Origin of the sequence: Tardiphaga sp. OK245 (assembly GCF_900108575.1) — a bacterium.
GTDB lineage: Bacteria > Pseudomonadota > Alphaproteobacteria > Rhizobiales > Xanthobacteraceae > Tardiphaga > Tardiphaga robiniae.
Genome location: NZ_FNWZ01000002.1, coordinates 1199212 through 1256882 on the forward strand (window position 1 = coordinate 1199212; position 57671 = coordinate 1256882).

Sequence of the window (57671 nt, forward strand, 5' to 3'; positions counted from 1 at the left end):
AGAACCGACGACAGGTGCGTAAGGAGATGGGAGCGTACAAACGCAACGCGTCTCTTGGGGCGGGCCAACGGCTCAAAACAACAATCTCAAGCCCAATGTGATAGGCACGCTGGCCCTAGGAGGGCAGAATTGCCGGGCGGTGCTTGCTCGCCGTCCGTCGCGGGATGGGTTGCGCAAACCAACCAGCCGGGTTTTTTGGCGCAACGTCTAGGCTGCATCATTTGGTGCCTTGTGGCGGCGGCCGGGCACGAATGCCAGCCCGTTGCGCGCGGCAAAGCGATGCAGTCACTGGGGGGACGTCGAGCGCGAAACGCTCGAACAACCATTTGCTGGCGACCGGAGCAGTCGCATCCGGATGGCAGCGCATCCAATCCAACAGCTCAGTGCGGTAGTCAGGCGTCAGCGTGAAGATAAAAGTGATCATGGCGCCTCGGTCATATCCCCAGATCCCCGGGAATGTTTCCGGATGCGATGAGTGCCTCGAGGTCGTGGACCATCGTTTGGTATTCGTCGGCAAGCTGCGCGAATGCGCTCCGTTAAACCGGGTTCGTGGCGAACTGGCTGATGCTTGCGGTCGGCGACGACCTGCAGGATGTCACCCGACAGCAGCGCGCCGCGGCCGCCCGCTCCCTGGGCCCAGTGCATGATCGTGCCGCCGTCGTAATGGCCGCCGAGGCGGACCGGTCATGCTTGGCGCGATCTCCTTCGCCCGACCACAGTGACAGGTGATCGTCCCTTCGCTCCATTCGCGGTCGGCCTCGTGCGAATAGACCGGGACATCGAAGGCGCGGCCCCATTCGATCACGGTCGGCTCAACATAGGAACCTGACAGAAGTTATCCTTACAAATTGAGCTGACTTGCCGCTGAGATGTCCGGATCTAAAGGGCAATAGCATATTCTTGACAGATACTATGAGCACTCAAGCTCTAGTATTCACCGCGCGATTTTGTGCGGTTTTGTAAGGTTTGGTGAGCGGTCTCCCAACAGCAGAAAGAAGCCCCGGCATCTAGATGCCGGGGCTTCTTAGCAGAATGGCCAAGCGCCGGAAGGCTCGCTTGATGGCGCGATTCGTCTCGAACAAAACTGAGTGGTCCGATGGACAAATACGAAGCGCCACCTGGGGTGGCTACGATGAGAGAGAATCATCGATGGGGCGCGCCCGTCGCCCCCGAGACGGAAGCACGGCCTACGCTTCTAATCGCGGAGGCCCTCAGGCGGCTCCACGAGGCGCGGGAGGATTTGGCTGGCAAGGCACTTGAGGAAGCCATTGCGATGGCTGCCAATGCCGCTGCGGTGGCGGCAAAGGCACTTCTTATGTTGGAAAGGAAGTGCAGGTTCAACGTGGACCTGGCGGACGCGGTGCACCAGTTCCTGGCAGCCTACGCCACGGCGCGCCCACGCTATTGTCAAATGCTCGAAGCCCTGGAGGCCGCGGATCTGGATGAAAGTAAAAATCTGTCGGTCGAGCAAGCTGAGCGGCTCCTTCTCCATGCAGAGCTAATTGTCACGATGGTTGATCGCACCATTCTGATTTCGACGCTGCAGCAGGCGAACTGGGAAGTCGACCGGCTCCGGTTCTCGACCACTAACCGAAGCGCGCCAACCGCACAACGGAGGCAGGACGCCAAGTTGGAAGGCGCCGTCTATCTCCTCTCCCAGGTCGCCGCACAGGTTGGAGCAACGTTCGATGACGACCTGCTCTATATCGTCGAACGTCATGCGTCACTTCACGCAGTCGGAATCATGATCAGGACATTGATCCAAGAGCCGAAAGCCGACCTATGGGCACTCGCGGATGAACTCAAGGTCGTTCCTGCGCGGTTCAAGCGGAAGTCGACCACGCAAGTCGATCCACCGGCCGGCCCGAACCCTTAACCGATGTTCAACCGGGTAGAAACAAACCTCAACCGACGCACTGCGGAAATACGTGATCTCGCCCGAGAAGGATTCTCCTGACGCCCTCTGCGGACTACCTATGACTGCTCGCCCTTGATGAATTGCTCCGCCGCTCGAGTCGCTGCTGCTGATATTGGAGCCGCTTCTGACGTTGTCGTTCCCGAGCCTGTAACACCCGCTCCTTGATATCGCTGCGGTCGGGTCCGGCGGGGAGCAACTCAGCCTCCAGGTTCTCCACGCGCAGGCCATACGACTGGGCGTTATAGAGCCAGGTTACGAACATCTCGAGGTGAATCTCGTTCTCCTGGCGAAGCCGTTCGTTCTCACTCTGAAGCCTGGCTAAACGTTCTGGCATTGGCGGGCGCCTGGCCAGCGGCATTCCCTTTCGGAGCTTCTGCTTGGCTTCAGCGTATGCGCGATGAATGATGTCATTGGCTTCGAGCGCTTGGCGGCTGAAGCGGCGCCTTGCGACGACTTCCACGCGACTAACCACGCGATCCCAAGTTATCTTTGGCAAAGACCAATTCTTTAACTCCCTCTCGATCTTTTCCACTAATTCTGGTTTCAAACGAGGGCTACCGCGGCGAGGTGGCTCGGTGTCGGCGTTCTCCAGGCTCATGATTTCGCCTCCTGAAGACGAGGTAGATCGAGTTGGACATAAGTGCCGTCGGCTATGGAGATGTCGTCATGAATGGAGAGTGTCGCCTCCAGTGTGGCAATCTCGGTCTCCAGGAACCGAATCTGATTTGATGCGCCGCGTCGGACACCGTTTCCTTGCTCGTTCGCGTGTGCCAGCAAAAGCTGGTTCTCGCGCAGCGTCTCTGCCGCTGCTCGCCGATGTTCGCGGTCGCCCTTGAGAATCATCTGCTTCTCACACCCGGCACAGATACCGTAGCGTGCGCACGGACCGAATGCCCAGCCTCTGGTACAGAGCCCATGGTCCGTTTCATGCGCTGTCGGTAGGACGGCCTCCAGTAAAGATTCGTTTTCCTCCGCATCGGCCGAAGCGCGTGCAAGCTCGGCAAGTGGGCCGATGCCAGACTCCATAAGAGCCGTCCGCATCAAGCGCGCAATCTGTTCAGGTGTTCTGCGATCATAAGCAATTACATTGCGTTCGCTCTTATGACCGAGCCAGTTCTGAACATGTGCCGCCGACATGTCTTCGTTCAGCGCAAGCGTCGCCAACCACCGTCTGAACATATGGCTGGTGACATGGATCGGCGATCCATCGGGCTCTTCGAAGCCAAGCCGTTCGAAGATGCTTGAGGTTTGCGCAGTTCCAGTCAGAAAGTATCTGAGTTGGTCTCTTGTCATTAGAGATGTCGACGGCGGGAGCGACCGCTGGCCGGCGAAAAACCGGTGAGGGAACACAAAAAGGCACTCGGACAGCTTCCACGGGAACTCTGGGCTTACATCGCGATGCAAGCGGAGCAGAACTGCTTCAACGTCGTCGCGCGCGACGCTAAAGGGATAAACATGGACCTTCTTGTATCTCAACCAGCGATACACATCCTTGACGGCGATCACATCCTTTAGTTCTGCAATTGCCAGAAAGGGTTTCGTCTCGTCGCGCTGCAACAGTTCCATCGCGGCCGTCAGCAGGGCTTTTTCGCTTGCCTTGGCACTGAGCGTTGTATTGAGCCCTGCAATCAGTTCCTTGCGGTGGACATGATCGCTTCGTATCGCGACATCGAAGGAGCGCAGCCAACGAAACGCCTCTCTTGTGTCACTCTCTAGAATCTTGGCGATCTGATCAATCGAGAGTCGCTCGCAATCGCGGATGTCTGGCGGGAGCCATGCCCGTCCTGGATTTGTCTCCATATAGGCAGCAACGTTGCGCCCGTGTTCAGAGTGCCGTCTGAGGTCAGTGAGTGCACGGCGCACAAGCGGGACTGCCGCAGTCGGAATCCATTTGATGTCGGTTTGAAGACCCGGTGACTTCTCCGGACGATACCGAAGGCCATAACGCAGCGGCCGCTCTTCATTGAGGCAATCGAGCGTCAGAGGCTGTCCGTCCGGTGACACGACAACCTCGCAGTCATTGGGCAGTGAAAGGAGTTCGCCAATTCGCCATGGAGCGCAATGCAACAGCTCAATTGTTCGCATCATGCACACGTCCCGCGGCTCCGTGACCTGCAACGAGATCAAAGGAATCGCAGCAAGTGCTGCATCGCTCGGAAGTCCGTCGGCATCGTGGACAATGGTGGCCTTTAGGTGATGATAGTCTGGAGCTGGTGTCCTGGGACGATATTCGAGAGGCGCATAACTAAGACGATGGCGAGATATGACGGATGCTATCTTTACCAAGTTGACCACAACTGCGTACTGAGACCAAGGCGACGAGACGCGCTCGCGCGCGGCCCGTTCTGCTTGCTCGAAGTCATGTCTTGTGACCCGGGTCGGATCGTATTGACGATGTCGCAGCTGATCATAAAGGTAACGGGCAGCCCCGAGCATCGCCTCATGACTTGATCCGGACCTGGGGGCGGCTGCCTCGGACAGGCGAATGGTCGCTTTGAGAAAAGCCGAAAAAGGTTCTTTGAGACGCTCGCGGGATTCAACGTCCCTTGAGGCGCCTTCTATGTCGTGCACCGTGAACCAGAGCGTGGATTTCCTGTTATTGGCCGTGGACGACCTAACCTCCCAATTGTCATCATCGAAGGCGAGATCCGCCCCAAACGCCACGCTGTTGCGCGCAGCCAACACCATCCGCTCCAGGTTGGCTTTGGGATCCCCTCCCATTGCAAGTGGATCCAGCGCAATCGAGAGGCCGGCTAACGCAGATTTCTTGCGCTTCATCGCGCTGCCCTCGCCGCATTTGAAGCTTCAATTACCTCTTGGATTGCCTGTATGGTCGTCTGGTGTAGGAGGACAATACGAGGGTGTTTGGCGCTGTCTCTGCGTTGCTGTCGTTCGCTCTCCAGTTGATTAAGGAAACGATCGTGCGGTGCATCGAGCCCAACTCGAAAGTGTTGGCAGCTATAGCAAGCCACGGGCGTTGGTAAGCCGCATGGCTCGTTGCTACCGCAGCTTCCGAGTTCCATAGGGCGATCTGAAGTTCGATCGAAATATGAGATTGCCCTTGATCCTGAAGCTACAGGGTGGGGTTCACTGCCGATCTGACCTAGGAATGCCTTCGCGACCACCGAGATCCGCTGGCCAATGCGCGCATCCAGGCTCTCCACAAGCCGATGGTTCTGGAATTCATACCTGTCGACCGACTTTGTATTGCTGTGATCCAGAGCGTCGGCAACATGCGCTTTGGGGTATCCGTCGACAATTAGATTGGTCGCAAAGGTTGACCGCAGGCGACGAGTATTCAAGCTCAGCTCGATGCCTGAACGGGACCGCCCTTTCACACGGTAGGCCGTTTCCTGAAGCATTTCCGTGAATTCGCGGGCCGCCATGTGAAGGGAGTATTCCCTCATGGGGGCAGTCAGCGTTGTGTTCACGCTGTCACCCATGAAAATCGGAATTCCGACGTCTGCGGGCAGGTCCAACCCAGTGTGACGTTTCCAAATGACTGACGCGCGCCTACGATTTTCCGCGATAAGGCGCTCTAGATAGGGCGCTATGGTGCTGTCGACCTGCCTGGTTCGGAAGTCGGCCCGTTCGTGTGAAAATCCCTTTTTGTGGCGCGGAATTCTGATAAAGTAATAAATCGTTCCACCGGACGATTTCACCTGATAGTCGTCAACACGAAGGAGAGTTAGTGGGCCCGAGTTCGCGCCAAAAGCCATTGCAAGCAAAATGGCAACCCGCTCTCTCAATCCAAGGTCCGCTGCCCCAAATGTCTTTCGCAACAGATCGTCTCGTTCCCCGTCGGTCAGGGGACCTTGGTCGAGTTTCTTCTTGCGAGCAACGCGTCCGTGCGGATCCGCTCCGATCTTGACGGTGGCGAGCGCATTAAAGACGCTGCTGTCGAAGGCAGAATATTCATTGATAGCACACCAGCCGTACCAGCCGCGAAACCGTGTGAGATCCGGCCCATGAGCCCTTTTATCTGAGCGCAACTCCTCAAACGCCCGAAAGGTGAGTTGGCCCGCATATGCATCTTTTAGTGAGTGGCACCGCGAAAGCCGCGTCAACATATAGAAGAAGCCCGCGACACTTGGGGGACCCCAAGTGGATATTTTATGCTTCACATAAGCCTTTGCAGCGACAATGATCTCGGCCGGAAGAGAATCTAATTGCTGCCAATTAAGGTCCATAGCATCGCCTGGCACGTTGAGCCGCCAAACATCGCCCGAACAATCAACATCGCGGCCGGCGAAATCTTTGATGATGTCTTGTGTCATGGTTGGGCTTGCTCCCAAGAGGACCAACGTTGCTGAGTGTTAAGAATTGCTAGAGCCACAGCATTGGATGTCGATTGTCGCGAGTACCGCTCTGCCTGGCTGCTGTGTGCTGCCCAGCCCATATAGAACTCGCGTTGAGCGCGACGATCTTCCGGAAAGCCGTTTCCGTGGCAGTATTCCGAAAATCGATCGTTCCAAGCCCTCCGCAAGACATGAGGCGATAGGTTGATTGGCAGTCTCGGATCTGCATTTCGTAATGTATCGAAGATCTTGTGAACGCTCGATAGCGATAGGGCGGACCCAGTTGAGCTTATGAAGACGAAAGGGTTTTGATCCAATCGTTTCAGGGCCGATCTATCGCCGCGTTCTCTGAACCGTTTTCGCAGACGGCTGCGATCGGCCGCAACGTAAGACGTCAGGAGGATGTAAAGGTCCGGTGCGATAGGCATTGTTCTTGGCATTGTTTTGACGCTGGGCATCTTCGCGCGCTTGTCGTCCTCATCGTGAGGGCGGCGTGCGAGGCGCAGCTGCGGCTTCAAGGCCGGAGGTAGTAAATCGTCCCTCCGGAGCACGAGGAGTTCGGATTTGCGCAATCCTGTCTCGTAGTACGCGGCAATGAGCGCCATATTGCGAAGTTGCTGGGTAGGGCTAAACGGGTTCTTTGGAGAGCCGACGGTCACTGTCTCAATCAATGCGTTTCGCTCTTCGACCGAAAGAGAAGTTTGCTCCCATCTATCTGGTGGCGGTCGCAAGTCGGTTAGTCGACTCTCCAGCTTTTTAACTTCGAAACGCACTCGCTCGAAGGAAGTTGAACTGGCTCGCTCCATCTCGGCATCAATGAGCCATTTAAGATATGCGCTTGCGCGACGGCATCTCGCGTACCATTCTGCGTGCTCGACAACTCGACGCCGCGGATTATGAGGCTCCCGCAGCGAACTCCGGGTTAGAATGGTTTCTGTCCGACGTCCAATCGTACGCAAATGGTCTCGCAGACCGGTTAATTCATCCATTGTAAGGGCAGAGCCAACTGCCACGCGCTCGGCGATGTTGACGTCTCGCGATTCAAGAAAATCATGTACCTTCGCCAAAGTGCGAGCTGTGTTCTCTAGCGTGTTGAGAGCGAGATTGCGGCGGGTCGCCAAGTATCGAGTCGCGGCGATCAGTGGAATTCCGCGCGCATCAACAACAAGAGGAAAGCGTTCACCGCTTGCGAAACGTACAGTTCTGCACTGAGTGATTTGAACGACTTCACGCATGATGGTTTCTGAAGTGTGATTAAGGTGACACTGCAACGAGTGAGGGAGCTGTCAGAGATGCACCCTCGTGGATATAGGTAAACGCTCCTTGCCTTCCCGGGCGCCAATCCTTGCCGCGGAAACCGCTGACCGTCAGTAGAGCTAATGAATCCTTGCTATACTGCGGCGACTAAAGCGCTCGGCTGGGTGATGCAATTGGCCTATGGAGAGTTAGAGCCTGCCTCGAGCGTACTGTCTGGGGTCTGGCCACTTGCCAAGGATTCGCCTGCTCGCGAGCAGGTATCGATAAGCTCCTTTACTTCAACGCCGTCGATCCTTCCGGTCTGGAATTGGCGTAGAGCGACCGATTTCACGGTGGCGGGGGTTTGTTGGAGAAGCGCGCGACAGAACGCGCGATCGCCTGCCGAACCTCGCCGAAGCGAAGAAAGTCACGGGCCGATCCTCGTGGTCCGAAGTAGGTGAGCGAGGTTGGTTCGGCTAGTCCGAGACTGCCCACCATGTCCGCCGCAAGGCAGGTCGCATGGTCGAGGTCGGGGGCCTCGCCCAGTGGCATTTCCTCGCCCACCCGACCAGCAAGTGCCACTTCGAGACGCTTGCGGTAATGTGCACGCGTGCCAGTGGAAAGCTCGGCTTGTGTCCGGATCGAGCGTCCGCCCTTGCGCCCGGCGGCGCGGTCGTCGCAAAGATGTTATCGGGCCCAAAATTAATCACGTCGACCATAATAGCCACATCCTGCCGCACCGCGCCGGGCCACGTGATGGTCGCGTTACGTTGGTTGCAGCTCCTCAACGAGAAAGCGTCCAAACTCTGGACGGTAGTCGCCGATGCCATGCGGCCCAGCGAGCTTGAAGAATTCGACTGACTCGGCTCGGTTGACCATGGATGGGAGAAATGTGGCGCGCTATCTGCGCGCTCCACTGCGGAAAGCAAGGTCGCGTCCGCACGGTTCGGGAGAACGTCGCAGTCGAGGCGCCTTCCAAGGCGACGCAAAGGACGGCAGTCATTGCGAGGTCAACTGATATGAAATTCGATGTTTGCGTTCGAGTGCGCAGCGCAACTCCGGCGGCCTGCGCCGCGTTTCCTTGCGCGGCAAGATGCCAGCGTGGCTCGTCGATGATTGCTGACTTCCGCAGAAAACAACGAGCGATGGCAATATCACTATTTTTGAATGAATGCGCCGCCCGTGTGCGCCACCAACACAATGGATGCGGAAACTCGATGCGAACCGGTACACTCCGGTTCGCGCGTTCGATGAGTTCAGATCGTCTGTGGGGCGGCCGTGGAGAGCGTCGGGTTTTGGACCCATTGCCATTGGACGAGACGTATATGAGGCGCATCGTGCAAACTCCCTAATGTGATAAATCACATGAAAAGCAACATAACGGACACGACTCCGCGACGATTGCAGTCAGATCATGATCGGGATTTCAGTTGAGGAGCCGACGACGCTTGGATGAATCGCCAAGACGACACACATTTTAAGGATTTTTCGACGATGCGTCCGCTGGAGGGGCAAGGATTCAGCAGGCTCCAAGCTGCGCCGATCTATAACTGCGGTTTTTTTGCCGTCTGCTGCACCTAAAGCCTTTTTAAAGATTCGCTGGCACAAATGGAGAGGACTTGAGCCGCTCTCGGTCTTCAGGCGAACCTCAGCTTCCACACTGAGGCGATAGTTAATCGTTCATGAAGTTTAGCACGGAGTGACCCAATTGTCCTCTCCCATGTTCGCTTATGCTTAACGATCCCCTAATCACCGCGGCACACGTGCGAGCGGCCCGGGCTTGGTTGTTGAACTGGAAGCAGGACGAGCTTTCGGAAAAGTCTGGCGTGTCACAGGGCGCGATCGCCAGGTACGAGCAGGGCCGTTCTGTTCCACGTGCTGAGACGCTGGCAAACTTCAGAACAGCATTCGAGCAAGCAGGCGTTCGCTCCGAGTTCGCCGGCATGTCAGGCATGGGCATTCGTATTGAGCGAGCGGTTACGACGCGCGAGTGATCAGCTGCGGGCTGGCGAGATGACGGATGTCCGCACGACGAGGGTCGGGTGTGGCGGCCGCAACTTCACGACTCCAGGACTGCCTTCCACGCCTGAATCTCGCTGCCAGGAGCCGCAGTTGAGGGGCAAAAGCGTCGCCTCCTGTGGCGCGAACGGAAAGCTACGCGCGGAATCGACATCGTAACGTGATCGAGTAGCCGCGAACAACCAAAAGAGAATCGGCAGCGCGGCGACGAGATCCAATCGACTGTTACTTCCCCGTCTAGTTACAATCGCGTTTTCCTATCCTAGCCGCTGTAGCCAGATTGCTTGCGGCACTTCCCGCAGATTGCCGTTGCTTGTTCGCGAGGGAGGGATAAGCCTGCGCATGACCAGCCTCATTGAGCGCATCGAGAAAATCCTGGAAGTGCTGCCAGATAATGAATTGATGATTTCCCACTCAATGATTGGCTGGCGTTACCCAAGACGGCCGATTGTCGTTAGGCGAGGCGATCGAAGCCGACGACGAGACGTTCGATGAGATGGTCATTCCCATCCGCAAGATCGAAGCAATGATGTTCCGGAAGGGAGCCGCTGTCGTTCAAATGCTCGGCCTTCCCATCGACCAGGAGCAAAGCGGCAGATGCGCGCACGGCGCCAAGAGGCGGAGCAGAAGGAAGCCGCGGAAAAGACAAGGGTGGCCCAAATGGAACAGGCGTTGCGCCAAGCCGCGCAGGAGCGGGGAGAAACCTTGAGAGCCGACGCGGTCAAACACGGCAGCGATTGGATTGCGTGGATCGAAACCGGCCATCCTGAGCTCAATGGAATTACCCCGTGGGCCGCCGCTACAGCCGTGCAATTCCGCATTGCCATATTCGCAGAGCATTCTCGACCAACATTAACGTCCCGGACAAAGGAGTTTGTTGCTCGATAGCGGGGCACGATTCACCCGCACTTGATGTACCGCCGCTTGACTTATATTTCCGGTGTGTGATTCTGGCAAAAAATAGTGCAGGGTGGGAGATGTCCGAATGGCCAGTAATGGGGCCTCGAACCACGTCGCCCGTGTTTTGTCGGCGGCTAACCATCTGGCCAATGCCGAGCCCGATTCGCGGATTGCCATTTCTTGGCGACGGTGCCTGATTGACCACAAGCTCGATCCTGCCCAGCGGCGGCCACCGCAGACGTTCACTGAATCTGAAGTCAGAAACATTATCGGGCCGATTGAACGACTGCTTCAGATTGCGATCCCAGAGTTGGAAGATCTTGCACGAGTGCTTCGCGATTCCGGTTATTGCGTAAATTTTGCGGATACAAATGGGACCGTGCTCGTTAGCCGTCTACCGGGAGGAGAATATGAAACGATATTCCGCGATTTAAGTATCTACACGGGCTCGAATTTCTCGGAAGCTTGCGAGGGAACGAACGGGATCGGTACCGCGCTCGCCGAGCAGAGGCCAATCTTGGTGCATCGCGACGAGCACTTCCGCGAACAGTATGGCATCTTTACTTGTGGCGTAGCCCCGCTGTTCGACTATCGCGGCAGATTGGCTGGGGTTTTGAATATTACATCTTGCCGCAGCGATCTTGAGCGGGCCGCCCATCAGCTCGCATTCGCAATCGCGGTGGAGACTGCACGACGAATTGAAAGCTCGAATTTTCGCCGAGAATTTGAGACTTCCTGGATAGCAACATTGCCCGGTGATTGTGGCAGTGGACTAATCGCATATGACGATGATCGTCGCGTTGTCGGCGTATGTCGGCGCGGTCGCTCTATCCTTGGATTGACGAATGAAATGATTCAAGCTGGCATCAACCTGTCAAGCCTTATCCAATTGGATGGAAATGCGAAACGGGAAACGTCGGTTGAGGTACGACGGGCAGACGGCACTTCCCTGGGACAGGGGCAGATCGCGCGACCAGCAGCTGCAAAGTCAATGAGGATGCGGTCCGAGCAGCGTCCCGAGGCTCCATCTAATCGATTCACCAGCTTATACAGGCTGGCGGGCAGCGATCCCACGCTGACCAAGGGTATTAAGCAACTGATGATGGTCAATGACCAGAACTTGCCGATCTTGCTGCATGGGGAGACCGGCACAGGCAAAGATGTATTTGCGCGGGCAATTCACGCCTCTAGCAATCGCGCCCGCAACAGCTACGTCGCGTTAAATTGTGCGGCCATACCTGAAAGCCTGATTGATGCTGAATTGTTTGGATATGAAGCAGGTGCCTTTACGGGCGCGAGGCGTGAAGGATCGAAGGGACTAATCGTACAAGCGAACGGCGGTACGCTATTTCTCGACGAAATTGGGGATATGCCGATCGCTCTGCAAACCCGTTTGCTGCGGGTACTTGAAAATCGCGAGGTTTGGCCTTTGGGAGCATCAAAGCCCGTAACGGTCGATATCAAGTTGATCAGTGCAACTCACCGCGATCTTGATCGCATGGCTAATGATGGCACGTTTCGAGCAGATCTTTACTACAGGTTACGCGGGTTGCAGATCCAGCTACCAGCCTTGCGCGAACGCGGCGACAAGGCAGATGTTATTTCGCAAATCGCTGGCGAAGAAGCTCCGAATTGCCGGATCTCGCAAGATGCCTGGACGAGGCTGCTTTGCTATCCGTTCCCTGGGAATATGCGTCAGCTTAGGTACGCGTTACGCCTAGCTGCTTGCATGGCGGAGGACGGCGTTATCGTCGAAGCCGATCTAGACCTGCCACCTTTCGGCGGTTTTGATGATGAGGCCAATCAAGTCGATGAGCGGGCAACGATCATTACCGCGCTACGTAATCATGGCGGCCGCGTGTCGAAGGCCGCAAGAGCGCTCAAGCTCAGCCGCGCTACACTTTACCGCAAAATCAAGCTCCTCAAGGTCGACGTGCCTGATTAGGCAAAGGATCGTCGCGATTACGGCGTCAATCAGGAGAAGTTGCTCCAACTTGATCGTCGCGCATTCAGATCGCCGAGTGAAAACGGGTCTTGGATATCGCGCACGCCTTGGAAACTACTGCGCAAATATACGAGAGGACTAGCTTTGGTCGAGACCCGTACGTCTTGGACATTACCTACGAATACCGAATGAGTTTTCGTTTCGAATTCCTGCGCCAGCAAGCAATCAAACGCTACAACGGCGTCATCCAGCAGCGGAGCGCCGGTGGTGCCCTCGATCCATTGCCCAAATGAGAAGCGATCGTCGCCGTTGTGACCCTTCTGGCCGCTAAATGTTAGCGCAAGTAATGTGTGATCCTCGCTTAGGAAGTTTACAGCAAAGCCTGCTTCGGCACGAATACGTGCATGAGCGCTGGCGTTACGGTTTACGCAGACAAGCAAGGAAGGCGGATCGTCAGACAGTGAACAGGCTGATGTTACCGTAAGACCGGTACGCTGCCCCGGTTTGGTGCCGACCGTCACCAATGCGACGGCGCCCGTGCATTGACGCATGGCTTGCTTGAATCTCTGAGCATCGATAGTCATGCCTCAGTCTCCTATTGGCTTTCGGTCACGTGCACCAAATCAAGCTATCCCGAGTGCGGGGCGATTCGCCGCACCCGGGACAGGATGGTCAAGCTGCTTTCGGCAACTCTGCGCCGAGATGTCTTAATCGCGGCATGACCTCGCGCTGCAGCAGTTCAAGTGAACGCCGCCAAGCATCGGGCTTGTGCTTGTAGTCGAAGCCGAACACGCAAAGTACGCCAAAGCCCCCAACATCACGATAGATCGTTTCGATCTTCTCAGCGACGGTTGAAGGCGAGCCGACGATCCAGTTCCGGCGAGCACAATAGTCGACAGTAACGTCGCTGTCTGAAACCTCGGGGGTATGCTTCAAATAGTCTTTGAAGCCGAAATGGCCGAGAAGGGGCAGGAAGTATTCGCCCATCATCCTGCCCATCATATCGCCGGCCGAGAGCCTCCATGCCTCCTCGTCGGTATCCGCGACGAAAACTTCGCGCACCAGTCGCCAGTCTCTGCGGCTTGGTTTGCGTCCTGTTTTGGCTGCTCCGACCTCAACCGAGTCCCAATGGCTACTGACATAAGCCGGATTGAGGTTAAGGCTCATAGGGATGAAGCCACGCTCACCGGCTAGTTTTAGCGTGTCCGAGTTCTTCGATAGGCCCGCGACGCCGATCGGCGGATGCGGTGCCTGCAGTGGCTTGAGGTGGGGTTTCAGGAAATCGAACATCGTGTCCGGCTTCGTCACCGTCCAGAACTTGCCCTTGTGCGTAAAGGGCGCCGGCTCGGTCCACAGCTTAAGGATGATCTCCAAGGCCTCGCGTGTCATGTCGCGGTTCTGGCCGGACATACCATCGACATTGAACATCGCCCAATCGCTCGGTAGCCCCGAAGCTGCTACACCGAAATTCAACCGACCTTCTGAGAGATGGTCGAGCATCGCCACGCGATTGGCGAGCTCGGCGGGGTGGTGATAGGGCAGCAGGAAACCGCCGGGTCCGATACGAAGCTTCTTGGTCTGCAGCAGTGCCTGCGCGATCAAAAGGTCAGGTGCGGGATTAGGCTCCCAGGGCGCGGTATGATGTTCACCAATCCAGGCTTCCTGATAGTCGAGCTCATCGAGCCAACGTAGGACCTGCAGGTCCCAGTCATGGCCTTCCTTCAACCCGCACTCTGGCGGGTGTGAAGGCATGGAGAAATATCCGAGTTCCATTTTGTTTCCTTCCTTGCTGGCGATTACGTTTCGCAGTTTTGTTCGCTTGCGCTTGTAGCCGGGAGCAAGGGTTGTGCCACGCCGATCTGGTCAAAATTTCTTTCAAGAAGTCTGCATTTTCTGACGCGTATTTGCGAACGCATGTTGGAAAGAAGATTCAATTCGTCTCATCGTCGCGCGACATTGTCTTACTCGTGAGACGGTAGCACCTGAAGCCAAATTGGCTCTGGAACGACTGTTCAAGAGTGGCTCGGTCTCAAAGCCCTTCAGGGTCGTAGACCGGCCGGGCGCCGTATTGTGATTTCGAGTGAGAACGCACACGTCCTTCGATGCTTAAGTCACGAGATGGCGTGCTTCGCTCGATCGTCTCACGGAAGACAGTGTCTCGCGACGATGAGACGATTTGTCGTTCTTTCTGACGATGTGTGGGCACGCCCCGTCGGAAAGGCAGCCGTTTTGCCAAGGCGCTAAGGATTCTAGTACTGGCACGGTGCTTGCTAACCCATGTTCAATGCGCATCAAGACGCACCAAATGTAGGGAGGAGATTTGATGTATCGCTCTGTGCAAAAGAAAACTTGTGTGCGTGGTTTTGATTTCGGGGGGAGGCAGCGTGAAGTCTGCCCCGTTCGATTATGCGCGATCTCGATCCGCCAGCGACGCCCTTTCGCTCTTGTCCGCAGAGGGATCAGACGCAAAGATCCTAGCGGTAGGCCAAAGCGTCGGTAAGTGCTCATAAGAAGTACGGATCCGATGATACCAGAAACGTAGCGGAAGTTTGTGGCGTGAAACTATGAGCTGATTGCGACGGCCCAGAATCCGCATGTTGAAGTTTTAGCGCTTCGATTTTTATCACCGCGAGTGGATGCAAGGCGAGTCCAACGAAGGTTGAGGCATGCATGGCGCTGTTCTGTCGAAATCAGGCGTAAACATATGAACAACCGGAGAAACACCCTATGAACTTTTTCAAAAAATCATGCCTTCATGAGTCGAGGGTCGCCGTGCGAAAGCGCTGTGCGGCACCGATCGAAACGCAGATTATCAAAACGCGGGTGCCGAAGCCCGCGTTGGATATCGAAACGTCGTTCCGCCGAGCAGTAGAAGCCGTGGAGGAAATTGCATTGACCTCGAAAATGAGGGCCGTTCTCCTACGCGTCAACAGCCCGCTGAGCTTGTCGGCCTTCGGTTTATCTGTGTGCCTTGGTTTGACGACTGTGGCGAACAGCGCCTCGAGGCTCGGTGATTGGCCGGAGTATATGGCCGACAAGGCTGCTTCTAACTACACGCCGGCAGACTCCGTGACGCTCAGCTCTGTCAAAAAGTTTAAGCTGGCTTGGCGGATTGATCTGCCAGGTAATCAGATCTCAGAGAAAAACCCGGAGTTGCGCACTTGGGTCAACGAGTCGACCCCAATCGCGATCGATGGTGTACTCTACGCTACTTCGCCGCTCAGCATCGTTTCCGCCATCGACGGTGCCACTGGAAAGACGCTGTGGAGCTACGATCCGATGGCTTATGTTGATGGTACACCTCCTAATCTGGGTTTCATCAGTCGAGGTCTCGGCTATTGGCAGGAGGGGGATGATAAGCGCATTTTCCTCGGCACGGGGGATGCCTATCTCATCGCGCTGGACGCCCGGACTGGCAAGCCGATCGAGAGCTGGGGCGATCACGGACGCGTCGATCTGACCAAAGGTCTGCGTCGACCGGTCGATCGCTCGCTCGTTGCGGTGACGTCAGCGCCAATGGTCTGTGGGGGAAGGGTAATTTCCCCTTTGGCGATCCTCGACTCGTTTGCGATCGGTCGCTCGCCGATGAAGCACCATCCGCCTGGTGATGTACGCGGCTTCGATGTCAAGACTGGGAAGCAATCGTGGATATTTCATGCTCCACCGCAACCCGACGAACCGGGAAATGAAACTTGGGAGAACGGTTCTTGGGAATTCGCTGGCGGCATGAACATGTGGACACGGCCGTCATGCGACGAAGAACTCGGACTAGTTTACTTGCCGCTATCGACGCCCAGCAATGATTTTTTTGGTGGCTGGCGCAAGGGCGATGGCTTGTACGGCGAATCCCTTGTGGCTTTGAATGCGAACTCAGGCAAAAAAGCCTGGCATTTCCAGTTCGTACATCATGGGCTATGGGACTACGATCTGACGACTGCGCCGAATTTGATGGATCTGACCGTAGACGGCAAGATAATCAAGGCGGCGGTGCAACTCACTAAACAGGGGTTCGTGTATGCGTTCGATCGTACCAATGGAAAGCCGATTTGGCCGATCGAAGAACGTCCGGTGCCGAAATCTACGATACCGAGCGAACGAGCATCTCCAACGCAACCATTCCCGACCTGGCCGCAGCCTTACGTCCAGCAGGGCTCCACGGAAGATGATCTGATTGACCTCACGCCTGAACTCAAGGAGCAAGCAAAGAAAATCTATTCACGTTATAATACGGGCCCACTTTTTACGCCGCCGAGTGAAGATAAGTCAGGCACGCTGCAGGTCCCGGGCGTGCTGGGTGGTGTTAGCTGGGTTGGAGCAGCACATAATCCAAAGACCAATATTCTATACGTACCTTCGTTCACTATTCCCTTCGGTATCAAACTGAAGAAGGAAGTTGCTGGCGTTTATGAATACACGGGCACATGGGCCGGCGTTGGTGGGCCTCAAGGACTACCGCTCTTTAAGCCACCTTTCTCGACTGTAACAGCTTACAATATGGATACCGGCAAGCAGTTGTGGCGCATTCCAGCAGGCCGAGGACCGATCGACAGTCCCGCACTTAGAGGGCTGAAACTCGATCGTCTTGGTGTGCCGCGTCAGAGTCACATCCTGCTGACCGACAATGTCCTCTTTATCGCCCCGGAAGGCACCAACAGCGTCATCGGCCTATCGTCGCGCGGTAACGCGCTGATTACGCAAGCCACCGCGGATGAGTCGGAGCCGTTCCTCTACGCTCATGATGCTAAGACGGGCGAGTTGATCAGCGAACTGCGACTTCCTGGTGCCGCCTTCGGTAATCTCATGGCCTATGCCGCCGGCGGCAAACGATTTTTGGTCGTGCCCATCGGCGGCGCAGGTCTTCCCTCGCAGCTTGTCGCCGTGCAAATCGACTAAATCAATGCAAAAGCGCCCCAAGGTTCAGCCGTTGAGCGGCTGCAATCTTGGGGCGTTGTGTCGGTTATACTCCAACGCGATCCGCTAAACGGAAAATTTCAAATGAGAAGGCAACTTGCCTCGCTTCTCGCTTGGTTGATGCTGTGCAATCCGCTGCTCGCCGGTGGCGTACCGCCTCCCTCTATGAACGCTCAGCAAAATGAGCCGGATTTAGCAGATGCTGCACGGATTACACGTGGTAAGTCGACGTTCGACTCCACTTGCGCGGCATTCTGTCACGGCCTCGAGCCGCCGTTGTTCATTGGTCGCAAGGGCCTCGATCCGGACTCTGCGTTCACGACTATTGCCGAAGGAGGTCGTGGCGCGACTCCGATGCCGCCATGGGGCGACGTATTCACGCGTGATGAAATTTGGGATTTGGTTGCTTACATTGTTTTCCTTGGTAAGCAGACGACCGGTCAATCACTTGCACCGCATCAGTCTGACAAATAAGGAATACGGCGATCGAACTATTGCGAACGCCGAGAAGCACGAATGCACGAATTCGTGTTCGCGCGATTGTGCTGGTGCGGGTAGAACACATCTCAACTGCTTGCAGTGATAGTTCAGGCCAGCTAGAGCCTCATCTGTCGTCATGGGTATTGTGTCGTGATCTCCCGAACACCGGAGAATTCGGAATTTGCATTCCTTTTGACAAGCCTGTGAGCGTTTCTAACAAGCATGTGAGCGTTTTTGACATGCCTGTGAGCAATTGAGGAATCTCGCCTATGAGCACTCCGCAACCCAGCCGTCGACAGTTCTTGTCATCAACAGCCGTTGTGCTGCTGCTCGGCTCGGCGGGGAAAGCCGTTTCCGCAACAGTGGCAGGGAGCGCGCCCTGGAAGCCGTTCGATGCAAGTCCTCCGCAAACTCTGGGCCTTGGCACTTGGTACTTTCTGACACCCGACGAGGTGCGAACGGTCGGTGCCATCGTTGAACGCTTGATCCCTGCCGATGATCTCAGTCCCAGCGGCAAGGATGCGGGATGCGTCGAGTTCATCGACCGGCAACTTGCTGGTTCGTACGGCTCGTCCGAACGTCTCTATATGAAAGGTCCTTTTCAACCGGGAACGCCGGAGCAGGGAGACCAGTCTCCGCTCGATCCACGTCAGCGCTATCGGCTGGGTCTCGCCAGCCTCGACGCCCATTGTCGTTCAACCTACCAGAAGGCGTTCGCCGATCTCCCCGGCGAACAACGCGATCAGGTCTTGTCTGGGCTGGAGAAGAGCCAGATCACGCTGAATGCCATCGATGCGAAGCTGTTCTTCCAGATCCTGCTGCAGAACACCATGGAGGGGTTCTTCGCCGACCCGATCTATGGCGGCAACAAGGACATGGTGTCGTGGAAGATGCTCGGCTTTCCGGGCGCGCGTTACGATTACCGCGACTATGTAGACAAGCATAATCAGAAGCTGGATTTGCCTCCGCTCAGCATCGCCGGGCGTCCCGAATGGCGCGTGAAGGATTGAACCGATGGCCACGAAGCTCCCATCGACGGATGTCGTGGTGGTCGGACTCGGCTGGGCCGGCTCGATCATCGCCAATGAACTGACCGATCAGGGTCTCAATGTCATCGCCTTCGAACGTGGGCCATGGCGCGATACGGCTCGCGACTTCAACATCGCATCAGCGCCCGACGAATTGCGGTACAACCAGCGTCAGGAGTTGATGCTGCAGACGGCGCAGAATGCGGTCACCGCGCGTAACAATCCTTCCCAAACAGCCTTGCCGATGCGCAGTTGGGGGTCGTTTCACCCCGGCAACGGCACGGGCGGCGCGGGCAATCACTGGGCCGGCATTACCTTCCGCTTCCAGCCAGAGGACTTCCGGCTGCGCTCGCACCTCACCGAGAAATACGGCGCGAGCGCCATTCCGGAAGAGCTCGCACTGCAGGACTGGGGCACCGACTGGGCGGAGATGGAGCCGCACTACACGGCTTTCGACAGGATCGCCGGGCTCTCGGGCAAGGCGGGTAATCTGAAAGGTCAGATCCAGGACGGCGGCAATCCGTTCGAGGGGCCGCGCTCGGAAGAATACCCGACGCGCCCGCTGCGGCAGCCTTACGGCCCGACGCTGTTCGCCGAGGCCGCGCGGAATCTCGGCTACAAACCTTTCCCCGTTCCGTCTGCGCTGATTTCGGAACCCTATACCAATTCGCTCGGGGTCACGATGGGGCCGTGCACCTTCTGCGGCTTCTGCACCAACTACGGCTGCGCCAACTATTCCAAGGCCAGCGCGATCACCACGGTTCTGCCTGCTTTGGTGCGCAAATCGAACTTCCGGGTGCAAACGAATTCCGAGGTTCTGCGTGTCACGCTCGATCCTTCGGGTAAACGTGCGACGGGCATCGTCTATATCGACACCTCAGGCAAGGAATGGGAGCAACCGGCCGATCTCGTCATCGTCACGGCTTTCACCTTCGAGAACGTGCGACTGATGCTGCTGTCGGGCGTTGGTGTGCCTTATGATCCTGCGACTAATGTGGGGACGACGGGGCGCAACTACGCTTATCAGACCGCCAACAGCGTGCAGCTTTTCTTCGACGACAAGAATTTCAATCCCTTCATCGGCGCCGGCGCGCTCGGTATGGGGATCGACGAGTTCAACAACGACAATTTCGACCATTCCGGTCTCGGCTTCTTCGGTGGCGGCAGCATCAGGGTGACGCCGATCGGCGCGGCGCCGATTGGCTACCGGCCGACGCCGCCGGGGACGCCGGCATGGGGCTCAGAATGGAAGCGCCAGACGGTCAAGAACTATCTCAGCGCCATGTCGATCGGCTGCGAGGCGTCGAGCTACACGACGCGCACCAACTATCTCTCGCTCGATCCGACTTATACGGACCGCCTTGGCCGCCCGTTGTTGCGCATCACCTTCGACTTCTCGCAGAATGATCTGAAGATGTCGCAGTACTGTACTGGCAAGGTCGCCGAGATCGCACGGGCGATGAATCCGCGTGAGATCGTAGCCAAGCCGATGACCGGCCATTGGAATACCGGACCCTACCAGTCCTCGCATGTGGTTGGCGGCTTCGTCATGGGAGCGGATCCGAAGACCAGTGCGGTCAACAAATATCTGCAAAGCTGGGATGTGCCGAACCTCTTCGTCGTCGGCGCCTCGGCCTTCCCGCAGAACCCCGGCTATAACCCGACCGGGACCGTGGGCGCGCTCGCCTTCAAGGCGGCGGACGCGATCCGCAGGCTCTATCTCAAGAATCCCGGCCCGTTGGTGAGTGCATGAGGACGTACCTTTCCAGCCGTCTCGGCGGAGTTGCAGCCGCAATCCTTCTGGTCTCGGGCATGTCGGCCAGTGCCCAGGACACCGGCGATGCCTCGTTCTCCCTGGTTGAGCGCGGCCGCTATCTCGCGACATTGGGAGATTGCGGCGCGTGTCATACCGCACCAGGCCTGCCGGCCTTTGCAGGCGGCGTCGTTCTCAAGACGCCGTTCGGCAATCTGGTCGCACCCAACATTACGCCAGACCCAGAGACCGGTATCGGCACGATGACACTGGGTGATTTCCAGCGGGTGATGTCGGAAGGGATCGGCAAGGGCGGTTACCATCTCTACGGTGCCATGCCCTTCACCACCTTCACCAAGGTGACGAAGGAGGATAACGCCGCGATCTGGGCCTATCTGCAGACCATCGAGCCCGCGAAGAACAAGGTCGAGCCGAATCAACTGCCGTTTCCATTCAATATCCGCGCCAGTTTGATCGGTTGGAACCTGATCAATTTTTCCGCGGGCGCGTTCAAGCCCGATCCGAAGAAATCGCCGGAGTGGAACAGGGGCGCCTATATTGTCGAGGGGCTCGGCCATTGCGGCACCTGCCACACGCCCAAGAACCTGATCGGCGGCGATAAGAACAACCAGTTCCTCGAGGGCGCGACGCTCCAGGGCTGGTTTGCGCCCAACATCACCGCCGATCCGCAGAAGGGCATCGGAGCCTGGAGCACTGACGATATCGTTGCTTATCTCAAAACCGGCGCGAACCGCTTCGACATCGCGTCGGGGCCGATGGCGGAAATGGTCGAGAAATCCTCCCAGCACTGGACCGATGCCGATCTGAAGGCGGTCGCGCTCTATCTCAAGGAGGGGCGCAACGGAGAGGCCAGGGTACCGCAGCCGATTCCGGCGGCGGACAAGCGCATGGTGGCGGGACAGGCGATTTTCGCCGATCGCTGTATGGGCTGCCATCTGTCGAGCGGGGCCGGAGTGCCGAAGCTGTTTCCGCGCCTCGCACAGACACCGCTCGTCAACGGGGATGATCCGACCTCGCTCATTCGCGTTGTGCTGGCAGGAAATAGGGCGGGTGCTACCGAGACCGCCCCGACAGCTCCGGCCATGCCGTCCTTTGCCTGGAATCTTGGCGATCAAGAGATCGCTGCTGTTCTGACTTATGTGCGCAACAGTTGGGGTAATGCTGCCCTGGCCGTCGAGACGAAGGACGTCGCGGCTTTGCGGAAGACTCTAGCCCCCTAGTATGGGGCCGGCAGCTGTATGAGCGTGCACGACGGACGGAAGGTAGCTTGTGGTCAGCTACCCACGCCATTCACCCCCCTGCAGACTGCGGGCAATGTTGTCCTCGACGAACCATGACAGTTCAGCTGGGGTCATCGCGGGAGCTTTCACAGCGTACACCAATATCGGCAGTCCCCTGATCTCGACACGACTGATTACAGGTTCATCTATGGTGCGCGGGAGATTGATACGGATTCTAGATATCGCATCCTTTACGTCGTTGACGGCACGGTCCGCATTTACCTCCAAGCGAAATTCGATGGTAGTGACCGAAGATCCTTCAGTGATTGTGGATGTGACGTGTTTGACGCCGCGGACGCCAGCAATCGAATCTTCCACCCACTTAGTCACCTGAGTTTGCAGTTCAGATGGTGCGGTGCCTGACTGGGTGATTGTCACCGATACGATCGGTAGATCAACGTTCGGCATACGCGTGACAGCTAGTCCTCGAAAGCTCGCGAGACCTAGCACCATCAACACGAGGAAGAGGACGAGTGGCGCGATCGGTTTGCGAATCGCCCAAGCGGAAATGTTCAGGCGCATCGGCGCACCCCTGTGCTAGCGGAAAGAAGACAAGAATGAAGGCCTCTAGGGTGCGATAACTTCGTCCGCCGTTCTTAGCCCGTTCGCTGCCGGATCAAGAGGTCTCTGACATTTGTTCTGCAGCGCTCCCGTTTGCAATCGACCCCGCTAGGATCGTTGTGCAGATGATATCTCGAACACTGTTAGTTCGGTCAACGCGCCCGACTACGCTTTCGGTGTCATGGCGATCTCGGCGCTGTCGTTGAGCATATCGGCGCGGCGCGACACGCCGGCGACGACACGCTCGCGGAAACCGGGCCCGTCAATGGTGTAGCTGACGACGTGCCCACGAAGCCCCTGCCTGATCCTTAGTATCGCGGCGCGCCCAACGCATATTGAACGGTGTCGTGCACCGGACCCGCACGTTTGTCGGCGCCGACGCGGCTTCAGCGCCGCTCGCCAACAAGAGCAAATTCGCTGTCATCACGTGTTGCTCGAAGCGCACGACACGTCATGCTGTACTGCGCCTCCCGGAATACGCAGCGCGAGGCCAAAAGCCTGGTTTACGTTGACCGGAAAAAGGCCCCACAAGCAAAAGCTTGCGGGGCGAGTCAGGGAGGACCCCCCATCGGGAATATCGCATACTAAGCCGGTATGCGAGCGGATTAGGACGACCGATCGAGTCGGCCGCTGCTTTCGTCGCAATCAACTTTTGAATTGATAGGTCTCGTCGGCTCCAGGAAAACTGCGATTTCGAACCGCCTCGGCGTAAGATGCGATTGCCTTGTCGGCAGCGAGGCCAAGATGATCGAAGCGGCGGGCAAAACGCGGCGCACGCTCGGTTAGCCCAAGCATATCCTCTAGAACTAAAACTTGGCCGTCGCATTCAGCAGATGCGCCAATCCCAATAGTGGGTACCACTAGTCTACGAGTGATCTGCGCCGCCAGAGGTTCGACCGTTCCCTCTAAAACAACAGCGAACGCGCCAGCCTCGGCAACGCCGACCGCGTCTGCTTCGATGCGAGACCAGTCGTCGCGATCGCGCCCCTGAACCTTGAAGCCACCGAGCGTCATAACTGACTGGGGGGTGAGGCCGACATGGGCCATGACGGGAATTCCACGCTTAGTAAGGAACGCAATCGTTTCGGCCATCGCGCAACCTCCCTCTAGCTTGACGGCGGAGCAACTCGTCTCGCTCATTACCCGGGCGGCATTGTCAAACGCCACCTGAGGACTTCTCTCATATGAGCCGAACGGCATATCCACGACTACCAAGGCATGGTGCGCAGCGCGCATTACGCTCCTTCCATGCAGAACCATCAAATCCAGACCTGCGCCAAGTGTCGAAGTCAATCCGTGCTCGACCATAGCCAAGCTGTCGCCAACCAAAATGATATCGACGTGCGGATCGACCAAACGTGCAGTCAAGGCACTATACGCAGTCAACGCCACGATCGGTTTCGCTCCCTTGCGAGCTCGAATGTGCGGAACGGTTATCCGATCGGATGATTGGTGGAAACTCATTGCAGACCCATGACACAAATTTCCATTGCACCCGTTTTGTATGCGGGAGCGAGGCTGACCATGTGGGAAAAGTCCGCAGGTCAGCGCGTGCGACTATACAAATGTGATCATTTGCTCGGATGGGCAGACGGAAACCTTGCCTCTCGTTTTTCCCGTGCTGCGGCAACACCTTCCTTCGCGTCGTCACCAAGGAAACACAGCATCTCCAGCGCTAGGGATGCATCGAACGCTGGTTGCGCCATGCGCATCCAGTTGTTCAGGGAGCGCTTCGTATATCGGATGGCAGGCTGGCTTCCATTCGCCAGTTTGTTGGCCGTCGCCATTGCTTTGTCGAGCAGTTGCGTGCGGGGCACGCAAAGGCTGACGAGGCCGATCCGCTCGGCTTCCTTGCCATCGACGAAGTCGGCGGTCATCAGATAATATTTCGCTTTGGCCATTCCGCAGAGAAGTGGCCACAAGATGACGGCGTGATCGCCGGCCGAGACGCCGATCTTCACATGTCCGTCGGTGATCTTCGCTTCTTCGGCCATGATGGAAATGTCGGCCATCAGCGCCACAGCAAGGCCGGCGCCCACGGCGACGCCATTGATCGCCGAGATGATGGGCTTTTCGCAGGCAAGCATATTGAAGACGACATCGCCGGCTTCTTTCAGAGTGTCGGCAACCTTGTCGGCATTGCCGACCGTTTCGCTGATCCAGGACAGATCGCCGCCAGCGGAAAACGCGCGATCTCCCGCTCCGGTCACCACGATCACCCGCACTGCCGGATCATGGTTCACTACGTCCCAAATTTTAGTCAGCTCCCAATGCATACGCCCGTTGGTCGCATTCATTGCGTCAGGCCGATTCAGTGTCAACAGCAACACGCCATTCGGCTTGTGATCAAATTTTAGGAACTGAAAATCGCTATAATCCATGAACGGATCCTTCCTTCGGTTGTTTGTCGATCGTCTCTACCTGCGTCGCCCCGCAAGCGGTGGGTCGGATGGTCAGCGCGTGATCAGATCCCGTCCAATGACCTGACGCTGAATCTGATTGGTGCCTTCCCATATCTGAGTGACCTTGGCCTCGCGCATTAGTCGCTCCACCCGGTACTCGCGGGTGTAGCCATGGCCGCCGAACAACTGCACGGCTTCGGTCGTCATCCGCATCGCGAGATCGCTCGCTTTCACTTTCACCATGGAGGCCTCTACGCTGATGTCCTTGACGCCGTCATCGACAAGGCGTCCCACATGGTCCATGAGCAAACGCACCGAAAGCAGTTCGGTCGCAAGATCGGCCATAAGAAACGCATTGGCCTGATGCTGGGCGACGGCGCGTCCGCCCTGCACGCGCTCATTTGCATATTTGATCATGTCGTCGAAAGCAGCAGACGCAATGCCGAGCGCCTGCGCAGCCACGCTCGGGCGCGACTTGTTCAGCGTCGATAGCATCACCTTCATGCCGTCACCGGGGGCACCCAGCAGATTTCCGCGCGGCACCCGACATCCCGAAAATGCCAGCGTTGCCGTGGATGACGCATGGGTGCCCATCTTTTTCTCCAGGCGCAGCGTCTCGAAACCCGGCGTGCCTTTCTCCACCAGCACGGCGCTCACGGCTTTAGGCGAATCCTCGATCTCACTCCATTTGCCGAAAAGCAAAACTACATCGGCGACGTCGCCCGTCGTGATGAAAATCTTCTGGCCGTCGATCACGATATCGTCCCCGTCCGGCTTGAATTTCGTCCTGATGTTTCCTGCGTCGGAGCCTGCATGCGGTTCGGTTATGGCCAGAGCGCCCAGAATGCCCTCGGCAAAGCGCGGTAGGAACCGTCGCTTCTGCTCGTCGTCGCCGAATTCGATAATCGGCTTGGCAGCTGCCGCACATGTCCCAAAGATGATGCCCGTGGCAGCACAGGCGGCCGAAATGATGCGGACAGTTTCCAGGTAGCAGCGATAGCTGATCGGCGAACCGCTATACTGTTCGGGAACATAAATTCCAGCGAGGCCGAGTTCCCGCAGATCCGTGATATTTTCCCACGGAAACGCGCTGCGCTCGTCATATCCGGCCGCTCGTACCGCGAATGCGTCGGCAGCGATGCGCGCTACCTGATCGAGAACGAGCGCTTCTTCAGGTGACCAGTTGCGCGACCGTTCGAAGTGCTCGAATGACTTCATGGTAAATCCAAATCTCGATACGACGTGATGGCTAGAGCTATTCGCCTTTGAAGGCGGTCTTTTGCTTTTTGAGGAACGCAGTAACGCCCGTTTCGAAATCGCGTGTCTCGTTGCATGCAAGGAAGCTGTTGCGCTCCGCCAAGAGCTGATCATGGAGCGTTCGCTCCTGCGACGTCCGCATCAGTTTCTTGATTTTGCCGAAGGCGAAGGTCGGCCCCTCTGCTAGCCGGCGAGCGAGCAGAGTGACCTCGGTCTCTAGGTCACCAGCGGCCACCACGCGATTGACGAGGCCGAGACGAAGTGCCTCGTTAGCCCGAATATTTTCAGAGAGTATCGCGATCTCCATCGCCTTTCGCACGCCTACGACGCGCGGCAGCGACCAGGAGGATGAACCGTCGGGGCTGGCGCCGAGCTTGGCATAGGCCAGATTGAAAACGGTATCGTCGGCAGCAACAGCGAGATCGGCGGCGAGGGCAATGCTCATGCCGGCCCCGGCAAGGGCCCCATGTACGCAGGCGATGACGGGGCGCGGCAGCTCGGTCAAGATCTCAATGGCAAGGTGCAGCTTGTCGATCAGGCTGCCGATGCGCTGCGTGCGCGTCCGCAGATCGCCAGCGAATTCCGCGACATCTCCACCCGCCATAAATGCGCGCCCATTGCCGGAGACGACCACGGCTCGATTGTTCGGGTCGGCGGCGACAGTCTTGCATATGTCGAGCAGTCCATCGGCCATCTCGGTATTCAGCGCGTTCAGAACATCGGGTCGGTTAAAGGTGATACGCGCGACGGCGCCATCGTTCTGCAAAATTACCAGAGCGTCACTCACGGGCGCATCCTCTCAATCATCTTTTATACCAAGATATTTGCCTAGTGTCGGATTGAGGTAAACGCCGTCGCCGCCAATCTCAACCCTTGGTGCCTCAAAATGTCAATATTGCGCCGCGGAATCGATTCTTTCGCGACTCGCGCTCCTTGCGCTAGATCATTCTTGAGTCATAATATAACAATATGTTGTTATAAAATAATTCCGGAGGGGAAGCAATGAAGACATTATTAGGTGCGGTCGTCGGCACCGCATTGTTATTTGGAACACAAGCCCATTCCCAGACGTCCGTAAGGATCGGTGTCCTGAGCGATCTGAGCGGCCCTTATTCGGATCTGTCCGGTGAGGGCTCGGTCATCGGTACGCGTCTGGCGATTGAGGAGTTCAAGGCCCAGAACAAAGACATCAATGTCGAGGTGATCTCCGCGGATCATCAGAACAAGGCGGATCTTGGTGCGGCCATCGCGAGAAAATGGCTCGATCAGGAAGGCGTTGATGCGATCGTGGATATAGCCAATTCCGGCGTAGCGCTGGCGGTCAGTCAGATCGTCCGCGAGAAGAACAAGATCTTTCTGGGTAGCGGCCCCGCGACATCGGATCTTAGCGGCAAGGCCTGCTCTCCAAACACCCTGCACTGGGTCTACGACACCTATGCACTGAGCCATGGCACCGGTGGTGCCCTGGTCAAGGCAGGCGGCAAGAGCTGGTTCTTTCTCACGGCCGACTATGCGTTCGGCCATGCTCTGGAGCGCGACACCAGCTCGATCGTCCGCGCCAATGGCGGCAGGGTGGCCGGAAGCGTAAAACACCCGCTGAACAGCAGCGATTTCTCGTCTTTCCTGCTTCAAGCTCAGTCCGCGAAGACGCAGGTGATCGGGCTCGCCAATGCCGGATCGGACATGATCAATGCTGTCAAACAAGCAAGCGAATTCGGTATCACCGCCGATGGCACGAAGCTGGCCGCTCTGTTGGCCTTCATCACCGATGTGCACAGCCTCGGCTTGAGGATCGCCCATGGCCTCGTCCTGACCGAAGCCTATTATTGGGATCTCAATGAGGGTACTCGCCAATTCGCCAAGAGGTTTGCCGAAAAGGCGCCGGGCCGTGTCCCCTCACAAATCCACGCCGGCGCCTATTCCGCAACGTTGCATTATCTGAAGGCGGTTGCTGCAGTCGGGAACAAATCGACGACGCCGGTTCTGGCGGAAATGAAGAAGACGCCGACCGACGATATCGTGTTTGGAAAAGGCAGCATCCGCGAGGACGGACGCGTGCTCCACGATATGTATCTGTTCGAGGTGAAGAAACCGGAAGAATCCAAAGGGCCTTGGGATTATTACAAACTGCTGGCCGCAATCCCGGCGAGTGAGGCGTTTCGGCCGTTGGCCGAAAGCGAGTGTCCGCTGGTCAAGAAATGATGGAAACCGGCGCTCCTGACATGGCTCAGGAGCGCTTCTTTCCCTTCTTCCGCTCTTTGCGCGGCTGCTCCAGGCTGACTTCCGTGAGCGAGTTCTGTAGCTCGTTGAGGTAATGCGCGAGGGCGACGCGGTTGTCGAACTTGAAACTGCTGACGGCCTGATCGTAGAACTGGAATATCCGCTCGCGAAGTTCTTTCCAGAACGCAAAACCTTCGGGCGTGAGTTTCACCAGCCTTGCACGCTTGTCGGTCTCGACAGTTACCTTTTCGACCAGACCGTCACGCTCAAGACGCTTCAGCACGCCGTCCAGATTTTGGCGGCTGACGACAAGGAAGTCGGCCAGTGTTCCCACGGATACGCCATAGGTCGGCCGTGGATCGGACAACGCGCCGAGCACGGCCCATTGCACCGTGGTCACGCCCAATTCCTTCACCGCTTGCTTCTGCAGCGTGTTGGCTACCTGAAACAAGCGAAAGAAGATCCGGTTGTTGAGATGGTCTGCGACCCGATCTGGCGTGCCCAGTAGCGGGGCACCTGGCTCGTCGCCATGATGTGCCTCCGCTGCCGCCTTCGGGGTGTTTCTCAGCGAAGCCATCGGGCCGCCCAATCCCAGTTAATGCGAAATCTATCCCCGATTGAGCATGACTTACGCCGCGACGCAACATCAGCTAGGCCATAATTCCCTTGAAAGCAGCGCAGATGCACCGCTTAGCCGCTCATCGTCAGCCCGCCGGATACGCTGATGACCTGCCCCGTGATAAAGTTCGCATCGTCGCTGGAGAGGAAGGCTACGAGCCCTGGAATATCGTCGGGCTGGCCGAGTCGCTTCAGCGGAATGGCCCGTTTGAGGCCTTCGTAGATCTTCTGGCCGTATTCGCCTTCGCCAACAAAGGAGCGGAGCAGGGCGGTGTCGGTCGGCCCCGGGCACACCACGTTGACGCGGACGTTATCGCGCGCGCACTCTCGCGCGATCGTCTTGGAGAAGGCAATTAGGCCGCCCTTGCAGGCCGAATAAACGGACTCGCCAGATGAGCCGACCCGGCCGGCATCGGACGCCACATTGACGACCTTGCCGCCGCCCGCAGCGATCAGATGCGGCAGTACCGCCTTGTGCAGGTTGAGGGGTCCTTTGAGATTGATAGCGATGATCTTGTCCCAGAGATCCGGCTCGGTTTTCAGAAACGGTGCCGCTATGTCCCAACCGGCATTGTTGACGAGGATGTCGATCTTGCCGAATTTCGCTACCGCCCGATCAACCGCATCCTTGACGCCGGCATAGTCGGTGATGTCGACGGGGGTGCCGAGCAGGGTGTCGGCGGTCGCGTCGAGATCGGCAGTCAGTTCTTTCAACGCTTCGGCATTCACGTCCAATGCGATGATGCGGATACCTTCCTGAAGGAAGCGACGGCAGATCTCCTTGCCAATACCTCCGGCTGCCCCTGTAACGACGGCGACACGGTTCTCCAAACCTCTCATAGATTCACTCCGGCATTTTTCCTGATGTTGCTCACGCGCTCTGAGCCCGCTCGCGCAGTTTGAACTTCTGGACCTTTCCGGTAGACGTCCGTTCTACGGGGCCGAAAACGAATTTCTTGGGAAGCTTGAACTTCGCTAGGCGCTGTCGGCAGAAGTCGAGCATGTCCTCTGCCGTGACCTCGTGGCCGTCCTTTATTTCTACGAAGACGCATGGGGTCTCGCCCCAGCGCTCGTCTTTCATGGCTACCACGGCGGCATATGACACCGCGGGATGCTGGAAAATAACTTCCTCGATTTCGATAGATGAAATGTTCTCGCCGCCGGATATGATAATGTCTTTAGAGCGATCCTTGATCTCGATATAGCCATCTGGGTGGGTGACCGCGAGATCGCCGGTCCGATACCATCCGCCGGCAAAAGCTTCGTCGGTGGCTGCTGGATTCTTAAGGTAGCCTTTCATCCCGTTATTACCGCGGAAGAGAATCTCGCCGATGGTAACTCCGTCATGCGGCAGCGGCTCCAGCGTCGTCGGATTTGCAACGATCATGTCGTCCGTCACCACTGTCCGCACGCCTTGCCGCGCCATCAGTTTCGACCTTTCCAGAGGCGGCCGCGCATTCCATTCGCGATGCCAGTCGCAGAGCGCAGTGACGCCATGCACTTCGGTCGAACCGTAGACGTGGCGAACGACGAATCCGAGTTCTTCCGTCGCCTTGAGAATCGGCGCTGGCGGTGCGGCCCCCGCCGTCATGATCGCCACTGGTCGCTTAAGCTTGACGGAGGTTTTTTCGGCGCCTTCGATCAGCATACCGAGCACTGTCGGCGCACCACACATATGTGTCACGCCATATTTCTCGATCGAGGCGAAGATTTCAGACGGCTGGACCTTGCGCAGGCAGACATGCGTCCCGCCGATCGCGGCAACTGCCCATGCGAAACACCAGCCGTTCACGTGGAACATGGGCAATGTCCAAAGATATACTGAATCGCTATTGAGCTGATGGTGGACGATCTGGCTCAGCGTATTGAGATAGGCACCGCGGTGATGATAAAGCGCGCCCTTCGGATTTCCGGTCGTGCCTGACGTGTAATTCAACGTTATGGCGTCGAATTCATCGGCAGGCCACTGGATCGCTTCTTCCCCGTCACCGCGGTCGAGGAATGCCTCGTAGTCGCAGTCTCCAATGAGTTCTCCGGCGTCCGCATAGGGATCGTCGATATGGATCACCAATGGACGCGACTTCACCTTTGCGAGCGCGTCCTTTGCGACAGCACTCAATTGCCTGTCCACCACGAACACCTTCGTTTCCGAATGTTCGAGAACGAAGGCAATGGCTGCAGCATCTAGGCGTGTGTTCAGCGTATTCAGGATCGCTCCTGCCATAGGTACGCCGAAATGCGCCTCAAGCATCGCCGGCGTGTTAGGTGCCAAGAACGCCACGGTATCTCCTGCTTCAACGCCGCTGCGGCGTAGCGCCGAGGCGAGCCGGAGACAGCGTCGCGCATGCTCGCGCCAGCTATGCCTGACGTCCCCGTGAATAACCGCAACGCGATCCGGAAACACATCGGCGGCGCGGCGCAAGAACTGCAGTGGCGTCATCGGCCGAAAATTTGCTGGCCGCCGCTGTAGAAAGTCTGCTTTCGTATCGATTGCCATTTGGATCCCTCCAACAGGTATCGCGGTCTGCGCCGCGTTGCTCAGATTCGATTCCCAATCATCGCGCCTTCATAGATGGCGCGCTTGGCGTCAAGCTCGCCTGCAAGGCGCGCCCCGCCGATTACGTGCACGGTCTGGCCATTCGCGACGATGGCGTCGGCGATATCGCGATCGGACTCTTGGCCGGCGCAAACCACGATCGTGTCTGCTGGCAGCACTTCGTTGCGATCGGGTAGGGCGATGTGAAGCCCCTCGGCATCGATCTTTATATACTGAGCCTCGGCGATTTGCCGGACCTTCATATCCTTGAGCTCTTGCCGAACTATCCATCCTGTGCTTTTTCCGAGCGTTCGGCCAAAGGCGCCGGGTGAGCGTTTCACCATGGTGATGTGGCGCTTGGCGGGATGGATCTGCGGCCTACCTTCGATGCCCCAACGCGCAAAGAATTCCTCGCGCGTTTGCCGACGGCCTTTCGTCTCCATAGCGAGGAATAGCGCCACATCGTGGCCGATTCCGCCGCCGCCGATCACTACGACGTGGTCGCCCGCCTTCACGCTCCCGTCCAGTATTTTATTGTAGGGAACGAGGCGGAGATCGTCGCTGCCTGGAATATCCAGCAAGCGTGGGGTGACACCACTCGACACGATTACCTCATCGAAATTCTCGCGCTTGAGCGCGGCGGCATCGACCGCCGTGCCTGTCTTGATCTCCACACCCGCATCCAACAACTGCGATTCATAGTTCTTCAGTGATAGGCCGTAGTCTTCCTTGCCGGGGACCATCGCGGCGAGTGCGAACTGCCCACCGATATGTGGAGCCGCCTCAAACAGCGTAACATGATGGCCGCGTCGTCCCGCCTCGAGTGCCGCCGACATGCCTGCGACGCCGGCGCCGACCACTGCGATCCGCTTGGTGCAGGGCGAGCGCGAGTCGGAAAATTCGTGTTCACGCGCGGCGCGTGGATTGACAAGACAGGTGATCACCTGATCGGTGAAGTAATGATCGAGGCAAGCTTGGTTGCAGGCGATGCAGACATTCACTAAATCGGAGCGCCCGCGATCGATCTTATTGACGAATTCCGCATCCGCCAGAAGCGGCCGCGCCATGGACACGAGGTCTGCTGAGCCCTCAAAAATGATCTGGGCGGCATCTTCAGGCAGATTGATACGATTGCTTGCGGTCACCGGGATGTTCACGACCTGTTTGAGGCGTCGCGTCGATTCGATGAAGGCGGCGTGTGGCACAGGCCCTGCGATGGTCGGAACGGCCGCCTCGTGCCAGCCCACGCCAGTCGATAGGCAATCAGCGCCCGCCATCTCTATCTCCCTGGCAAGCCAGAGCGTCTCGTCTTGTGTGAGGCCGCCTTCCACGAGTTCGAGCGCGGAAATGCGATAGGAGATGACCCCGGTGTCAATGGCGTCACGGACTGCCCGCACAACTGAAACCGGAAAGCGCGCGCGATTCTGCAACGCGCCGCCCCATTCATCGTTACGGTGATTGGTCCGGGGCGCGAGAAACTCGCTGATGAGATAGCCCTCGGAGCCCATGATCTCGACGCCGTCATAGCCGGCTTCCCTTGCAAGGCGCGCCGTCGTTGCGTAGTCCCTAATGGTCTGCGCGATCTGATCGGAGGTCAGTTCGGCCGGAATATCGCGATTGATAGGCGATCTGATCGGCGACGGCGCGACGATAGCTGGATGATAGCCATAACGGCCGGCATGCAGTATCTGCAGCAGAATGCGACCACCTGCGCGATGTACAGGCTCCGTGATTTTCTTATGATCTGCGATTTGTTCGGGGTGCTCGAAGGTGCCTGGTTCATTCTTCATCCGTCCGGCGAAGTTCGGCGCAAACCCTCCTGTAACGATCATGCCTGCGCCTCCTTTGGCGCGCTCGGCATAGAATCGTCCGAGCTCGTCGAAACGTTCCGGATGATGTTCGAGGCCGGTGTGCATCGAGCCCATAACGATGCGGCTCTTCAGAACGACTGTGCCGACCTGGATAGGGTCCAGCAGCATCGAGCGAATATCCATGGCGGCCTCCTTCGCGATACGTCTCTTGCGGAGCGTTCGCCAACAGATATCGCCTTCGCCATGTATGTCAATATGTTTATATATAATTGATCGTCGACTCGGAGGGCGCGTCATTCGTAGCAGTATCGGGTGAAATATTCGCTACTCGTGTCAAATCCATAGGAGATCGCATTGCCTTATAAGCAATATATTGACATGTATCGCTGTGGCGGAGCAATTGGAAGCCGGTATTAAGTGCGGCATCGGGAGGCTCCTCAACAGTCCGGGCAATCCCGAACACATCCGGCAGGCACGCTGTGATCAAACTCGACGAAATCGACTATCGCATCTTGCGCGCCCTTCAGAGCAATGGCCGCATTCAGAACAACGATTTGGCAGACATCGTTGGGCTCTCGCCATCACCCTGCCTGCGCAGGGTGCGGCTGCTCGAAGAAGAGAAGATTATCGAGAACTATGTGGCGTTGGTGAATGCCAGCAAGGTCGGACTCGATCTCACCGTCTTTGCACGCGTCTGGCTCACCGGACAGGACGCGGCGACAGTCGATCATTTCATCGCAGCCGTTCGCCGGCTGCCGCAGATCGTGGAGTGTCATCTCATGGCAGGAGATTGTGATTTTCTCTTACGCGTGGTTGCCAAGGATCTCGCTTCCTATCGGAAATTTCAGGTGGAAGACCTGACCCGCATCAAGGGCGTCCAGAGCGTCAAGACCGACATCCCGATGCAGAGCATCAAGCTGACATCCGCGCTTCCGATCTAGTGTCAGATTTGTCTTCAATGACATGACTCCAGCTTTTCGATTGCTGGAGCATGTTTGATTTTGTTCGAAAGCCGGGAGTTGCTCTTCGGGGTCATACTCCATCCGCTCGGCGGGTGCCGTCGAACCTCACCTACTCCTGCTCTTGCGACGACATATCGCCTCCCAGATCGTCAAGGCTCATGCTGGGTGCATCGATCCGAATCTCGATCTGCGAAGGATCGATCTTCGGCGCCTTGTCGAGCCAGTAGGTCACCGATTCCGGCCAGTAGATGACGATAACCACCAGCAGCAGCTGCATGGCCACCCAGGGGATTGCGCCGAGATAGATGTCGCTCGTCTTCACTGATGGCGGCGCGATGCCGCGAAGATAGAACAGCGCAAAGCCGAACGGCGGGTGCATGAAGCTCGTTTGGATGTTCACGCAGAGGAGAACCCCGAACCAAACAAGATCGATGCCCAGTTTCGCGGCCACCGGAGCGAGCAAGGGCAGCAGAATGAAGGCGATCTCGAAGAAATCGAGAAAGAACGCGAGGAAGAACACGAACACATTGACGAACAGCAGGAAGCCGATCTGTCCGCCCGGCAGGCCGACCAGCAGGTGCTCGATCCACAGCGCGCCGTCCATGCCCTGAAAAACGAGGCTAAACACTGTGGCGCCGATCAGGATGAATATCACCATGGACGTGATGCGCATCGTCGAGCGCATGGCTTGGTCCAACAGCGGCCAGGTCAGCCTCCTATGCATGGCTGCGAGCACCAGCCCGCCGACAGCCCCCATAGCGCCAGCCTCGGTGGGCGTCGCGAGCCCCATGAAGATCGTTCCAAGCACCAGAAAAATCAGCACAATGCTTGGCACCATGCCCCATAGCACCTGCCGGATCAGCGGCCAGCCGATCGTCCCCCGGACTTCAGGCGGTAGCGGCGGCATCGTCTCCGGCTTGAGCACCGACATCACCACGATGAAGAGAATAAAAATGCCGACCTGAAGCAAGGATGGCCCGATGGCGCCGAGGTACATGTCACCGACCGAGCGACCCAACTGATCGGCGAGCACGACCAGCACCAAGGAGGGCGGGATCAGCTGCGTAATCGTTCCCGATGCCGCGATGACGCCCGTCGAAAGACGCATGCTATAGCCATATCGCTGCATGATCGGCAGGGAGATCACGCCCATGGCGATGACGGACGCGGCAACGGTGCCGGTGATCGCGCCAAGGATGGCGCCCACGATGATCACGGCGTAAGCGAGACCGCCCGGCACGCCTCCGAACAGCTTTCCGGTGCCTTCGAGAAGATCCTCCGCGAGGCCGCAGCGCTCCAGAATAGCGCCCATGAAGGTGAAGAACGGAATGGCCAGCAGAAGATCATTGGCGATGATCCCGTAAAAGCGCAACGGCAACGCCTGCAGGAACACCACGTCGAAATGACCGGAGAGAATGCCAAGCGCGCCGAAAAACAGGCCGGCGGAGGCGAGGGTAAACGCGACCGGAAAACCGATCAACATGAAACACATCATTCCGCCGAACATGAGCGGAGGCATGATCCCGTATGCAAACATCAGTAGTCCATCCCGTCTCGCTTATTGTAGCGGCTTTTCGTACTTTGTTTCGGATGCGATGCGCCCCTGCAGCAGGGCGACGCGCTTGATCAGTTCGGACGCGCCCTGCAAAGTCAGAAGCGCGAAACCCAGCGGCAGCGCGAATTTGATCGGCCAAACCAGCAGGCCGCCGGCATTCTGAGACCTCTCCCATTGTGAGAAGGAGGTGACGAAAAACTGCCAGCAAAAGAACGTCATCAGGAAGGTGATGGGAAACAGCAGGAAGATGAGGCCGAACACATCGACCCAGGCCCGGCCGCGATCACTGAGCGATCCGTAAATCAGATCGACCCGCACATGCTCGTTCATCTTCAGTGTGTAGGAGGCGCCGATCAGAACGATGACGCCGAAGAGGTGCCATTGAATCTCTAGCATTGAGTTGCTGCCGAGATTGAACATGTAGCGCGAGGTCGCATTGCCCGCACTGATCAGACAGGCGAGCAGAACAGACCAATCACAGATGCGCCCAAACTTCTCATTCAGCGTGTCGATCCAGGCGCTGATCGATAGAAGTGAACCCATATTTCCCCTCCGAGATTGTTGCGTTGCGAGCGCGTGCCGGCTTGGCGCGCAAGGCACCGATTGGTTGCAACAGCATCACTGCCGGTGCAACCAATCGACCACCACTGCGCAGCGAGGCCGGACCCACGAGCATGAAGTCGAGGCGAGACGTTAGTCTAGTCAGCGTGTGAAACGCGACGACATGTACGTGTCGTATTGTGTTTCATTCACGCGGAACCAGGAGACTTCTTCGCGCCGAAAAGCCGACCAGCTGTCATGCACCTTCTTGAAGCGCGGATTAGTGCCGGAGAGCTCGGCATAGTGCTTTTCCGCCGCGCCGAAGAGCGCGTCCAGCACATCCTTCGAGAAAAGGCGAAGCTGCGCGCCATTGCCGATCAAGCGGCGGAGAGCCGCCGGATTGTCGGCATCATATTTCGACACCATCCAGGTCTTCACCGCGCTGCAAGCGACTTCGAGGGCCGCCTGATATGAACGGGGCAGGGAGTTCCAGTGGTTCTTGCCGACCATCAAGGCGTTTTCATTACTGCCTTCGTGCCAGCCCGGCGCGTAATAATAGCGCGCGACCTTGTAGAAGCCGAGGCGCTCGTCGTCATAGGGACCAACCCATTCGGCTGCATCGATCGTGCCGCGTTCCAATGCAGGATAGATATCGCCACCGCCGATCTGCTGCGGAACGACGCCGACGCGGGTGAGGATCTGACCGGCCATGCCGGAGGTCCGGAACTTTAGGCCGTTGAAATCCTCGATCGTCTTCAATTCCTTCCGGAACCAGCCGGCCATCTGTGCGCCGGTGTTTCCGCTTGGGATCAAATGGACATTGAAATGGTCAAATAATTCGCGGATCAGTCCGAGACCGCCGCCGTGGTTCATCCAGGCATCATGCTGCCGAACATTGAAGCCGAACGGAACGCCGGATTGGAAAGCGAGCGCTGGCTCCTTTCCGACATAATAATAGCCCGTAGAGTGGCCGCATTCGACCGTACCAGCCTGAACCGCATCGAGCACCGTCAGTGCAGGCACGATCTCCCCCGCTGCAAAGACCTGGATTTCGAACTGGCCATCGGTCAGTTCCGATACATACTTTGCAAGCAGTCGGCATCCCCCGTCGAGGTTGTCGAGATTCTTCGGATAGCTCGTCACCATTCGCCATTTGAGCGCAGGACGCGATTGCGCGATCGCAGGCGATGCGACGCCCATTGTCGCCCCGGCCATCAAGCCGGCGCCGGCGAGCAGCGCTTTTCGCCGCGATGGACCATCTTTCGTATGTTTATCGTTAGTGCCGTGTTTCATGTCGTTCCCTCTAAATTGGTGGCAGCGTTATCGCGCCTTCATTGTGTGTCGTGAGAGACGCGCTCTGCTCGCGTCTTGCTCGTGTCACCACGCATTTCAGAAACAGCGTGTGTTTGACTTCTAGTCGCCGTTGTCGGAGGACATCGGCGGTGATTTCTCGAGATGGGTTAGGTGATCATTGCAAGTATCCTCATGTCGCTGCGCTGGTGAAGATGTGGTGCCGCGAGGATCCGCTGATCGACGTCTTCGATGTGGCGCAGGCCACAAAACGCCATCGTCAAATCAAGCTCCTTGCGAATGATGTTCAATGCGGTGGTGACGCCGCGTTCGCCATCAGCCCCGAGCCCGTAAAGCCAGCTCCTGCCGATGAACACAGCCTTCGCGCCGGACGCGACGGCCTTGATCACGTCTTGCCCGGAGCGGATGCCGCCGTCGAGAAAGACCTCCATGCGAGCGCCGACGGTCCGCGCAACATCCGGCAAGGCGGAGATCGCGGATAGAGCACCATCGAGTTGCCGTCCGCCGTGATTGGAGACGATGACTGCATCGGCGCCGGTTTGCGTGGCGAGCTCTGCGTCTTCAGGATCGAGAATTCCTTTGAGGATGAGCTTGCCGGCCCATTGGTCGCGAATCCACTTGATGTCGTCCCAACTCAGCGCCGGATCGAACTGCTCGGCAATCCATGCGGGTATGGACTGGATGTCGTCGACGCCTTTCACGTGTCCGATGATATTGCCGAAATTCCGTCGCCGGGTTTGCAGCATATGCAGGCACCAGCGCGGCTTGGTCGCCATGCTTACCAGACTCGGCAAAGTGAGGCGTGGCGGCGCAGACAGGCCGTTGATAATATCCTTGTGCCGCTGTCCGACCACTTGTAGGTCGAGCGTCACGATCAGAGCCGAGCAACCGGCGGCCTTTGCTCGCCCGATCAGGCTGCGGACATAGGTCTTGTCGCGCATCACATAGAGCTGGAACCAGAATGGCACCGCCGAATGCGCCGCAACGTCCTCGATCGAACAAATACTCATGGTCGGTAACGTAAACGGGATATGCGCCTTCGCCGCCGCCTTAGCCCCCAGGATTTCGCCATCCGCATACAGCATGCCGGCCAATCCGGTCGGTGCGATCGCCACCGGCATGCTGACCTTCTCACCAATCATCGTCGTTTCAAGCGAACGATCGGTGATATCCCGTGCGACCCGCTGGCGCAGCCGAATTGCAGTGAGATCATTCTGGTTCGCGCGAAATGTGCTTTCGGTCCACGAGCCCGACTCGCAGAATTGATAAAACATGCGTGGGACCCGGCGTTCTACGAGTGCGCGGAGGTCGTCGATCGAGGTAATTGGTCTTGTCATAGCCTGAAAATTCCTGGCGATCGTGTTACGCGTTCAGACCCACGTGCTTTAGGAGTGTCGTGTTCATGCAAATGCGTGTGGAGGAAGCACTTTTCCAGGATTGAAGATATTGCGTGGATCCATCGCGAGTTTGATGGTGCGCATGGCATTGACCGTCGTTGCACCGTGCTCACGCTCAAGATACTTGCGCTTGTCCTGCCCAATCCCGTGTTCGCCGGTGCAGGTGCCGCCCACTTCCAGCGCGCGCATGACGACGCGCTCTGCAAAGGCGCGTGCGCGCGCGACTTCCTCCGGGTCATCCATCATCACCAGCGGTGCACAGTGGAAATTGCCGTCACCGATATGGCCAAGGATGCAGCAGACGAGGCCGCTCTCCGCCACATCCTTCTGTGCAGCCACCACGCTTTCCGCTAGCCGCGATAGCGGCACGCAGACATCCGTCGCAAAGGTCTTTGCTCCGGGCCGCAGTGCGAGTTGTCCCCAATAGGAGTCGTGCCGCGCTTTCCACAGGCGCGCACGCTCCTCCGGTTTCGTCGCCCACGCAAATGCGCCGCAGCCGGCGCCCTTGGCGATATCGGCGAACATCTGCGCTTGTTCCTCGACGGAGGCTGACGTTCCGTGGAATTCAAGAAACAGGGTCGGTGCCTCGCGCATATCGAGCTTCGAATGCAGGTTGCAGCCGCGAATCTGCATTTCATCCAGTAATTCAACGCGGGCGATGGGGATGCCGACCTGGATCGCCATGATCGCCGCTTCGCAGGCGGCTTCGACCGTCGGAAAATTGCAAACCGCGGCACAGATGTTTTCCGGAATGCCATGCAACCGGACAGTCAGATCGGTGATCAGGCCAAGCGTGCCTTCGGCCCCCACCAACAATCGCGTAAGGTCATATCCGGCGGAGGACTTTTTGGCGCGAGTTGCAGTCCTGACCACGTCGCCATTCGGAAGCACCGCCGTCACGGCGATTACATTGTCCTTCATCGTACCATATCGCACCGCATTGGTGCCCGAGGCGCGCGTCGAAGCCATGCCGCCGAGCGACGCATCGGCGCCGGGATCGACGGGAAAGAACAGCCCCCGATCCCGGATATAATCGTTGAGCGCGCCGCGGGTGACGCCGGCGCCAACTGTGGCGTCGAAATCCTGTGCATTCACCTCGATGATTTGGTTGAGTTCGCGCGTGCTCACGCAAACGCCGCCAAAGGGGGCATTGACATGGCCCTCGAGGCACGTCCCCGTGCCGAAGGGAATGATTGGCGTATCGTGTTTGGCGCAGATCCGCACGATCGCCGCGACTTCTTCCGTCGATCGCGGGAAAACTACCGCATCCGGCGCCTGGTTCTCATGCCAGGTCACCGTGCAGCCGTGCTGCTCGCGCACCGCACGTGAACTCGAATATCGGTCGCCGAAAGTAGCGGACAATTCTGCCAGCGTCGCATCGAGCGATTCGGCGCGTGTCTTTTGTTGTTGGCTGGTCATCTACAAATTCTCCGCAAATCGAGAGCCGGTCTCACGCCGACGTCGATGCCTGTTTGGTCGACGCAGCGAGGTCCCGGGTGGTCGATCGCCGCACCAGCGTGGCAGCCAGCAGCGCTGACGTCACCAGTAGCGCGGCGATGCCCAGCAACCCCGTGCTGAAGCTGCCGGTCGCGTCCTTCAGATAGCCGATGGCGAACGGACCGAAATATCCGGCGGCATTGCCGATGGAGTTGATCAAGGCGATCCCGCCGGCGGCACCCACACCGCTTAGGAACGATGTTGGCTGCGCCCAGAATACGGGGAGTGCTCCAAATATCCCCATGGCTGCGAATGTCAGGGCGACGACCGCGAGGATCGGTGTAGCCTGGACATAGGTAAAGGCGCCGAAAGCGACGGCTGAAAGCAACGCTGCCGCCATGAAATGACCGAGCCGTTCCTGGCGCTTGTCTGACCGATAGGCCCAATAGATCATCGCGACGGTGCCGAACGCATTGACCGCTGAAGTGATCAGGCCGACCTCCATGTTGGACATCGCCCCAAATCCCTTGACGATCTGCGGCAACCAAAAGCCCAGCGCATAGGACCCCATGACGATGCTGAAATAGACCAGACCGAAGCCGATCACGCGGGGATCACGCAAGGCGTGGCCCAGAGTGTGCGGCGTGGCTTGGGCGGCGATCGCTCTACGCTCGGCCTCCATCTCCGCTGCGAGCCAGCCACGCTGCTCAGCAGTCAGCCATTCTGCGCGCTCCGGACGATCTGTGAGATAGAAGAAGACGACAAAGCCAAGGATAATCGCTGGCGCTGCCTCGAGGATGAACATCCACTGCCATCCTTTCATCCCACCAAGCCAGTCCAGTCCGAGCAATGCCGATGAGATCGGTGCGCCGATCGTTGCGGAAAGCGGAATGGCGACCATGAATAGTCCCGTGACCTTCACGCGTGTGCTGGCCGGAAACCAATAGGTTAGATACAGGATCATTCCTGGAAAGAAGCCCGCCTCGGCGACGCCAAGCAGGAAGCGAACGATATAAAAGCTTGTTGGTCCGGTAATGAATGCCATCGCACCCGACAACAAACCCCATGTCAGCATAATGCGCGCAATCCAAATCCGCGCGCCAAGCTTATGCAGCAGCACATTACTCGGTACTTCGAACAGAACATAACCAACGAAGAAGACACCGGCGCCGAGGCCATAAACTGTGGCGGAAAGACCGAGATCGGCATTCATCGTCAGTGCTGCGAAGCCCACATTTACGCGGTCGAGATAGGCGATGAAGTAGAGCAGCATCATAAAGGGAAGCAGCCGCCATGTGACGGCCTTTAACGTGCAGGTCCTCAATTCGTCTGGCGCTGGATTGCTCGGCATATCTCAATCCCCTCACTTTGGGATCGTGGTGCACAGCAGCAAGCTCGATCATAGATCCGGTCGGATCTGGCGAGTACCTGCGGCGAGCTTCGAATGTGAAGTGCAAAGCCACGATCGTTTCCTCAGATCGGCCACCTGCACTTTATTCAGCGCGATGTCTGGCCGGTCCTGTTGGTGAATTGCAAAGGCGATGCCAATCGCGTTTGGCTTTGGAAAACGCCGTTCGACGATCGCGATGTGTTTTTGCGAAGACACTCTGCTGACAAACTGTCTGCATCGACGACAGAATCCGTTTCTGTGCACGCATCACTCTTTTAGTATTTCGAGAGATGAAGAACGAGATCATGTCCGCAACTGTAAGAAGGCCATTCCACGCGCACGTATGGCACAAAGATTGCTGACGTTACTCGTAAAGCGCATGACTTGATCACGCGCACGAGGAGGAAGCGTTGACGCCATCGCAACCGTGTAGCGCGACATTGCCACCTGATTGGCATTCAATGCTACTAACAAACATATTTGCGATATGCACTGCTAATCTGCGCCCTGGTTGCGCAGGATACGCAATCCACTGCCGGCTCAACTCGCTTATTATCTGTTTTGCAATCGCAAAGACGGTGAAGCACTTGCGCGCCTCGCCGAAGTGTATTTGCGGCGAGGCCGGCCGCGTGCAGGATGTTCAATGACACAGACCATGATCGAGGACGGTCAGGCGATAGGTGCTCCGGCGCCCTTTGCGTCCTGGTTGACGCAGACGAACGACCTCACCAGCCTTTTTGTGGGCGCGTCACGCATTTCCGGATTGATAAATATTGCTGGCGGGCTCCCGGCGCCCGAGTTGCTTCCCGTGGAAGAGCTGGCCAATCTCGCAAGAACACTCATCCTGACGCACCCGTCGGATTGCCTCGGCTACGGTCCGACGGACGGCCTGCCGGAGCTGCGCGATGCGATTGCCGAGCGATTCAGTTCTGCCGATCTGCGGTTGCAACGTGAGAACATCTTGATCACGGCCAGCGGTACGCAGAGTCTGGATCTCATCGGGAAAGTTCTGCTCGAATCCGGCGGCAACATTGCAGCGCCATTCCCGAGTTATGTCGGCGCCATGGACGCGTGGCGGCCGCGCAATCCGAGGTATCGCGATCTCCCGCTCGGTTGCGGCGAACGGGCGGTCGTGTCGGCCTTGGCGGGCTGCCAGTTTGCCTATTCGGTACCGAACTTCTCCAATCCGACAGGTGAGCTGATCGGCGTTCCGGCGCGAGAAAACCTCGTCGCTGCTGCCCACCATACTGGGGTGTGGCTCGTCGAGGACGATCCTTACGGCGACCTCTATTACGATTCGGCACCGCTGCCCCGTCTGATCGATCTGTCGGCCAAGCACCTTAAGCGCGGCATCTACGACGGCCCGGTCATCTATCTCGGTAGCTTCTCGAAAATGCTGGCGCCGGGCCTCCGGCTCGGCTGGGTGATTGCGGCGCCGGATGTCATTCGCGCCATGTCCACGGCCAAGCAGGGCACCGACCTTTGTTCGAGCGGTCTCAATCAGCGGCTGGCTTTGGCAGCAATGGGAACCGGCCTTGTCGATCGCTTGCGACCAGCGCTTCTGGACCTCTATCGGCGCCGCCGCGATGCCCTATGCGCTGCGATGGCGGCTCATCTGTCCGACTGGTTCGACTGGAAGGTCCCGGTGGGCGGCATGTTCGTCTGGGCGACCGCACGCGATCCGCATCTGAATACTGATGATCTCGTAGGCGTCGCGCGAGACGCTGGCGTCCTTGTTGGACCCAGCAGCGTCTTCGATCCCCTTGGCACAGACCGGCGATCGCTTCGTCTGAATTTTACACTGAACTCGCCGGACCTGCTGTCACAGGCCGTCCGGCGGCTGGCGGATGCCGTGCGCGGCTTTCAACCTATCTCACGAGAGATCCAATGATCAAACTGACCGAAACAATCGAAGTTCGCGCACCGGTCGATGTCGTCTGGGAGATTTTGACGCACCCCGATCAGGTCGTGGGTTGCGTGCCCGGGATGACGCTCACCGCCGATAAAGGCGACGGACATTATGAGGGAACGATCTCGATCAAATTCGGTCCGACGGTCGCCAATTTCCGCGGCCAGGCGCGGCTGACCTACGACCATGCCAACAAGACCTGCGATATTGAGGCCGGCGGCATCGATCAGAAAGGGTCCACCCGCGCGACTGCATCGGCGCATATCGTCGTCATCGGAGCAGACACGACGCATGTCGCCATCGATGGCGGCTTCAATGTCACCGGCCCCCTGGCGCAATTCGCGCGAACCGGCGGCGTCTTCGTTGCGCGCGCGTTACTCGCGGAATTCGTCTCCAATCTTTCGCAGCGACTCGCAACGCAACCGCAGGAGCCGACCGCCGGCACTCAGGATGTGCCTATGACTGTCTCCTCCGCCCCAGCCCCCGCGGCACAGATCAGCGGCTTCAGGCTGCTTCGCGCGGCATTTCTCAGCTGGGTGAAGCATCTCTTTGGTCAGAAGCAATAAGGAACAATCGAAAATGTCGAGCTCCGAAACACCGAACTACAAGCTGCTTGCGAAGGCCTTTGCCGATGAAGGCGTGGACATGGCCTTCCATCTGATGGGCGATGGCAACATGTATTGGGCCACGTCACTGACTCACGATTTCGGCGTGCGGGCTATCCATGGCCGCCACGAGAATTGCGTCGTGGCCATGGCCGATGCCTATGCACGCGCGACTGGAAAGGTCGGCATCGCATCCGTCACCTGCGGGCCCGGCTTTACGCCGACGTTGACGTCGCTGACAGCGGCAGTGCGCGGCAACGTTCCTCTGATCGTCTTCGCAGGCGACACGCCGATCACCGATCTTCATCACCTGCAGGAATTCGATATCGGCCCGGTGGTGGAAATGGTTGGAGCGAAATACATACCGCTGCGCCATGTGGATCGCATGTTAAATGACGTCCGAGAGGCCTTCTACACGGCCCGCTTTGAGCGCAGGCCGGTAGTGATGAGCGTGCCCATCGACCTTCAGGCTGCTGCGGCGGCTTGGGGAGCCGATTATTTGCCATCGGCCGACTTGATGCCGCGGTCGCAGCGGATTCAGCCGGATCCCGACATCGTACGTGAGGCGGCGGCTATTCTCGCCGCTGCTGAGCGTCCGATCATAATCGCCGGTCACGGCGCATTGCGGTCCGGTGCGACGTCGGAGCTCGCATCGCTTGCGGACCACGCGGGAGCGCTGGTCGCGACCACGCTTCGTGCAAAAGGCGCATTCTACGACAACCCGTTCAATCTGGATGTGGCCGGTTCCTTCGCTAGCCCCTACGCGCATGAGCTGTTCGCCGAGGCCGATGTCGTGATGTCGGCTGGCGCAGGCCTTGGAAATTACACGACCGAGGCGGGCTATCTGTTTCCCAATGCGAAGGTCATTCAGATCGATACCCGGCCGCGCGGTCTCTGGCAGGGCAATCGCACCGCGGATCTCCATATCGCCGCGGATGCTAAGGCTGGCGCGCAAGCGATCAAGGCTGAACTGGCCAAAGCAACTCCGAAACGCGCCGGATATCGGCTACCCGACATCTCGGAACGGCTGGCCAGCGATGTGCATGACGACAAGCCGTTCCAGCTCGAACCGGCCACGCTTGATCCACGGGTGGCGGTGGGCGAGATTGATCGCGTGATACCGAAGGACTGGGATATCGTGATGGGATGCGCCCATTACTTCACCATTGCCGGCCCGATGATGAAAGGGCGGCCGGCCGACCGCTATCACTTCCTCACGGAGTTCGGTGCGATCGGCCAAGCGCTGCCCGCTGCGGTAGGCATTGCGGCGGCGAGAGGCAATGGCAAAGTGTGCCTGATCGAGGGGGAAGGCAGTCTCCTGATGCAGATCCAGGAGCTGGAGACACTCGCCCGCCACGGCATCAAGCTTCTGATCATCAGCATCAATGACGGCGCCTATGGCGCCGAAATCCACAAGCTCATCCCGCGCGGGATCACGCCCGCGGAAGCGACATTTGGCCGACCCAATCTCGCGGCGGTGTCGCAGGCTTTCGGCCTGCGCGGCGCTGTGGTGACGGAAAACGGGAAGCTGCAGCAGCTGTTCGAAGAGCATGATTGGCAGCCGACCGCCAGCCTCTGGGACATCCATACGTCGAAGACCGTGCCGTCGATCTCATATCGCCGTGTTCACTTCGGCGAAGTTTGATTGCTTGGAGACTGTCATGCCAAAAGTTGTCACTATCCGGACCCATGGCGGACCGGACGTCCTCGGCCTGGAAGAAGCTGCAGTCGGGCTTCCCGGGGAGGGGGAACTCCGCATCAAGCAATCGTTCTGTGGTGTGAACTTCATCGACACATACTTCCGCTCGGGTCTTTATCCCGTCGCTCTCCCCTTTGTTCCGGGGCAGGAGGGCGTGGGCGTGATTACCGAGATCGGCGCGAGGGTAAACGGCTTCAAGATCGGGGATCGGGTTACCTATGCGACGATGTCTGGCGGTGGTTATGCATCGGAACGGATCATTCCTGCCGATGCAGCAATCCGGGTACCGGATTTCGTAAACGACCATGTCGGCGCGGCTGTCACCATGAAGGGCCTGACGGCGCAGATGCTCATCCGCCAGGTGTACAAAGCTGGCCCGGGCACCACGATGCTGGTGCACGCCGCCGCCGGCGGCGTCGGATCCATTCTGGCGCAGTGGGGAACCCACCTTGGAGCAACCGTGATCGGCACTGTCGGCTCGCCGGACAAGGCGGAATTCGCACGCGAATACGGATGCCATCATGTCATCGACTACGCGAAGGAGAATTTCGCCGAGCGCGTGAAGCAGATCACCGGCGGGCGGATGTGCGATGTCGTCTATGATGGTGTCGGCAAGGTGACTGCCATCGGTTCTCTCGACAGTCTAAAGCCGCTGGGCACCTTCATCAGCTACGGCAACGCCTCGGGACCGGTCGAAAATTTTGGCCTCCTCGAACTTGCCAAACGCGGATCGCTGTTTGCGACCCGCCCGATGATGCCGCACTACGCGTCAACCTCTGAGAGGCGGAGCATCATGGCCGACGAATTCTTCGCTGCCCTGCAAGAGGGGGCAATCAAGCCGCCACCGATCAAGGAATACGCTCTGGCTGACGCCGCGCTTGCGCACCGCGAACTCGAGAGCCGCAAATCAATGGGGTGCCTCGTTCTGGCGACCTGAGCTCGCCAGGTATGTCCACCGGGCTATCCGGCACCCACCATGCAAAAGAGGATATCAAATATGGCCAAAGGTTACTGGATCGGTCTCGTCGATGTCCATGATCCCGAGCGTTACAAGGACTACGTCCGTGAAACCGCGACGGCCTACAGGAAGTTCGGCGCCCGTTTTCTGGTGCGCGGCGGCGTCACCACAAATGTAGAGGGCAAAGTGCGATCGCGCGTCGTTCTCATGGAATTTCCTGACTATCAGACGGCCCTCGCCTGCCGGCATTCGCCTGAGTATACAAAGGCGAAAGCCTTACGCGAGCCAATCTCTCAGGCTGATGTGATCGTGATCGAAGGCTATGACGGGGGGCAGCCGGGCGACGCTACGCCCGTGAGTAGACGTGTGCCAGAAGGCGGTGGTTCTCAGATCTCGGCGATCGGAAACAAAAGGCCAAAAGGATACTGGATCGCGTTCGTTGATGTGACCGACACGGATGCTTACCAAGCATACCTCAAAGAGAATTCTGTACCATTTGCGAAATATGGGGGGCGCTTCCTCACCCGATCTGGAACGTCCGAACGTCCCGAGGGGGCGCTGCGGTCGCGCACCGTTGTGATCGAGTTTGTAGACTACCAATCCGCACTGGATTGTTGGAACTCTCCAGAATATGCCAAAGCAAGATCCTTGCGCTCATCCGCCGGATTTGCCGACATCGTCATCGCGGACGGCTACGACGGACCGCAGCCCCGCGACGGCGCTTAAGCTCATTTTCGAGATGGCGTGGGATGCACGCGTAATCGCGGGCCGATGCTCGCATCTGGTATTGCAGTCATCTCGTAGAACGTCGATTCACATCATCGTCACGACGATCTTTCCCTTGACGTCGCGGTTGGCGAGGCGACTAATCGCGGCGGCGGCGCCGGCGAGTGGATACGTGGCTTCGATCTGCGGTCTCACGCCGCTGGCCCACAACTCGTTCAAGCGATCCAGCATTCGCTCGCGATCCGGCGTGTAGCGTTGAGGAAGCCGCCGAGATAAACGCCGACCACCGAGCATCCCTTGAGGAGCGTCAGGTTGAGCGGCATTTTCGGAATCATTCCGGTGGCAAACCCGACGACCATGTGACGGCCGCCCCAGGCAATGGCTCGTAATGCCGCCTCCGAGAATGGGCCACCAACGGGATCAATGACGACGTCGAATCCGTGGTCGCCAGCCAACTTCTTGAATATGGTTTTCAAGGATGGATTATCGGCGTCGTAAACCGCGACATCGTCGGCGCCCATACTGCGGCAGAATGCCGCCTTTGGCTCCGATGACGCAGCGGCGGCGACCCTCGCGCCCATCGCCTTGGCGATCTGGATGGCTGCTGTGCCGACGCCGCCGGCGCCTCCGAGCACGAGCACATTCTCTCCAGCTGCAACGCTTGCGAGATTATCGAGCGCGTAGAGCGCTGTGCCGTAGGCAATGAGCAGGGCGGCAGCATCTTCTGGAGGCATCGCAACGGGCCGGCGCAGTAAGTCATTCGCCTGCACGACCATCTTCTCCCGGAGGCCACCCCATGTAGTAAAGGCCATCACGTGATCGCCCGGCTGCCAGCCGACGACATCGGCGCCTATGCGTTCGATGACACCGGCGATCTCGCCGCCTGGCGAGAAGGGAAATTCCGGCTTAATCTGATATTTTCCCTCAACGATGAGGGCGTCGGGAAAATTGATGCCGCAGGCTGCGACGGCCACCACGACTTCACCCGAACCGGGGACGGGATCGGCGATGTCACGCAGGACGAGGCTCGAAAGAGGGCCGTATCGCTCGCACAGAAGTGCTTGCATTAATGTCTCCAGACTGCACGCCGTTGAAAAATGGCCGCCGTGCTGTCGCGGGGCGGCCCCAGTTGGGAGTCGAACTCGTTCGGATCGTTACTGCTTGACCAGCGGACAGCCGCCGTCCTTCATCGGGCGAAAGGCTTCTTCGGCCGGGATGGTGGCTAGCAGCTTGTAATAATCCCACGGCCCTTTCGATTCCTTTGGCTGCTTCACTTCGAACAGATACATGTAGTGAATCTTGCGGCCATCCTCGCGAATCCGGCCCTTGCCGAACAGCGCATCGTCCGTGGGCATGGCTTTCATCTTCGCGACGATTGCGACGCCGTCCCTAGATGGGCCCATCTCGGCCATCGTTTTCAGATAGTGAAGAGTTGCCGAATAGGCGCCGGCTTGCATCATGGTCGGCATGCGGCCCTTCAGGCCCTCGCCAAAGCGCTTACTGAATGCGCGCGTGCCGTCATTCAGGTCCCAGTAGAAGGGCTCGGTGAGCACGATGCCCTTGGCGAATTCGAGGCCGAGCGAATGCACGTCAGAAATATAGACGAGCATGCCCGCGACTGTCTGGCCACCGGCCATGAGGCCGAATTCACTTGCCTGCTTGATGGCATTCGTAGTGTCGGTGCCGGCATTAGCGAGGCCGACGACTTTGGCGCGCGAATTCTGTGCCTGAAGCAGGAAGGATGCGAAGTCGGCCGTGTTGATCGGCGCACGAGCCTCACCGACAACCTTGCCGCCTTCCTTCACGACGATCGCTGCAGCGTCGCGTTGGAGAGCGTGCCCGAATGCGTAATCGGCGGTCACGAAGAACCAGCTGTCGCCACCACGCTTCACCATCGCCTGTGCCGTGCCGTGTGCGAGTGCCCAGGTATCACTAGTCCAGTGCACGAAATTGGGCGAACAGGCCTTGCCCGTCATGTCCGACGATTGTGGGCCTGATCCGAGCACGACCTTGTTCTTCTCGCGGCTGAGTTCGCCGACTGCAAGCGCCACCGCGCTATTAGTCAGATCTAGGACCGCATCGACGCCCTCGGTATCATACCATTTTCGCGCGATGTTCACCCCGAGATCAGCCTTGTTCTGGTGGTCGGCGCTGAGGATCTCGACTTTCCAGCCCTGCTTCTCGATGTCGGAATCGGCGAGCGCAAGGCGCGCCGCGACCTCAACGCCTTTGCCGGCGATGTCGGCATAGGCGCTCGACATGTCGGTCAGGATACCGATCTTGATGGTCTTGCTGTTCGCCAGGAGTGGACACGATGCCATCGTCCCCAGAAGAAGCGCGGCGATCCCGCTCTTCAGATATTCTCTCATCGTTTCCTCCAAGGCTTCTTGTTCTTGGAGATATTCGCCATGCAAGATGTTTGCGTAATCTGAGCGTCGCGCGCCTCCGGGGAGCGCAGGGCGAATGTTGAGCGTGACCGCGTTGCAAGATCTCAAGTCCGGTCATGGATGTTTCTCCGATCGCGCGAGGCCAGTCACCCGCGCTCTTCTGAATCGGTTGCGGCGCAGCGACAATTCGGCCTGATGCGACGGCCGGAGTGTCTCCAATTCTCTCCCTGGATTGTAATCTGTTCTTTTGAGGAAATTCTAAGCATCCTTCGTGCCAATTGTCATACGTGGCCAATATGCAGCGGCATCGCCACTGACGGCGGGTGAAATCGATCTCCACGTCGCGGAGTGTTGACCGGAAGGACATGTGTCCTCGTTGAGATCACGATGAAGAGCTTGCAGGAGGAAGATCGTTGGCCAGCGGATCGACAGTGCCTGCGATCCTGCCTGTTGTTGCTCTGCGTGATATGCGGCGCAAAACTTGCTGTTCGTTGCCATCACGTCTGCAATGGAGAAGACAATTGAAGGCAGTCCAGGTAAACGCGTTCGGACCGATCGCACAAGCGAGCTTCACGGACGTGGCTGATCCGGTCGCGAAGGAACGCGAGGTTGTCATCGCCGTCGAGGTGGCGGAGGTCAACTATCCGGATATCCTAATGATGGAGGGGAATTATCAGGTCAAGCCGCCATTGCCGTTCGCGCCGGGAAAGGGCGCCGCCGGCCGCGTTGTCGCGCTCGGCGCAGGCATTTCGGATCTGAAGGTCGGGCAGCGCGTTGCGGCTCAGCTCGAGTATGGCGCATTCGCCGAGACGATCAGCGTGTGTCGTTCGCTGTGCTATCCGGTGCCTGACGGCGTCGATATCCAATCCGCTTGCGCCGCGGTTCTCACTTATCAAACTGCATGGTTTGCCCTCACCGATCGGGGCCTGATGCAGCCCGGCGAGAGCGTATTGGTACTCGGCGCCGGCGGGGGTGTCGGCATCGCCGCGATCCATCTTGCCAAGGCCCTCGGTGCCGGAAAAGTCATTGCCGGCACGCGCGGTACCGCCAAGGCCGAACTGGTGCGTCAGGCAGGTGCGGATCATGTGGTCGATCTCGCGATGGCAAATTTGCGCGACGGATTGCGCGCTGAAATACATGCATTGACCGAAGGCCGCGGCATTGATGTCACCATCGACCCCGTGGGGGGAGTGGTATTCGAGCCGGCCTTGCGAGCGCTCGCCTGGCGTGGCCGCCATATCGTCATCGGATTCACCGGCGGCGATATCCCAGTGGCACGCACGAATTATTTGCTGGTGCGCAACATCTCGGTCTGTGGATTGCAGGGGTCAGATTACCGCGACCGCTGGCCCGAAGCCTGCGCGACTGTGCAGGCTCGGATTTTTGATTTTATCGAAGACGGTATGTTCAAGCCCGAGGTCAGCGTAGTACTGCCCATGAGCCGCTTCGTCGATGCGCTTGAAATGCTTCGACGCGGCGAGGCCCAGGGCAAGATCCTGCTGGCGCCGGATGTGGCCTAACGGGCTGGATCACGTCAGAGTTTCGCGCGCAATTCATCAACGCTCTCGGAATTGACGAGGGCGGTGAGGTCGCCGGGCGAACCACCCGTCAAGATCGCGCGGATAACGCGGCGCATCACTCTCATGTTTCGCGTACGCGGCAGATCTGAAACGAAGATGATGCGTCGTGGCTTGAACGGCGCGCCGAGGCCTGCGGTGATCACGCGCGACATCTCGGCCGCGAGAGTTGCATCGGCGGGATGATCGGGCCGCGGTACGACGACGCAGACGATGGCCGAGCCCTTGATCTCGTCCGGTACGCCGACGGCGGCCGCATCCTTGATCCGCCCGGTGGCAAGGAGCAGCGCCTCGATCTCGGCAGGACCCGTTCGCTTGCCAGCGATCTTGATGATGTCGTCGGAGCGACCGTGGATGAACCAGTCGCCGTCGGCATCACGCGAGGCAAAGTCGCCATGGGACCAGATGCCCGGGAAGCGGCTCCAATAGTCGGCAAAGCGCGGGTCGCCGTTCCACAGCCCGCGCGTGGTGCCAATGGACGGCGCGCGGACGACAAGCTCACCCACCTCGCCGTTGGGGACGCTGCGGCCGTTGTCGTCGACGATGTCCGCTCCGGTGCCCGGTGCGCTGCCGTGAAAACTCTTCGGCTTGATGGGATAAAGCAGGTTGGTGACGAGAATGGCGCCGAGTTCGGTGCCGCCGATATTGTTCATGATCGGGATGCACTTGCCGAGTACATCCTCGTGGAGCCATGCCCATGACGACAGGTCCCACGGCTCGCCGGTGGAGACCACGCCGCGCAGGGAGCTGAGATCGTACTTTGTGGCTTCGCCCGCGCCATAGGAATTCATCAGGCGCGCGATGGTCGGGCTTAGGCCCAGCAATGTCAGCCGATGATCCTGGATCAGGCGCCAGAGCCGTCCATTGTCCGGATAATCAGGGCCGCCTTCGGCCAAAGCGAGCGTTGCACCGGTGATAAAAGTCGCGACGATCTGCAACGGGCCGATCAGCCAGCCGATATCGCTCATCCAGATCCAGCGATCTTCCCGCTTGACATCGAAGCAGAGAAAATAATCGAGGGCGGTCTTGGCGGTGAAGCCGCAATGCGTGTGCACCGTACCCTTGGGTTTGCCGGTCGTGCCGGATGTGTAGATCACCATCATCGGGTCGTCGGCGCCGACGATCACGGCAGGAAAATCCGGGCCAAGCTTGGCGATCTCGTCCCACCACAGGTCGCGACCGGCCAGCATGTCAGCGGTGCGTGTCGTCGGAAACACGATGACACGATGAACCGATGTCACGTCATGCAGCGCTTCGTCGAGCACAGCTTTCATCGCGCTCACATTGCCGCGGCGCAAGGTAGACTCGGCAGCAATTACTACAGTGGCTTCGGCATCCTGTAGCCTCGACGCGATCGCATTGGCGCCGAAACCGGAGAACAGCGGCAGGACGACGCCGCCAGCACAGACGATTGCCATGAAGGCGATGGCCGTCTCTGGCAGCATCGGCATGAACAAGCCGACCACGTCGCCGGGCTTGAGGCCATCGGCAGCAAGGCCGCGCGCGAGATCGTTTACTGCGGCAGCGGTTTCGCCATAGCTCAGGGCGCGCTTGGCGCCATCTTCGCCCTCCCACAGCAGCGCGGAGTGTGCGCCACGACCTGATAGCAGATGGCGATCGAGCAAGGTCTCGGTCATGTTCATCCGTCCGCCGATGCACCAGCGCGGCCGTGCGGGATCGTCGGTCAGTTCGAGGATATTGCGGTACGGCGTCTGGAAGCGGATTTCGAAGAAGCGGATGATCGCGTCCCAGAACCATGCTGGATCTGCCGCAGCTTTCTGCTCCAGCGCGGGATAATCGGACTGGCCAGTATGGGCGATGAACGTGCTCCAGTTGGTGCTGCGTCGCAATTCTTCGCTCGGAAACCAGGTGGCGCGTGCCATCAGTTCGGCGTCGCTGATGGTGTCTGGGGTTGCAGTGGTCAACGTCTCATCCCTCGTTTTTCTGTTGGGCGACGTCGACGATGACGTCGCCGTTGTCCAGAACCACGCGGGCGTCGCTGGTGGCTTGGGTTCGGAAGCAGGCGGTGCGCTCGCTTGTCTGCCAGATATCGGTGCGCAGCGTTTCGCCGGGGAATACGGGCGCCGTCAGTCGCAGCCGCAATTCGCGCAGCCTTGTCGGATCGCCAGCGCAAAATGTCTTGACGATCGCGAAGCCTGCCAGCCCGAAACTGGCGAGGCCATGCAGGATTGGGCGCGGAAATCCCGCATCGTTTGCGACGTCGGGTAATGCATGCAGGGCATTGTCATCGCCGCACAGGCGATAAAGCAAAGCGGCCTGCGGCGATGTGGGCGTTTCCACTGAGAAATCCGGCGGACGATCGGGGAAGGCAATGCGCCGGGCTGCCGGCGCAGGCGGGCCGCCGAAGCCGGTCTCGCCGCGGCAATATTCGCCGACGCGAATTGTTGCGATCGGCTGCCCGTCGTCAGCCACGATGATATCGCGTCGGGTGATCATGAGTGCACCCTTGCCGGGGCCGCGGTCATAGATCTCCTCGATGGCATTGCGACCGATAATCCTGGCGCTGGATGGCAATGGCCGATGGATGATCAGTTCCTGACTGACATGAAGAACGGTCCTCCAGTCGAGGCCAGCGTCCGGGGCGCGTAGCCAAAAGCCGGGATAGCCGAGGGTGACAGCCATGGTCGGCAATGCTTGCAGGCCATCTTCATGTGTGAAGTGCAGGTCGAACGGATCGTTCGGGCGCATGCCAACGCCGATGCCGAGCGCATAGAGAATGCAGTCGGTCGATCCGTATTCCTGGATCACATCCGGAAAGGGTCTCGCCTTCAGTGTTTCATAGTCGATCGCCACTGGCCGCCTCGGAGCTTTCGATCTATCGAACGGTTAACCCGCCATCGACCATGACACCGGCGCCATGCATGAAGCGGGCGGCATCCGTGGCGAGGAACAAGGCGACATCCGCGATATCCTCCGGTTGGGCAAAGCGACCGGCCGGCACCGCATTGACGGCTTTGACGAAGCGTGAGGTGCTGTCGGACAGTACCTCACGGGTCATGCCGGTCTCGACCATACCCGGACAGACCGCATTGGCACGGATGCCCTTGCGGCCATATTCATGCGCCAGCTGCCGGGTGTATCCCATGATCGCATGTTTGCTGGCTGTATAGGCCGGCCCGCCACCGCCCGCAACGAAGCTGGCCACGGAGGCGATATTGACGATCACGCCGTGCCCGCGTTCGAGCATGCCGGGGAGAACCGCATTTGTGAGGCGGAAGACGGCCTTTACATTGACGTCGAACAGCCGATCCCAGAGTTCATCGCTGGTCTCGAGCGATCGGACATAGCCGTCGTGCAGGCCGGCGGTGTTGGCGAGAATGTCGATACGGCCGAACTGGTCGGTGGTCTCTTTGACCAGACGGGCGATGTCGCTCGTGCTCGTTAGATCCGCGGTGATGCTCACTGCCTTGTCGCCGTCGCCCCGGATCGTGCTGACGAGCTCCAGAAGCGCGTCAGAGCTGCGATCAACGGCTACGACCTGCGCACCGGCGGCTGCATAGAGGCGGGCCTGAGCATGGCCAATGCCTGATGCGGCGCCGGTGACGATCGCAATACGATCGTTGAGTGCGGGGACAACGCGGGCTGAAGATATAGAAAGCGTGTTCATACTGTCTTTCGTCATGATGCGCGGTAGCGGACGGGCTCGGGCGACAGTGCGCCGCTTCGAACCTTCTCGACGAGCTCACGCTTGAGGACTTTCCCACTCGCAGTTATCGGAAGTTCGGAAACGGATATGAAGTATTTGGGCATGTCGAACCTGGAGAGCCCTTCCGCTGCGAGATGCTGGAGTGCGATATGAGCGGTAACGTTTTTATTGCCGGCGGGGATGATCGCGAGGCAGACTTTTTCTCCTAGCCGGACGTCAGCGACCGGGAACGCTGCGACCTTTGCGATATCTGGGTGACGCAAAGCCAGGCTTTCGATCTCGACCGGATAGATGTTGTGGCCGCCGCGGATGATAATGTCCTTGGATCGGCCGGCAATGGTGATATTACCGTTGGCATCGACGCTGGCGAGATCGCCTGACATGAACCAGCCACGCCGGTTGAACGATGTTTCCGTCGCCGCCTGATTGGCATAGTAGCCGAGCATGAAGGAGGCGCCGCGGCCGCCGAGTTCGCCGATCTCGCCGGGGGCGGCGAGGATGTCGCGGTCATTGGCCTTCCAGACTTTTAGTTCGTAGCAGGGATTACCGCGCCCGCAGCACTGGCCGACGGTGTTGACTAGGACATCGTGTCCGTCGTCGCGCAGCGTGGAGGTGTGCGATCCGCCTTCGCTCATGCCGTACGTGTTTTGCGGCACGATACCGTAGTCGGCGAAACGTCGCGCGACTTCCGGCGCAATGGAGGACCCGGACATGTAGAACACCTTGACGTCCCCGAGCCGCTCCAGGCCGCGCGTTGTGGCGTCCTGCTGGATGTCGATGGCGTGAGTCGGGACGCCCATCACATAGGTCGCGCCTGTCTCAAGAATGCGATCCAGCGGCTTCATGCCCTTCGCCAGATCGTTCGTAATGTATTCGCAGCCTGACACCAGTGTCAGCTCCACGCCGATGATCGCAAGGTGGTGGCTCATTGGCCCCAGGCAGTAGGTTATCGTATCCGCTGAGTGTCCCCAGTCGGCCACCATCGCGCGGCCATTGGCAAGGAGTGTATTGTCAGAATGCATGACGGCCTTCGGTTGCCCCGTCGTGCCCGAAGTGAGCGCGATGTAGCAGACCTTGTCGGGATTAATGTCGATAGGCGATTGGGCGGCGATCGCGTCTTTTGCCGGGAATTCGGCGGTCTGGTCCGGCTTCGGCGTGTCCGCGGCATCGATTGGGGGGAGAGCATAGACCCGCTCGATGCTCTCGATCTGAGGTAGCCGCGCGAAGATATTGTTCTGTCCGGAATCCGCGCCGTATCCGACGCTGGTGAGGAAGGTGCGGACCGAGAAGCGTTCAAGCAGGGATGCGACTTCCGCCACCGTATGGTTCTGATGCAGCGACAGCAGGGCGACATAGCCGTTGCGTGAGCAGGCGAGCAGCGCAACCAGAATCTCGACGCGATTGGGCAGCCAGACCGCGACACGCTCGCCGGGGGTCAACCCGGATTCATGCAACTCGCCGGCAAAGATATCAGCCCATTGTACAAGCTCCTTCCATGTCAGCCGGTGACGCCGGTCTTGTGCCGCATAGGCGTCGGGCCGCTCAGCGGCGTGGCACGCAGCCATCATATAGAGCGTATCATCAGCCCACAGGCCGCTGGCATAGTGACGACGAGCTGATGACGGGTCGTGCAGAGTGAGAAAGCGGGATGTCATGATCAATCTTGCATTGGCCGGCGCCGACCACATCCGCCGGCGCCGCGATGTGAGGTGGATGAGGCTCAGCCCGGCTCTTTCATCAGCGGACAGGCGTCGTCGGAACCTTCGGGTTTGGCATCGTCGGCTGGGACTTTGGCGATCAGCTTGTAGTAATCCCACGGTCCTTTCGACTCGGCAGGGCTCTTCACCTCGAACAGGTAGAAGTCGCGATGCACCCAGCCGCTTGGCCAGATCTTGGCATTGTCCGTCATGAAGTCGTTGACGGGCACGGCCTTCATCTGTGTCGCAACTTTCAGGCCTTCCTTGGTTTTGGCGGCGTCGATTGCTTTGAGATAGTGACGGGTCGCGCTGTAGATGCCAGCCTGGATCATCGTCGGCATCCGACCATTGTGACGCGCAGCGAACTTCTTAGACCACTCGCGCGTCGCGTCGTTGAGATCCCAGTAGAAGCTTTCGGTCAAGCGCGTACCTTTGGCTACGTTGAGGCGAGGCTATGAATGTCGGTGAGAAAGGCCAGCAGTGCCGCAACCTTCTGACCACCCTGCTGCAGTCCGAACTCGTTCGACTGTCGCACGGAGTTGATGAAGTCCGTAGCGGAATTGGCGAGCCCCACGACATCGGCCTTGGACGCTTGTGCCTGCAGCAGAAACGAAGCGAAATCGGCGGCTGCGACGGGATGGCGTACGTTACCAATCACCT

45 protein-coding genes and 3 pseudogenes (1 of these 48 running past the window's edge) are annotated in these 57671 nt (G+C 58.5%); 18 read left to right on the forward strand and 30 right to left on the reverse strand.

Translation table 11 applies throughout. The features are described from left to right. Positions 1–217 precede the first annotated feature (217 nt). Complete coding sequence (locus tag BLW80_RS12300) at positions 218–424, reverse strand: hypothetical protein (protein WP_093758097.1); 207 nt, start codon at positions 422–424, stop codon at positions 218–220. Positions 425–1096: 672 nt separating this feature from the next. Between BLW80_RS12300 and BLW80_RS12305 the strand changes: the two genes are divergently transcribed. Further along, a complete protein-coding gene (locus BLW80_RS12305) occupies positions 1097–1876 on the forward strand; it encodes a hypothetical protein (RefSeq protein ID WP_093758098.1) in 780 nt (259 codons plus the stop codon). A gap of 94 nt (positions 1877–1970) precedes the next feature. Here BLW80_RS12305 and BLW80_RS12310 read toward each other — a convergent pair whose 3' ends face one another. The 4 genes from BLW80_RS12310 to BLW80_RS12325 are packed head-to-tail and all read right to left on the reverse strand — an operon-like array spanning position 1971 to position 7451. Further along, positions 1971–2516 carry a hypothetical protein gene (locus BLW80_RS12310; protein ID WP_093758099.1) on the reverse strand — a complete coding sequence of 182 codons (546 nt, stop codon included), beginning with the start codon at positions 2514–2516 and terminating at the stop codon, positions 1971–1973. Beyond that, positions 2513–4696: a tyrosine-type recombinase/integrase gene (locus BLW80_RS12315; protein ID WP_093758100.1), complete on the reverse strand. Its 2184-nt coding sequence runs from the start codon at positions 4694–4696 to the stop codon at positions 2513–2515. Before BLW80_RS12315 ends, BLW80_RS12310 begins: the two co-directional genes overlap by 4 nt. Next, positions 4693–6195: a site-specific integrase gene (locus BLW80_RS12320; protein WP_093758101.1), complete on the reverse strand. Its 1503-nt coding sequence runs from the start codon at positions 6193–6195 to the stop codon at positions 4693–4695. Before BLW80_RS12320 ends, BLW80_RS12315 begins: the two co-directional genes overlap by 4 nt. Next, positions 6192–7451, reverse strand: a complete 1260-nt coding sequence (locus BLW80_RS12325) for a site-specific integrase (RefSeq protein WP_093758102.1) — start codon at positions 7449–7451, stop codon at positions 6192–6194. Before BLW80_RS12325 ends, BLW80_RS12320 begins: the two co-directional genes overlap by 4 nt. 520 nt (positions 7452–7971) lie before the next feature. On the opposite strand from BLW80_RS12325, the gene BLW80_RS30260 reads away from it, so the two are divergent. From BLW80_RS30260 to BLW80_RS12345, 4 genes are all read left to right on the forward strand, one after another. Beyond that, positions 7972–8313: a hypothetical protein gene (locus tag BLW80_RS30260; RefSeq protein ID WP_093758103.1), complete on the forward strand. Its 342-nt coding sequence runs from the start codon at positions 7972–7974 to the stop codon at positions 8311–8313. 869 nt (positions 8314–9182) lie between these two features. Beyond that, positions 9183–9446, forward strand: coding sequence for a helix-turn-helix domain-containing protein (locus BLW80_RS12335; RefSeq protein WP_093758104.1), 264 nt, complete (start codon positions 9183–9185; stop codon positions 9444–9446). 622 nt (positions 9447–10068) lie between these two features. Beyond that, positions 10069–10359: a hypothetical protein gene (locus tag BLW80_RS12340; protein WP_093758105.1), complete on the forward strand. Its 291-nt coding sequence runs from the start codon at positions 10069–10071 to the stop codon at positions 10357–10359. 97 nt (positions 10360–10456) lie between these two features. Further along, positions 10457–12316, forward strand: a complete 1860-nt coding sequence (locus tag BLW80_RS12345) for a sigma-54-dependent Fis family transcriptional regulator (protein ID WP_093758106.1) — start codon at positions 10457–10459, stop codon at positions 12314–12316. A gap of 29 nt (positions 12317–12345) precedes the next feature. Here BLW80_RS12345 and BLW80_RS12350 read toward each other — a convergent pair whose 3' ends face one another. Further along, on the reverse strand, positions 12346–12900 hold the full coding sequence (locus tag BLW80_RS12350) for a flavin reductase family protein (RefSeq protein WP_093758107.1): 555 nt from the start codon (positions 12898–12900) through the stop codon (positions 12346–12348). An 88-nt stretch (positions 12901–12988) separates the two neighbouring features. Next, on the reverse strand, positions 12989–14089 hold the full coding sequence (locus tag BLW80_RS12355) for an LLM class flavin-dependent oxidoreductase (RefSeq protein ID WP_093758108.1): 1101 nt from the start codon (positions 14087–14089) through the stop codon (positions 12989–12991). Between the two features lie 954 nt (positions 14090–15043). Between BLW80_RS12355 and BLW80_RS12360 the strand changes: the two genes are divergently transcribed. The 5 genes from BLW80_RS12360 to BLW80_RS12380 all read left to right on the forward strand — a co-directional run bounded on the left by BLW80_RS12360 (position 15044) and on the right by BLW80_RS12380 (position 21729). After that, positions 15044–17209, forward strand: coding sequence for a pyrroloquinoline quinone-dependent dehydrogenase (locus tag BLW80_RS12360; RefSeq protein ID WP_199488724.1), 2166 nt, complete (start codon positions 15044–15046; stop codon positions 17207–17209). A 102-nt stretch (positions 17210–17311) separates the two neighbouring features. Next, entirely contained in the window at positions 17312–17701 is a 390-nt protein-coding gene (locus BLW80_RS12365) for a c-type cytochrome (protein WP_093758109.1), read from the forward strand. Between the two features lie 326 nt (positions 17702–18027). After that, positions 18028–18717 (forward strand): gluconate 2-dehydrogenase subunit 3 family protein, encoded by a 690-nt coding sequence (locus BLW80_RS12370; protein WP_244528124.1) that lies wholly within the window; start codon positions 18028–18030, stop codon positions 18715–18717. Positions 18718–18721: 4 nt separating this feature from the next. Further along, positions 18722–20488 carry a GMC family oxidoreductase gene (locus BLW80_RS12375; protein WP_093758111.1) on the forward strand — a complete coding sequence of 589 codons (1767 nt, stop codon included), beginning with the start codon at positions 18722–18724 and terminating at the stop codon, positions 20486–20488. Continuing rightward, positions 20485–21729, forward strand: a complete 1245-nt coding sequence (locus tag BLW80_RS12380) for a c-type cytochrome (protein ID WP_093758112.1) — start codon at positions 20485–20487, stop codon at positions 21727–21729. The genes BLW80_RS12375 and BLW80_RS12380 overlap by 4 nt, the downstream gene beginning before the upstream one ends. Before the next feature lie 75 nt (positions 21730–21804). Here BLW80_RS12380 and BLW80_RS12385 read toward each other — a convergent pair. The 5 genes and pseudogenes from BLW80_RS12385 to BLW80_RS12405 form a co-directional block, all read right to left on the reverse strand. Further along, positions 21805–22311, reverse strand: a pseudogene (locus BLW80_RS12385) (efflux RND transporter permease subunit); the annotation flags it as partial. Between the two features lie 684 nt (positions 22312–22995). Further along, entirely contained in the window at positions 22996–23814 is an 819-nt protein-coding gene (panB, locus tag BLW80_RS12390) for a 3-methyl-2-oxobutanoate hydroxymethyltransferase (RefSeq protein WP_093758113.1), read from the reverse strand. Positions 23815–23921: 107 nt separating this feature from the next. Beyond that, positions 23922–24731, reverse strand: a complete 810-nt coding sequence (locus BLW80_RS12395; RefSeq protein ID WP_093758114.1) for an enoyl-CoA hydratase/isomerase family protein — start codon at positions 24729–24731, stop codon at positions 23922–23924. A gap of 72 nt (positions 24732–24803) precedes the next feature. Beyond that, positions 24804–25970 (reverse strand): acyl-CoA dehydrogenase family protein, encoded by a 1167-nt coding sequence (locus BLW80_RS12400; protein ID WP_093758115.1) that lies wholly within the window; start codon positions 25968–25970, stop codon positions 24804–24806. A 37-nt stretch (positions 25971–26007) separates the two neighbouring features. Continuing rightward, complete coding sequence (locus BLW80_RS12405; protein WP_093758116.1) at positions 26008–26796, reverse strand: enoyl-CoA hydratase/isomerase family protein; 789 nt, start codon at positions 26794–26796, stop codon at positions 26008–26010. A gap of 215 nt (positions 26797–27011) precedes the next feature. On the opposite strand from BLW80_RS12405, the gene BLW80_RS12410 reads away from it, so the two are divergent. Beyond that, positions 27012–28211, forward strand: coding sequence for an ABC transporter substrate-binding protein (locus BLW80_RS12410; protein WP_093758117.1), 1200 nt, complete (start codon positions 27012–27014; stop codon positions 28209–28211). A 25-nt stretch (positions 28212–28236) separates the two neighbouring features. Here BLW80_RS12410 and BLW80_RS12415 read toward each other — a convergent pair whose 3' ends face one another. From BLW80_RS12415 to BLW80_RS12430, 4 genes are all read right to left on the reverse strand, one after another. Beyond that, on the reverse strand, positions 28237–28806 hold the full coding sequence (locus tag BLW80_RS12415; protein WP_093758118.1) for a MarR family winged helix-turn-helix transcriptional regulator: 570 nt from the start codon (positions 28804–28806) through the stop codon (positions 28237–28239). Positions 28807–28919: 113 nt separating this feature from the next. Continuing rightward, a complete protein-coding gene (locus BLW80_RS12420) occupies positions 28920–29687 on the reverse strand; it encodes a glucose 1-dehydrogenase (RefSeq protein ID WP_093758119.1) in 768 nt (255 codons plus the stop codon). A 31-nt stretch (positions 29688–29718) separates the two neighbouring features. After that, positions 29719–31344, reverse strand: coding sequence for an AMP-binding protein (locus tag BLW80_RS12425; protein WP_093758120.1), 1626 nt, complete (start codon positions 31342–31344; stop codon positions 29719–29721). A 41-nt stretch (positions 31345–31385) separates the two neighbouring features. Beyond that, positions 31386–33491 (reverse strand): NADPH-dependent 2,4-dienoyl-CoA reductase, encoded by a 2106-nt coding sequence (locus BLW80_RS12430; protein WP_244528125.1) that lies wholly within the window; start codon positions 33489–33491, stop codon positions 31386–31388. 185 nt (positions 33492–33676) lie between these two features. Between BLW80_RS12430 and BLW80_RS12435 the strand changes: the two genes are divergently transcribed. After that, the gene (locus BLW80_RS12435) at positions 33677–34135 is read left to right on the forward strand and encodes an Lrp/AsnC family transcriptional regulator (protein WP_093758248.1); all 459 of its coding nucleotides are present in this window, start codon (positions 33677–33679) and stop codon (positions 34133–34135) included. Between the two features lie 130 nt (positions 34136–34265). Here BLW80_RS12435 and BLW80_RS12440 read toward each other — a convergent pair whose 3' ends face one another. From BLW80_RS12440 to BLW80_RS12465, 6 genes are all read right to left on the reverse strand, one after another. Continuing rightward, entirely contained in the window at positions 34266–35693 is a 1428-nt protein-coding gene (locus tag BLW80_RS12440; RefSeq protein WP_093758122.1) for a TRAP transporter large permease, read from the reverse strand. A 21-nt stretch (positions 35694–35714) separates the two neighbouring features. Beyond that, entirely contained in the window at positions 35715–36254 is a 540-nt protein-coding gene (locus tag BLW80_RS12445) for a TRAP transporter small permease subunit (RefSeq protein WP_093758123.1), read from the reverse strand. 159 nt (positions 36255–36413) lie between these two features. Next, complete coding sequence (locus BLW80_RS12450; RefSeq protein ID WP_170849642.1) at positions 36414–37544, reverse strand: TRAP transporter substrate-binding protein; 1131 nt, start codon at positions 37542–37544, stop codon at positions 36414–36416. Between the two features lie 167 nt (positions 37545–37711). Further along, entirely contained in the window at positions 37712–38899 is a 1188-nt protein-coding gene (locus BLW80_RS12455) for an alpha-hydroxy acid oxidase (RefSeq protein WP_093758124.1), read from the reverse strand. 63 nt (positions 38900–38962) lie between these two features. Then, on the reverse strand, positions 38963–40378 hold the full coding sequence (locus tag BLW80_RS12460; protein WP_093758125.1) for an FAD-binding oxidoreductase: 1416 nt from the start codon (positions 40376–40378) through the stop codon (positions 38963–38965). A gap of 31 nt (positions 40379–40409) precedes the next feature. Further along, positions 40410–41747 carry an MFS transporter gene (locus tag BLW80_RS12465; protein ID WP_093758126.1) on the reverse strand — a complete coding sequence of 446 codons (1338 nt, stop codon included), beginning with the start codon at positions 41745–41747 and terminating at the stop codon, positions 40410–40412. Positions 41748–42429: 682 nt separating this feature from the next. On the opposite strand from BLW80_RS12465, the gene BLW80_RS12470 reads away from it, so the two are divergent. Genes BLW80_RS12470 through BLW80_RS30990 form a run of 5 tightly spaced genes read left to right on the forward strand, consistent with a single transcriptional unit; the run spans position 42430 to position 47683 of the window. Continuing rightward, positions 42430–43677 carry an aminotransferase-like domain-containing protein gene (locus BLW80_RS12470; RefSeq protein WP_199488723.1) on the forward strand — a complete coding sequence of 416 codons (1248 nt, stop codon included), beginning with the start codon at positions 42430–42432 and terminating at the stop codon, positions 43675–43677. Further along, complete coding sequence (locus tag BLW80_RS12475) at positions 43674–44261, forward strand: SRPBCC family protein (protein WP_093758127.1); 588 nt, start codon at positions 43674–43676, stop codon at positions 44259–44261. Before BLW80_RS12470 ends, BLW80_RS12475 begins: the two co-directional genes overlap by 4 nt. Before the next feature lie 13 nt (positions 44262–44274). Continuing rightward, the gene (locus BLW80_RS12480; protein WP_093758128.1) at positions 44275–45945 is read left to right on the forward strand and encodes a thiamine pyrophosphate-binding protein; all 1671 of its coding nucleotides are present in this window, start codon (positions 44275–44277) and stop codon (positions 45943–45945) included. A gap of 4 nt (positions 45946–45949) precedes the next feature. After that, a complete protein-coding gene (locus BLW80_RS12485) occupies positions 45950–46936 on the forward strand; it encodes a quinone oxidoreductase family protein (RefSeq protein ID WP_349633097.1) in 987 nt (328 codons plus the stop codon). 60 nt (positions 46937–46996) lie between these two features. After that, complete coding sequence (locus BLW80_RS30990; RefSeq protein WP_502688594.1) at positions 46997–47683, forward strand: DUF1330 domain-containing protein; 687 nt, start codon at positions 46997–46999, stop codon at positions 47681–47683. An 87-nt stretch (positions 47684–47770) separates the two neighbouring features. Here the strand turns inward: BLW80_RS30990 and BLW80_RS30605 are convergent, their stop codons facing one another. The 3 genes and pseudogenes from BLW80_RS30605 to BLW80_RS12505 all read right to left on the reverse strand — a co-directional run bounded on the left by BLW80_RS30605 (position 47771) and on the right by BLW80_RS12505 (position 50052). Next, entirely contained in the window at positions 47771–48088 is a 318-nt protein-coding gene (locus tag BLW80_RS30605) for a zinc-binding dehydrogenase (protein WP_502688599.1), read from the reverse strand. Continuing rightward, positions 48007–48750 (reverse strand): annotated as a pseudogene (locus BLW80_RS12500) (zinc-binding dehydrogenase); the annotation flags it as partial. The gene BLW80_RS30605 and the pseudogene BLW80_RS12500, both read right to left, overlap by 82 nt. 87 nt (positions 48751–48837) lie before the next feature. Then, on the reverse strand, positions 48838–50052 hold the full coding sequence (locus tag BLW80_RS12505; RefSeq protein WP_093758252.1) for an ABC transporter substrate-binding protein: 1215 nt from the start codon (positions 50050–50052) through the stop codon (positions 48838–48840). Positions 50053–50501: 449 nt separating this feature from the next. Here BLW80_RS12505 and BLW80_RS12510 point away from each other — a divergent pair, with 449 nt between their 5' ends. Beyond that, a complete protein-coding gene (locus tag BLW80_RS12510) occupies positions 50502–51590 on the forward strand; it encodes an NADPH:quinone oxidoreductase family protein (RefSeq protein WP_139285811.1) in 1089 nt (362 codons plus the stop codon). A gap of 14 nt (positions 51591–51604) precedes the next feature. Here BLW80_RS12510 and BLW80_RS12515 read toward each other — a convergent pair whose 3' ends face one another. The 5 genes and pseudogenes from BLW80_RS12515 to BLW80_RS30995 all read right to left on the reverse strand — a co-directional run. Beyond that, on the reverse strand, positions 51605–53572 hold the full coding sequence (locus tag BLW80_RS12515; RefSeq protein ID WP_139285812.1) for an AMP-binding protein: 1968 nt from the start codon (positions 53570–53572) through the stop codon (positions 51605–51607). Between the two features lie 4 nt (positions 53573–53576). Continuing rightward, the gene (locus BLW80_RS12520; RefSeq protein WP_093758132.1) at positions 53577–54461 is read right to left on the reverse strand and encodes a MaoC/PaaZ C-terminal domain-containing protein; all 885 of its coding nucleotides are present in this window, start codon (positions 54459–54461) and stop codon (positions 53577–53579) included. A gap of 22 nt (positions 54462–54483) precedes the next feature. Then, positions 54484–55275 (reverse strand): SDR family NAD(P)-dependent oxidoreductase, encoded by a 792-nt coding sequence (locus BLW80_RS12525; protein WP_093758253.1) that lies wholly within the window; start codon positions 55273–55275, stop codon positions 54484–54486. An 11-nt stretch (positions 55276–55286) separates the two neighbouring features. Next, positions 55287–56969 (reverse strand): class I adenylate-forming enzyme family protein, encoded by a 1683-nt coding sequence (locus tag BLW80_RS12530; protein WP_093758254.1) that lies wholly within the window; start codon positions 56967–56969, stop codon positions 55287–55289. A 65-nt stretch (positions 56970–57034) separates the two neighbouring features. Next, positions 57035–57671 (reverse strand): annotated as a pseudogene (locus BLW80_RS30995) (ABC transporter substrate-binding protein) (it continues 577 nt past the right edge of the window).

Coding starts and splice junctions, on each gene's coding strand:
- BLW80_RS12300 (WP_093758097.1), bottom strand. CDS start 424: ATGATCACTTTTATCTTCACGCTGACGCCTGACTACCGCACTGAGCTG.
- BLW80_RS12305 (WP_093758098.1), top strand. CDS start 1,097: ATGGACAAATACGAAGCGCCACCTGGGGTGGCTACGATGAGAGAGAAT.
- BLW80_RS12310 (WP_093758099.1), bottom strand. CDS start 2,516: ATGAGCCTGGAGAACGCCGACACCGAGCCACCTCGCCGCGGTAGCCCT.
- BLW80_RS12315 (WP_093758100.1), bottom strand. CDS start 4,696: ATGAAGCGCAAGAAATCTGCGTTAGCCGGCCTCTCGATTGCGCTGGAT.
- BLW80_RS12320 (WP_093758101.1), bottom strand. CDS start 6,195: ATGACACAAGACATCATCAAAGATTTCGCCGGCCGCGATGTTGATTGT.
- BLW80_RS12325 (WP_093758102.1), bottom strand. CDS start 7,451: ATGCGTGAAGTCGTTCAAATCACTCAGTGCAGAACTGTACGTTTCGCA.
- BLW80_RS30260 (WP_093758103.1), top strand. CDS start 7,972: ATGGTCGAGGTCGGGGGCCTCGCCCAGTGGCATTTCCTCGCCCACCCG.
- BLW80_RS12335 (WP_093758104.1), top strand. CDS start 9,183: ATGCTTAACGATCCCCTAATCACCGCGGCACACGTGCGAGCGGCCCGG.
- BLW80_RS12340 (WP_093758105.1), top strand. CDS start 10,069: ATGCGCGCACGGCGCCAAGAGGCGGAGCAGAAGGAAGCCGCGGAAAAG.
- BLW80_RS12345 (WP_093758106.1), top strand. CDS start 10,457: ATGGCCAGTAATGGGGCCTCGAACCACGTCGCCCGTGTTTTGTCGGCG.
- BLW80_RS12350 (WP_093758107.1), bottom strand. CDS start 12,900: ATGACTATCGATGCTCAGAGATTCAAGCAAGCCATGCGTCAATGCACG.
- BLW80_RS12355 (WP_093758108.1), bottom strand. CDS start 14,089: ATGGAACTCGGATATTTCTCCATGCCTTCACACCCGCCAGAGTGCGGG.
- BLW80_RS12360 (WP_199488724.1), top strand. CDS start 15,044: ATGAACTTTTTCAAAAAATCATGCCTTCATGAGTCGAGGGTCGCCGTG.
- BLW80_RS12365 (WP_093758109.1), top strand. CDS start 17,312: ATGAGAAGGCAACTTGCCTCGCTTCTCGCTTGGTTGATGCTGTGCAAT.
- BLW80_RS12375 (WP_093758111.1), top strand. CDS start 18,722: ATGGCCACGAAGCTCCCATCGACGGATGTCGTGGTGGTCGGACTCGGC.
- BLW80_RS12380 (WP_093758112.1), top strand. CDS start 20,485: ATGAGGACGTACCTTTCCAGCCGTCTCGGCGGAGTTGCAGCCGCAATC.
- panB (WP_093758113.1), bottom strand. CDS start 23,814: ATGAGTTTCCACCAATCATCCGATCGGATAACCGTTCCGCACATTCGA.
- BLW80_RS12395 (WP_093758114.1), bottom strand. CDS start 24,731: ATGGATTATAGCGATTTTCAGTTCCTAAAATTTGATCACAAGCCGAAT.
- BLW80_RS12400 (WP_093758115.1), bottom strand. CDS start 25,970: ATGAAGTCATTCGAGCACTTCGAACGGTCGCGCAACTGGTCACCTGAA.
- BLW80_RS12410 (WP_093758117.1), top strand. CDS start 27,012: ATGAAGACATTATTAGGTGCGGTCGTCGGCACCGCATTGTTATTTGGA.
- BLW80_RS12415 (WP_093758118.1), bottom strand. CDS start 28,806: ATGGCTTCGCTGAGAAACACCCCGAAGGCGGCAGCGGAGGCACATCAT.
- BLW80_RS12420 (WP_093758119.1), bottom strand. CDS start 29,687: ATGAGAGGTTTGGAGAACCGTGTCGCCGTCGTTACAGGGGCAGCCGGA.
- BLW80_RS12425 (WP_093758120.1), bottom strand. CDS start 31,344: ATGGCAATCGATACGAAAGCAGACTTTCTACAGCGGCGGCCAGCAAAT.
- BLW80_RS12430 (WP_244528125.1), bottom strand. CDS start 33,491: ATGACGCGCCCTCCGAGTCGACGATCAATTATATATAAACATATTGAC.
- BLW80_RS12440 (WP_093758122.1), bottom strand. CDS start 35,693: ATGTTTGCATACGGGATCATGCCTCCGCTCATGTTCGGCGGAATGATG.
- BLW80_RS12445 (WP_093758123.1), bottom strand. CDS start 36,254: ATGGGTTCACTTCTATCGATCAGCGCCTGGATCGACACGCTGAATGAG.
- BLW80_RS12450 (WP_170849642.1), bottom strand. CDS start 37,544: ATGAAACACGGCACTAACGATAAACATACGAAAGATGGTCCATCGCGG.
- BLW80_RS12455 (WP_093758124.1), bottom strand. CDS start 38,899: ATGACAAGACCAATTACCTCGATCGACGACCTCCGCGCACTCGTAGAA.
- BLW80_RS12460 (WP_093758125.1), bottom strand. CDS start 40,378: ATGACCAGCCAACAACAAAAGACACGCGCCGAATCGCTCGATGCGACG.
- BLW80_RS12465 (WP_093758126.1), bottom strand. CDS start 41,747: ATGCCGAGCAATCCAGCGCCAGACGAATTGAGGACCTGCACGTTAAAG.
- BLW80_RS12470 (WP_199488723.1), top strand. CDS start 42,430: ATGACACAGACCATGATCGAGGACGGTCAGGCGATAGGTGCTCCGGCG.
- BLW80_RS12475 (WP_093758127.1), top strand. CDS start 43,674: ATGATCAAACTGACCGAAACAATCGAAGTTCGCGCACCGGTCGATGTC.
- BLW80_RS12480 (WP_093758128.1), top strand. CDS start 44,275: ATGTCGAGCTCCGAAACACCGAACTACAAGCTGCTTGCGAAGGCCTTT.
- BLW80_RS30990 (WP_502688594.1), top strand. CDS start 46,997: ATGGCCAAAGGTTACTGGATCGGTCTCGTCGATGTCCATGATCCCGAG.
- BLW80_RS12505 (WP_093758252.1), bottom strand. CDS start 50,052: ATGAGAGAATATCTGAAGAGCGGGATCGCCGCGCTTCTTCTGGGGACG.
- BLW80_RS12525 (WP_093758253.1), bottom strand. CDS start 55,275: ATGAACACGCTTTCTATATCTTCAGCCCGCGTTGTCCCCGCACTCAAC.
- BLW80_RS12530 (WP_093758254.1), bottom strand. CDS start 56,969: ATGACATCCCGCTTTCTCACTCTGCACGACCCGTCATCAGCTCGTCGT.